The following is a 57,156-nucleotide window of genomic DNA, read 5'->3' as shown; positions in this document are numbered from 1 at the left end:
CGTAGCCCGCCTCCTCCAGCAGCGCTCTCATGCGCAGCTCGACACGCCGGGGGGAAAGCAGGCTGTTGGGCGCGTACAGGGCATAGACGTAGCCTGCGCCGTCGATGATCTCGCGGCGCACGGCGCACTCATTGGATTCGGCAGCCTCGGACCAGACGGACATCAACCTGGCGGGACTGATGGATTGGCCGTTGCGAAGACGGAAGAACAGCCAGCGCGCTCCCAGGGAACGCATCGGATTCAACCTAGCCACTGCGAACCCCCGATGCGCCGGAAAAGGTCCCTCAGGACCTCTGGATCCAAGCGTGGATGCTCGTCTTTCGAAGAGCGCGGAAGCTCTATACGTGCGGCGCCGTTCACCAGCGCGGGCAGATCGGACTGAAGGTCGATCCACCACCCCGTGGGCAGCCGGAGCCCCGTGCCCGTTCTATCGTAGATGCAGATCGGAAAAGTCATCGCGTTGCTCCTGGATGACCCGAGCATACGCCTGCGCGATGTCAGGTCTGGATGCGACGCCTAGGAAGATGCCGCATCGGCGCGCTTTGCGCATTCGAATACGTGTGCTTCGTCCTGCTGGACCCTGCGGAACGACTCCAGCCAGCCGAACGCTGCGCCACGATTGTGAATCGTTTCGCCAAGCCTTCCGGTCAGGCACCGTGCGCACTCCATCCCGCCAGGACTGGGCGCATCGCAGCAACGGCATTGCGCCATCGTCGTCGTTCTCTCCGGGCGGCACTGGTACATGATCTTGGTCATCAGGCTGATCGCCTGGCTTTGCGAGGACATGCGCGCTCCCTGTCTGCTGCGGAAGCAGCCGCTCGGCGCGCGGCTCCTCCTGTTCCTCAGCGGCGGGTATCGCCGCCGAGACCGCCCTTCTTTTCATCCGCTGGCTTCGGGCTCTCGCTATCCTTGTTGTCCTGCTGCTGTTGCTGTCCTTGCTTGCCGGGCTCCTCCCCGCCGGGTTCGCCCCCCTCGCCCTGCCCCTGCTGTGCAGGCTGTTCTGCTTCAGCGGACGCGTTGGAGCGGTCATTCCTGTTCTGTTCGGGGACGCTGTTCATTTCGATTCTCCGTCGCAGCAAGGGTGCTGCCGATTGACTGTGGGCCTGTTGCCGTTACGGGAACAGGCCGGCAAGCGCGTTGTATGAACGGTTGTGATGAACAGGCTCCCGGCAGCAAGCGTGTACAGTGAGGTTTCGAACAGGGGTAGGCGCCGTGAGCCACGGAAGAAGCAAGCACGTTGTCGATGTGGAGCGCGAGCTGGCCCACTGGGAAACCGCGTTCAATCTGGGTGCGCTGCCCGCGATGAGTTTCCGGCACGAAGTGGCGCCGGTCATCCGGCTTGCCTGCGATATCTATGTGAGAGATCCGCACGGTACCCGGTCAGCCTGGATGGACGATCTGCAGTGCCGCCTTGCGAAACGATCAAGCCTACGCGGCCACCCTGGCGCGGCAGAGATTGCCGATCGTTGCTGGACGCTGCTGTCCTGCGGCTAGGCGCCTCCTGCCGGACGATTCCGCTCGCGCACACCCTGCCCCAGCTCGGATGCCAGGAACGGCGCCGTCCTGCTGCCCTTGGCGCGGGCCACCTGTTGCGGCGTGCCCTTCGCCACGATGGTGCCGCCTGCGCTGCCAGCGCCCGGACCGACGTCGATCACCCAGTCGGCCTGTGCGACAGAACGCATGTCGTGCTCGATCATCACCACCGTGTTGCCTGCGTCCACCAGCCGCTGAAGCTGCACCAGCAGCCTGTCGGCGTCTGATGCATGCAGGCCGGTGGTGGGTTCGTCCAGCACGTACAGCGTGCGCCCGCGCTGGCTGCGCTGCAGCTCTGTGGCCAGCTTGATGCGTTGCGCCTCACCCCCTGAAAGCTCCGTGGCCGGCTGGCCCAGCCGCAGGTAGCCCAGGCCGATCTCCTGCAGCAACTGCAGCGGGCGGGCGATGGCCTCTTCTTCGGCGAAGAACGCATGGGCCTGGTCCACCGTCATCTGCAGGACCTCGGCAATGTTGCGGCCGTTCCACTGCACCTTCAGCGTGGCCTCGTTGTAGCGGGCGCCATGACAGGTGGGGCACGGCGCATAGACGCTGGGCATGAACAGCAGTTCGACGCTGACGAAACCCTCGCCTTCGCAGGTCTCGCATCGCCCCTTGGCTACGTTGAACGAAAAGCGGCCCGCATCGAATCGGCGACGGCGCGCGTCGGGTGTCGCGGCGAACAGCTTGCGCACGTGGTCGAACAGGCCCGTGTAGGTAGCCAGGTTGGAGCGTGGCGTGCGGCCGATGGGCTTCTGGTCCACCTGCACCACGCGCTGGATGGCGTCCACGTCGCCGGCCAGCTGGCCCCGCGTTGCTTCGATTACGGTGGGTCCTTCGGCAGGTGCGCTGTCGGCGCCGTCGTCTGCCGTCTCATGCCCGAGGTGCAGCAGCATCAGCTCGGGCAGCGCCTGCGCCATCAGGCTGGATTTGCCCGATCCGGAAATGCCGGTCACTGCAGTCAGCAACCCCAACGGCACCTGCGCATCCACACCGTGCAGGTTGTGGCGGTGGATGCCTTTCAGCGCCAGCCAGCTGTTGGCACTGCGCTGCCGGCTGGCCGGCGCGGGCACCCGGTCGAACAGGTACTGCGCCGTGCGCGAATCCTGAACGTTGCGCAGGCCGTCGGGCTCGCCACTGTAGAGAACGCGTCCGCCATGCTCTCCTGCCTGCGGGCCCACATCCACCAGCCACTGCGCGCGGCGCATCAGCTCCAGATCATGTTCAACAACGAACACCGAGTTACCGCCGTCGCGCAGCCGTTCCAGTGCGTCGTACAGCGCCTGGCTGTCGGCCGGATGCAGACCGGCCGAGGGTTCGTCGAGCACGTACAGCACGCCGAACAGCAACGAGCTGAGCTGCGTGGCCAGGCGCAGGCGCTGCAGTTCGCCGGCCGACAGTGTGGGCGTGGCGCGATCCAGCGAGAGATAGCCAAGGCCGAGCTCGCGAAGTTGCCGTACCCGCGCCATGACCCCGCCCGCGAGCCGTTGCGCCGCCAGGCGCTTTTCCTCTGACAGGGCTGAGGTCAGGCGCACGTCGGGGGCGCCTTCGTGGGTCGCGCGGCCACTTGCTGCCCGCTTGGCGCGATCGCTGGGCGTTGCACGCCTGCTGGTACGCGCGCCGTGGCTGTGTGCACTGAAGTTGCCCTGCGCGATGGGCTCGAGCAACGCTGCCAGCTGATCCAGCGGCAGCCGCATGAACTCGCCGATGTCCACGCCGGCGAAGGTGACCGAAAGCGCTTCCGGCTTCAGGCGCTTTCCGTGGCAGGCGGGGCACAACCGGCGCTCCATGTAGCGGGAAACACGCTTGCGCATCAGCGCGCTCTGGGTGTTGGCAAAGGTGTGCAGCACGTAGCGGCGTGCGCCGGTGTACGTGCCCATGTAGCTGGGCTCCAGCTTGCGCTTGAGCGCGGCGCGGGTCTCGGCCGGCGTGAAGCCGGCATAGACCGGCACCGTGGGCGTTTCCTCGGTGAACAGGATCCAGTCGCGGTCCTTCTTCGGCAGTTTCTTCCACGGCACATCGATGTCGTAGCCCAGCGTGACCAGAATGTCGCGCAGGTTCTGGCCATGCCATGCCGGTGGCCAGGAGGCGATGGCGCGCTCGCGGATGCTCAGCGAAGGGTCCGGCACCATCAGTGCTTCAGTCACTTCGTAGACATGCCCCAGGCCATGGCAGGTGCTGCAGGCGCCCTGTGGGGTGTTGGGCGAGAAGTCTTCGGCGTACAGCATGGGCTGGTGGGCCGGGTAGGCCCCTGCCCGCGAGTACATCATGCGCACCAGGCTGGACAACGTCGTCACACTGCCCACCGACGAGCGCGCATTGCTGGCACCGCGCTGCTGCTGCAGGGCGACAGCCGGCGGCAGCCCGTCGATGGCATCCACGTCGGGTACGCCGGCCTGGTCGATCAGGCGGCGTGCGTAGGGCGCGACGGATTCGAAATAGCGGCGCTGCGCTTCGGCGAAGACCGTGCCGAAGGCCAGCGAGGACTTGCCGGACCCGGACACGCCGGAGAACACCACCAGCGCATTGCGTGGAATGGAGACGTCGACATTCTTCAGGTTGTGCTCGCGCGCACCGCGGACCTCGATGCAGCCGCTGGCTGCGGCAGCACATGACGATTCGCCAAAGGGGGTGTTGGACATCTCAGCATTCCTGCATTCGGTGGGCGGATCGCGCATGGTGCGCCCGAGCGGCCATTGTCACCGGTCCGGAGTGAATGGCGCGAGGGCGCCGGAGGCGGGATGCTGTCTTCACCTCTCGTTCGTACGGCGTTGCCCAGCCAAGGGCTAGCGTGGGGCTGCCCACACACCGGAGGCCCTCATGCACCCCGACATACTTGGCTGGGCCGCCACGGCGGTACTGATGGCAACCTTGATCCGGCAGATGGTGAAGCAGTGGCAGTCGTCCAACCCGGAAGCCGTATCCAGGTGGCTGTTCGCAGGCCAGATGACCGCATCTGCGCTGTTCACGGTGTACAGCGCGATGCTGGGCAGCGTGGTCTTCGTGGTGACCAATGCGATGCTGCTGTTGACGGCGGTGGTGGGCCAGGTGATGGCGTGGCGCCGCCGCGGCCGACGCCGGGCTCCCCCGCCCTGGTGATTGTTGATGCGCGTTGCCTGAAGGTTTGACATTACTTTCCCCCACCGTTGATGGGGCCGGACCGTCACACGGATGAGGAGGCCGCTGCATGCCGTACGGTTCTGGCGCACTCTCGTAAAGACCGTGCGCAGTAATCCTGCGGGCGCTCACATGCCGCCTTCACCTGGCCCCTGCCCGATCGCAACCGGGCAGGACCTACGCTGAGCACTCCACTCACTGCGGAGCCCAGTATGGCTATCAAGACGGCGGAAGACCTGTTCATCCACGAACTCTCGGATATCTACAGTGCCGAGAAGCAGCTGACCAAGGCCCTCCCGCGCCTGGCCCGTGCGGCCGAGAACCCGGACCTGGCGGCAGCGTTCGAAACGCACCTGGAAGAAACGCAGGGCCAGATCGAACGCATCGATCAGGTGGTGGAGGTGCTTGGCATTCGCCTGAAGCGCATCAAGTGTGCGGCGATGGAAGGCTTGGTGGAGGAAGGCAAGGAAGTGATCGACAGCATCGACAAGGGGCCGGTGCGGGATGCGGCCCTGATCGGCGGCGCGCAGAAGGTCGAGCATTACGAGATTGCGTCCTACGGCACCATCGCCGCGCTGGCCAAGCAACTGGGCTACAAGGATGCCCTTCCGCTGCTGCTGGAGACGCTGGAGGAAGAGAAGGCCACCGACGAGAAGCTGACCCTGCTGGCCAAGGGCGGCGGCAACGCCAAGGCCGCGCAGGCCGCCTGACCGGCGCACGCCGGAACCCGGCGGCCACGGATGGCCGCGTCAGGGCCCGTACAGCACCTGATCATTCGGGCAGAAGAACGTGCGTCGCCGTGTGGTCCCCAGGTAGAGCTTGCTGATCGGGCCGCCGCACAGAGGGCAGACCTTTTTCGTGTGCACCTGCCAATGCTTCTTCAGTTCGAAACGGCGGTTCCACTCCAGGAAATCAAAGCTGTAGGCGCGGGCCTGCTCGATCATGGCGGTAAGCCTGCGTGGCGGCAGGTCGCCCAGCCGGGTGGCCGGATGGACACCTATCCGGAACAGCACCTCGTTCTTGATGATGTTGCCCACGTCGGCGAAGACGGTCTGGTCCAGAAGCGCATCACAGGCCATGACATCCGGGATGGCCTTCAGCTTGCGCCGGGCCAGCTTTGGATCCCAGGCCTCGTTCATCACGTCCGCACGCCAATCGTAGATGTCGTCCAGCGGCTGGTCGATCAGGCGCACGGAGCACGCGTAGAAGTTCAGCTCACCGTTGTCGAACACCAGCGATACCCGCACCGGGCCTGGCTTCCGTTCGTCGATGCGCCAGCTGCCGAACATCATCAGGTGGATGCGCAGCGTGTGGCGGCTGAATTCCAGCAGGAAGTGCTTGCCCCAACTGCGGACCGCCTTGACCCTGCGGCCCTGCAGCGGTGACAGGTCGATGCGGCTGTTACCGGACACGGCGCGGACCGCGTGCCCCTTGAAGTGGCTCGTTGCTTCGCGCAGCAGCACGATGGAAGGACCTTCAGGCATGAGCGTTCTCCTGCAGCAGCGCCTGCAGGCGCAGCGCGTTGCCGGTGGCATGGCCCAGTGCGGTATTGTCCAGTACGAACCAGGCGGGTCGTTGCGCGCCGGATTCGCGCCGCAGTCGTTCCGCCAGCTCCGCCAGGGCCTGTTCGCTGTACGCACTGCGATAGATCTGCGGTTGACCGTGCCAGCGCCAGTAGCTCCACGTGCGGTCACCGCCGGGAATCGCTGCCGCCGGCACACGTGCCGGATCCGCAGCGACCCGTGCCACGCCATGCGCACTCAGAAGTGCATCCACTTCCGGCGTGAACCAGCTCGGGTGGCGCGGCTCGCACGCCACATCGGCCTGGGTGCGTGAACGCAGGCCCCGCAGGAATTCTCTGGTCGTGGCCGCGTCGTACACCAGGCTTGGCGGCAACTGCAGCAGTAGCGGCCCCAGCTTTCCACCCAGCTCCAGCACGCCATCCAGGAACTGTTCGAACGGCTGCATCGCATCGCGCAGCCGACGCTCATGGCTGATCTCCCGCGGCAGTTTCACCGCGAACCGGAAGCCCTCCGGAACGCTCACCGCCCATCGCGCGTAGGTGCTGGGCTGGTGCGGTCGATAGAAGGACGAGTTGATCTCCACCATCGGCAGGCGTGTGGCATAGCGCAGCAGTGCGCTGTCGCCCGCGCCGAACGCTTCGTGAACCGCCCGCGGCAGCGACCAGCCCGCACAACCGACGCGTGGTGGGGCGGGCGCAACCGGGGCGGCTGTGGCCTTCATCGTGCCAGCTGCCCGTCCGGTTCGGTGATGCCGCCCGCACCTGCCTCCGTGTGCGACTGCGAAATCGACAGCAGACGATCCAGTGCACTCTTGCCCGAGTCGAGCGCCGACGCGCTGCGCACGAAGCCGGTCCAGTCAGAGATGGCGATCTTTCCCAGCGCCAGCTCGTCCACCCGCACGCTACGCATCCGCCAGTGCGGAAACTGTCGGCGCCCCACCCTGCCCCGGTTCAGCTCGACGATCCCACTGTGGCTGCAGGCCGCGAGAATGCGCGTGTACGCCGCATTGATCCCGGCCTCCGGGCCCTCCAGATACTGCAGGAAGCGCGAGCCATCGAACAGCAGCGTGCCGGTGACATCGACGGATTCGTTGAACTGCACCGCTTCGGCCACAAGCTGCTGCAGCCGCGCTGCGGTCAGGTTGCGGGAGGCTTCACTCACGTAGGCAATCGCACGAAGAGGCATGGCACCACCGATGGTTGCGGACCGCTTTACCTTAGCGATGCCGGTCGTACGCGCGGTGAGTCCGGTGTGGAGGCTGCGTCGAGTTGCGGCGCGTCCACGCCGCTTGGGCATGACGCGCTGATCGGGCACAAGCCGCAGACCACCGCAATGTCCGGCGCGCCCGGTACGCAGCCACCTCAGCAGGGGACCGCCTCGTCGGGAGGTGTGAACCGCCCAAGGTGTGCGCTGCACGCAGCCCTGATGCAGCGATAGCATCTACGGACTTCGGGATGGCCCTGGTCTGCGCTCAGGGCATCGGGCTGGACAGTGCCGTGCCGCCGGCTCGACTTCGCAGGCTGCCAGCCGGAGCGCGCGGAGCGTCCGCTGCCACCAGCGCCTGTACCACACGATGTTGCATACGGTGAGCGCCGCCTTCCACGCCCACGACATACACGAAGCGCCCATCGAACTTGGCGTGCGCGTCCTCCAGGACATCGTCGGCCTGCAGCGCCCGCTTGAGCGACTTCATCCACGTCCGTTCAGGCATGCGGTCCAGTTCCACTACGACGGCCGTGCCACCGCAGTCCAGCGGCATGCACTCGACACGCAGCACGCGGGGGGAAGCAGAATCGGTTCCGGATAGCGGCATGAGAAAAGCTCCGATGCGGGGGACGGCGGCAGTATCCATGGCACGTGCCAAGGCGCCGTCAACAAACTCCATCCGGCCCTGCACGCTGCCTATACGGTGCTGGAAGCGCGCTTCACGGGCTTCGCGCCGGGCTGACAAGCCGCACGCACCGTATTGATGCTACACAGCACAGACTGGCGTTCCCGAAGCAACACAGGCTGCACACATGCAATCCGGATTGAGCCAGCGCACATGCAACCTGCTGCTGGTGGAAGACCAGCTCGACCTGGCAGCACTGATGGAACATGCACTTGAGGACGCTGGCGACCAGGTGACACACGCCTACAGCGTGTTCGACGCGCTGGGACTGCTGGATACCCAGCGGTTCGACGGCGCCGTGCTGGACGTCGAGCTTCGAGACGGCGTGGTATTTCCAGTCGCTGATCGCCTGGCGGAACTTGGCATCCCCTTTCTTTTCGTCTCTGCGGTCTATGACCAGCTGGTGCCACAGCGCCACCGCCGCGCCGCCTTCGTGACCAAGCCATTCCACATCGATCAGTTGCAGGACACTGTGCGGCGTGTGATCAGCTGCACAACATGCTAGCACCCGTCCCGCACTTCAGGCGGCGTTCGCGTAGGGCTCAACGACTGCAAGCAGCTTCTCCATCGCTTCGGCTTCGTCCTGGCTCGTTACCGCCCGCTGGATGAAACGGCTCCAGTCAGCAAGGGCGATCCTCTGCAGCTCGCCCGCGCTGACCGACAGGCAGCGCATCGGCCAGAACGGCAACCGCCGCTGCCCGACACGGCCACGCCCGAGTTCGGTCAGTTCGGTGTGGCTGCGGGCGCCGCTTACGCGGGAGAAGGCAACATCCAGCCCGTCCGCAGGGCCTTCCATGTATTGCAGGAAGCGCTGCCCGTCGAACAACAGGACCCCGGTCACGCCCGCTGATCGATTGAAGCGGGCCGCATCTTCCATCAGTGCAGCCAGGCGTTCCGGCGTGAACCCGGGGGCAGCCCGGCTGGCGTAGACAATCGCGCTGTTCGGCATCGGCCGCTCCTGCTCTCCGAGCCGATCAATCTAAGGTCGGCAGCGTTCACGCGCCGTAAACGCGTACAGGGAGCGCGTCACATATCGGCCGATGTGCCCGGGTTTCATGGGATTCGGCCTGAATCGGAGACGCCTGACGGCGCGCCCCCCTGCTGCGGTGCGGCGAAATGGCCGGTGTTTACGCAATGGCCGGCCCGGTCAGCACGGCAGGGGCACCCGCCGCCCCCATTTCAGCCAAATAGGCTGAAAATCCCCCTGCGGCGCGCCCTTCCAGACGCGCACTGGTGAAGACGACGGGAGCACCGGCCCAGCGTACATCCGCGCCGCAGGCCTGCAGCGCCCTCACCATCTGAACGTCTTCCCCGCAGCGCAAGGCAGGAAAACCGCCGACCGCACGATAGAAATGGGCAGAGACACCCAGGTTGGCACCATGGATGCGCCCGTGACCTTCCCCCCACTGCTGCCGCCCCTGGAATACCCTGCGCAGGCGATGTTCGGACGGGCAGCGCGCCGCAATGTCCACCAGTCCGCAGAAGGCGTCACACGGCTGCTCCAGTTGTCCAACCAACCAGTCGCCAGGGACCTCGCTATCAGCGTCGGTGCTGGCCAACCACCTGGCGCCGCGACCCAGCAGCTCGACGGCGGCCGCTGCGCGGGCAATCCCCACGCAGCGTGCATCCAGCCGCACAATGCCGACGCGCTGTTGGTGGCAGATGGACGCCGTCGCATCCGAGCAAGCGTCCAGTGCAACCACCACTTCGACCGCTTCGCCGCCCAGGCCCGGGTGCAGGGCCGCCCTTCGGATCGATTGCAGGCAGCGCGCCATGCTGGCTGCCTCGTTGTGCGCGGGGACCAGAACGCCTATCACCGCAGGCCCTCGTTGCGGGCCAGTGACAGCGTGCCGCGCGTCCAGCCCTGCAGCACGAAGTCCGCATCGCGATAGTGGAAGGCTTCGTGCAGGCCGTGGCCCAGGCACCGATGCACGACTTCGGTCCGGCTCACCCGCCCGGGGAACGAGGGCAACCAATGGCAGGCGACCAGCAATCCGTCGTCACGAAGTGCTTGATCGATTCCGGCACGCAGCTCGCGAAGGGCGCTCGTCCCCAGGTAGTAGCCCATCTCACCGCAGACGATCAGGTCGAAGCGCCCCGGCGGCCATTGCTCGGGGTGGCTGGCGCAGTGGACCTGCACGTGCGGCAGGTGGGCCAGGTTGCGGCGGGCCCGGAACGCTGCGCGCGGGCTGATATCGGTGGCCAGCAGGCGCTCACAGCGGGCCCCCAGGGCCTCGGTCAGCACGCCGTTGGAGCATCCCAGCTCCCAGCCACGATTGAACTGGCGCTGGCTCAGGCTGGCCAGCAGCAACGCACGCTTGCGTTCTTCATACCACCGACTGCGGTAGCCAAAAGGGTCTTCCTGCTCATGCAGTTCATCGAAGTACGGTTGCGCGCTCATGCCAGAAATACCTCGTAATCGCGGAAAAATCGGGCCAGTACATGGGAAGGCAGCACCGGCGGGCTGTTCAGGCCCGGCACGTTGCCCGTCTGCGTCCGGAACCGGGCGATCGCACTCCGTTTCACCGACGCTGCTGCGGAAATGTCGACAAGTCGCGGCAGCTCCCACGCCATGTGCGCGCAGGCCGGATCCAGCCAGTGCCAGCCCCATACCGGGTACTCCAGGCGACGGCAACCCACTGCGCGCGCGGCGCGGCAGGCGGCACGCCCTGCCGCTTCGTGATCGGGGTGCCCATCGAAGCGCCAGGGCGCCAGTACCAGATCGCCCGGCTGCAGGTGCTGCTGCAGCCAGTCCTGCAGGCCCTGTTCGTGCTTGCTGACCGCGCCATCGCCGATGCCGAGATGAAACGTCGCGTCGGCCGCAATCCCAAGTTCCGCCAATGCCGCAGCAAGCTCTGCCCGACGCGCCGACCGCAGGCGCTCCGGTGTCCACCACGGTTCACCCGGATAACACGCTTCACCATCGGTCACGGCAATGACGCCAACCTCCATGCCCTGTGCCGCGGCATGATGGAGCAGCCCACCACAGCCAAGAATCTCGTCGTCGGGATGCGGCGCAACGACCACAAGGCGGTCGTGGCCGGCGCACAGTGAACGGGCGGGCGTGGACGGTTGCTGCCAGAGCCAATCGCAGCGCAGCCAGGCCTGTTCCTGAGTTCCCTGTCCTTGCAGGGGTGTGCTGGCTACAGCGCCCATGCGGTCTCCTCGGCTGCCCGCTGCTCACCCAGCCACTGCCAATCGCGATCGGCATGGCACTGCCTGAGGAACACCGTCAGGTCCGCCCAGCGGCGGGCGTGACTGTCTTCCAGGCACATCGGCGCCGGACCGAGCGCCCGGCCTGCAAGGTCCAGGACGCGCGTCGCCGCCCGTTCGACCACGCAGCGCAGCCGCACTACGTCTTCCCGATGCGCCGATTGAGGCGCGTCGTCGATGCGTGCGGCCACTTCGCGAAGCAGCGCCGCAGCCGGCCCCAGCACAAGGTCCGCTGCACCCAGCAGCCGTGCGCGGTTGCCGTCGCTGCAGGCCGGCCGCATGCGTTCAGCCAGTGCCACCGCTGCGCCAAACCAGACCGCCGCGATACCGGCTCCGCCATGCCAGAAGCCCGGCCGTTGCAGGTAGGCGTCGCGCGGTCCCAGAATCGTCATCGGTGCGCCGTCGAAGCGCACCGTCGTGGACGGAATGCCGGCCATGCCAGCCGCCGGCCAGGGCTCACCCGAAAGCGTGCACCAATGCTCCGCCGGCACATGGCACAGCCACACGCCGTGTGTGTTCCGCACGGTTACCAGTGCCGCATCCACCCACGCGCTGCCTGAACACCAGGGCTTGTCACCATACAGTCCACCGCCGGCGTCGATGCGCAGGGTGTTGGCTGGGCCTTCTGCGGCCCACACCGCCAGCAGCTGCCCTTCAGCAACCCTAGGCGCGTTCAGCTCGGCAATGATCGCCTGGGCGTCGTAATGCGCTTCCAGTACCTTGGCCAAGCAGAGGTCCTCTGCCCCCCACGCCGCCAGCGCCCGCCAACGCTGCAGCGTGTGGCCACTTCCGGGCAAAGGCAGCGCGGGCTGCTGGGCGAGAACCTGGCGCGCGCGGTTGAACAGCGAAGAAGGCGACGTCACATCCTGCATGGCCGGTCTGCAATGAAGATAGGTCATGAACGTAGGCGCCCTGCGGTCACATCACTGTCTTGGCGATGTGGCGGCCACATGAATACCTGGCGCAGTGTTCCTCACGCGGTCACCGCTGGCGCTGTTCGCTTGCACGCACGCACTGGCGCAGTTCCCATAGCCATGGCAACACCACCAGGCCAAGCGCCGGCAGCAATACAAACCCCCACAGCGCCGGTGCTGCCGGTGCCACATTGACTGCCCAACGAGGCTCGGCCTGCCACGCCACTCCGCCCAGCAGCACCCAGGGAGCGGCGTCGAGCACACTGTGCACGTGCTGCTCGGCCGGGCTGATGCGTCGCCGCCCGTCCGCGCTGACGGTGTCGAGGTAGCCGGCGATTGCATGCGCGATGACCAGGACTGCCAGCAGCGTGACGAGCAACCACGTGCTTTCCAGCACGAGCCACGCCAGCACGCCGCTGCCGATGAGCAGCAGCTGCAGCCCATGCAGCAGGCTCTCGCGCATCGCGGACGTGTGCGGCAGATCGGTACGCCGGTGAAAGTGGAAGTCCAGCGCACCGGCGGTCAACCAGACTGCGTAGACACAGGCCATGACAATCCCGCTCATGACGGCTCGCTCAGGGTGTCAATACGATCTTGCGGCAGTCGTCGTCCTTGGCATCGAACATCGCATAGCCTTGCGCTGCATCGGCCAGGCGCATCCGGTGCGAGATGATGTCCCCCGGATCCAGCTTTCCTTCGATGATTGCGTCGAGCAGTTCCGGCATCAGTCCCTGCACGTGGGTCTGTCCCATCTTGAATGTCAGCCCCTTGTCGAACGCATCGCCCAGCAGGAACCCGTGGATGAAACCGGCATAGACACCGGGAATGCTGACCACGCCGCCGCGGCGGGCGGCTGCGATGCACTGACGGATGGCCACGCCGCTGCTGCCTTCCAGTTTCACGGCGGTCAGCGCTGACTCCAGGGCACTGCCCTCGGCCTCGAAACCGACGGCCTCGATGCAGGCATCCACGCCGCGCCCACTGGTCTGGGTCAGGATGTAGTCGGCTGGGTCCTCGATCTCCTTGAAGTCGATCGGCGTCACACCATAGGCACGGCGCGCGTAGTCCAGGCGGTAGCGAAGATGGTCGACCATGAAGATGGTCTCCGCACCCAGCAGCCGGCAGCAGGCCGCGCTCATCAGTCCCACCGGACCGGCACCGAAGATGGCTACTGTCGAGCCCGGCTTGACCCCAGCGTTCAGCGCGGCCTGATAGCCGGTGGGCAGAATGTCCGACAGGAACAGAACCTGTTCGTCGGCCACGCCTTCCGGAATGCGCAGTGGGCCCACATTCGCCTTGGGCACGCGCACGAATTCGGCCTGTCCGCCTGCCACGCCGCCATACAGATGGCTGTACCCGAACAACGCCGCCGGAGGCAGAAGGCCCTTCTGGTTCAGCGCAGCGCCCTTGCCCGGGTTGGTGGTCTCGCAGGCGGCATACTCGGCCAGCCGGCAGTGAAAGCACTCGCCACAGGCGATCACGAAGGGGATCACCACGCGATCACCCGGCCTCACCTGCGTTACGCCGCTGCCGACCTCTTCCACCACGCCCATGAATTCGTGGCCCAGCACATCGCCGTCGTGCAGATCGGGAATCTTGCCCCGATACAGGTGCAGGTCCGAACCACAGATGGCGGTGGCGGTAACCCTCAGGATCAGATCGTCCTCAGCCGCCAGCACCGGGTCCGGCACGGTCTCGACGCGCACATCCTTGCGGCCGTGATAGGTCAATGCCTGCATCGTGCTTCTCCAGAAGATCGGAACGACAGCATCGCAGGGACGTCCTCCCGCCCCGGTGACATCCAGGTGTGCACAGCGTTCATTCCGCGGCGTCGTAGCGTTAACCCCGACCGGGTCACGCTGCGAACACCCGCCACAGGAGCCCAGCATGAACGACGAGCTGCCTTTCAATCCAACAACAGACGTGGACGATCAATCGAAGGCGCACACCCCGGACGAGCGGCGCAATGATCGAGCGAAGTGGAAGGCGCACGACATGCCGGACGACGGCGATGGCCCCAAGGCCGTACCCGAGGACTACGAACGTCCCGACCCCGATCCGACGGGCAAGCGTTGAGGCCGCCTCACATCCTGGATGCGCCGGATTCACGCGTCATGGTGCGCTGCCGGCGCAAGCTGCATGCACGATTTCTGGTCGGCCTGAACGAGGTGTTGCATGTGGAAACGCAACGGTCTCTCGCTGGTACTGCTTGCACTCACTGTCGTCTTCATTGCCGGGCAGGCAGTTGCGGGACATCACGTGCACAATCAGGAGTTGACCCAGCACGGACGCGCGCCGGTCGACCTGTGGCACTACCTGGCGACCGGGCATTTTGTCAGCGCTACATTCGAAAACTGGGAGAGCGAGTTCCTGCAGATGGGGATGTACGTTCTTCTGACCGTCACCCTGCGCCAGCGTGGATCAGCCGAATCCCGGCCGCTGGACCCCGCGCAGGAGCAGAACCGCGTGGAGCCGGGACCTGCGCCGTGGCCGGTTCGTCGCGGCGGCGCATGGAAGGTGCTCTACGCTCACTCGCTTGCGATCGCCTTCGGGCTGTTGTTCCTGCTCAGTTTTACATTGCACGCCTTGGGTAGCTGGCGCGCCGATCAGGTCGAGCAGCAGTTGCAAGGGTTGCCGGTGCCGGGTTTCCTGGAGCATCTGGGCAGCAGCACGTTCTGGTTCGAGTCGATGCAGAACTGGCAGAGTGAGTTTCTTGCGGTGCTGTCCCTGGTTGTACTTACGATCTTCCTGCGGCAGAAGGACTCACCGCAATCCAAGCCGGTCGAAGCTCCGCACGCGCAGACAGGGGATTGAACCATGGGAAATGCTCCGTCAACCGCCTTGCTGATCATCGACATGTTCAGTCGCTTCGACTTCCCGGGCGCGCAGGCGCTGGCACCAGCAGCGGAGCGGGCGGCCGCACAGATCCGACGCTTGAGAGACCACTTTGATGGCCACGGATGGCCGGTCATCTACGCCAATGACAACTTCTCCGACTGGAAGCGTGACTTCCGCCAGCAGGTAGCACAGTGCCAGCGGGATGGAGGACCGGCCGGGCGGATTGCCGACCTCCTCTCTCCCCTGCCCGGCCACTACTTCGTGCTCAAGCCCAAGCATTCGGCGTTCCTGGCCAGCCCGTTGCCGATTCTGCTGGCGAAGCTTGGCGTGCGCAGCCTTTGGCTCGGTGGGATGACGGCCGATTCATGTGTCCTGGCTACCGCGCTGGACGCCAACGCCAGGGAATTCGACGTAGTGGTGGCACGGGAGGCTGTGGCGGGGACGCCGGCCCGGAAACAGCGTGCGATGGCGCTGCTCGCCGATTCGGGCGCGGCCCGGGTCGCGCGGCTCGCCTCGCTGGTCCCGGCATGACCGGCCGGAGCGGGCTCAGGCCCGGTCTGCGATTCCCTTTACACCGGCGTGACCGGCGCAATGTGCGCAGCAGAAGATATGACCGTTTCCTTCAACGCCATGCCCGATGATCGCGCAGTCGCAATGTGCGCAGCGCGGTGCGAACGCATGGATGGCGCACTCGAACGAATCGAAGGTGCCGCTGCGTCCACCCTGCTGGAGGGTGAAGCTCTTGTCGTAGTCATTGCCGCAGACATCACAGGTAGCCATGGGGCACCTCATGCGGAGAAAGGAGCATGCAGTGTCGCGGGCGCGGGGGTCGGCGGTCGTGAATGCATCGTGTCGCCAGCGTGCAGAACACCGATGTGTTCATTACGCAGGCTGCAGCCCGCGTTGCCAACGCCCAGCCCACGCGTCTCAGCGTGCCTTGCCGGGCTCGGCACTGCCACCAGGCGATGTGCCGCGACCACAGGGAAACGCCGCGCGCAGCCCTTCGACAACCAGGGGAGACGCATCCTGTTGCAATCGCACGCGGGGCAGCTGCCGGAGATGGGAAGACACCTGATCGACCAGTTCATGCGGAAGGATCCGGCCCTGCCCACACCACTGACCGCGGCTGGCATCGGCGACACCCAGGATATAGCTGCTGGCCCGGGCGCTGGACAGCCCCCGGCAGTGTTCGCCATCGCAGAACCCGTCAGCGCCTTTGCCCTGCAGCAGCATGATGAGCTCCGCACCACTGACAAACCAGGTGCGTTCCGGTTGCGTTGTGCCTGCCACGGCGGGTCCCACCAGGGCGCCTAGGCACAGTGTCAGGAGCCAACGCATGCGGCGGTGCGCGCGGCGGGCTTGATGTCCTTTCATATCGGGGTCCTGGCTGTCGTTTTTCTGGATTCCACGCGGCGCCGGTCAGAGTTGATCAAGCTGGTTGCGTGGTTGAAACGCCGGGTCGTCCTCAGCTTCCAGCATGGCTTCCACCAAGGCGTCGAAGGGCGCGGCAGCGGTATCCAGGTCCGTGGAAGAAAGGAATCCGGATTCCCCCTGGCCGGCCAGGGCAATCGCGGCAACGGTCTCGCGCTCACCTTCCTCTGCCCAGAGATAGTCGTGGACCAGTGCCACCCCATGGTCGCCCGCCTTCAGGAAATCGGCCGCGCCCCGTGCCACAGCCAGAAACGCGATGAGATCGTAGAGGCTTTCCGAATACGTCAGCGATCCCGCAACAAAGTGCGTACCAGTGCGCTCATAGGCGGCAACCTGGATATTCTCGGCCTGCGCGGATGCAAGGAAGGCCTTCAATGCGGCGCGATTGTCGGGGTAGCGGGCCAGCAGGGCCTGGCAGTCTATGAGCAGTTCATCCAACGCCTCGTCGCTTGAAGACGCCAGGCATTCACCGTTGCCCAAGCGCCACGGCCCAGCGATGCATCGCCAGTCGGACCATCGGGATGGCGAAGGCAGGGGCGCCGCCAGCCATCTGGAGAGATCTTCGTGGCGCAACTGCAGGCGCAACAGCGCTGAATAAGGCTCTGACAAGGCGATGATCCATCCGGTCCGCGTGTCCAGATGGCTTTTAGCAGACAACGCGCGACCCGCCAACACCCCAGTGCCAGCCTCATGGACTGCGACTGCGACTGCGACTGCCGCAGGCGCGGCGCCGGACTATCGCGCAGCCGTTGACCCTCTCACCACGCACCTTCCCGTCATCACCAGTCTGCGTACCGGCAGCTGCGGCATGCGTAGGCGCTCCAGCAACAGCGACATCGCGGCTCGCCCCATCTCTTCAACCGGCTGCTCGACCACGGTAACCCCGGGTTCGACCAGTTCGGTCCATCGCTCATTGTCGAACCCTGCCAGCGCCAGCTCTCCTGGAATCGCAAGCCCAGCGCTGCGGGCCGCTTTCAATGCGCCCATGAGCAGCAGGCTGTTGCTGGCGACCAGCGCATCGGGACGCGAAGGACTGGTCAACCACTGCTCGACTGTTGCGATGGCGGCCTCGGCCGTGGGCTCTACCTCGCGGTAGTCCGGTTCCAGCCCGTGCCTGCGCATTGCAGCGATATAGCCGTCGCGGCGTTCGGCCGCGGTGGTACTGGTGCTGCCGAACAGGCCACCGATGCGGCAATAGCCGCGCTCGGCCAGGTGTTCGACCAGGCCCGCCATCGCCGCTGCGTTGTCGAGGACCACGCTGTCGATCGAGCCACCGGGTGCGGCACGATCGACCAGGACCGTAGGGTAATCCAGCGTGAGCCGGTCCAGCCGCCCCACCGTGGTCCGGGTGGGCGCAAAAATCAGCCCACTGATGCGTTCCTCGTGCATCAACTGCAGATACAGCGCCTCGCGCTCGGGGTCCTCATCGGTGTTGCAGAGGGTGACTCGAAGGCCTTCCCGGTACGCGACTTCCTCCACGGCGCGGATCAGCGCGGTAAAGAACGGGTTGCGGATATCGGCCACGATCAGGCCGATGATGCCGGTATGCCGGGCGCGCAGGCGTCTTGCCTGCAGGTTGGGGTGATATCCGGTCTGGCGGATCGCCGCCTCCACCCGGCCGCGCACGGCCTCGCTGACCGGGCCGCCGCCGAGCACCCGCGACACCGTGGACTTGGATACCCCCGCCACGCGTGCGACGTCATTGATGCTGATGCTCACTGGTAACGTTCCCGGAATCGAGCGCTTTTCTGGGCCGGACGGCCCTCCAGCACCATGTTAACGCCAAAGGACTATTGGATTTTTGTGCACTGCACATTGAAATGGCGAGTGGGAACGTTCCCAATGCGTCCCAGCCACCCCCTCCGCGGAGCCCCCTTTGTCGCCCCAGACCTCCCCTTCCCCGGCCACCCGGGAACTGATCCGCCTGGACGCGCGGGCGCAGGACAAGACCGATGCCATTGCGCAGGTCGCCCAGATGCTGGTCGCGTCCGGCTGCGTGGCGCCGGGTTACGAAGCCAGCATGGGGCGGCGCGAAACGCTGGCGAACACCTTCCTTGGACACGGCGTAGCAATCCCGCACGGGCTTGGCGAGGACCGCCATCTGGTGCACCGCGATGGCATCGCCGTGCTGCAGTTGCCGCAAGGCGTGGAATGGAACCCGGGACAGATCACCCGTCTGGTGGTCGGCATCGCTGCCCAGTCGGATACCCACATCACGGTGCTGCGCCGCTTGACCCGGCTGATCCAGGACGAGTCCACGCTGCAGCGGCTGTTCACCACCACCGAGGCGGGCGAGATCGTGAACGCGCTGGCCGGCGATGTTGCGATTGCCGCCACCCACGCGCCAGCGGTGGATCTGGCCGAGCGCTTCGAATGGACCATCGCCTACCCCAACGGACTGCACGCCCGTCCTGCCACGCGCTGGGCCGAGACGGCGCGCGGCTTCGCAGCCCGCGCGCAGGTCCGCGCAGGCGATCAGGCGGCCGATGCCAAGAGTCTGGTAGCGCTGCTTCAGCTCGGGCTGCGTGAGGGCGATGCCGTGCGTGTTTCTGCCGAGGGCGCCGATGCCCCCGCGCTGCTGGCTGCGCTGCGCAAGGTCATGGATGGATTGGTCGCACAGGAAAGGGCTGATGCCGAGCGTGCAGCCCAGCGCAAGGCAGCAGCCCCTGTCACCGGGTGGAAACCGCCCGAAGCGCAGGCGACGATCATTGGCATTGGCGCCAGCCCCGGATTGGCGATCGGCCCGGTGCATGTGCTGGCCAGCACGCAGGCGGAAGTCACCGACCGTCCTGCCCCGCTTGGCGAGGGCGGCGCACGCCTGCAGGATGCACTCGGCCGCACCCGCCAGCAGCTGGCCGCCCTGCAGGACGACACCCAGCGCCGCCTTGGCGCTTCGGATGCGGCGATCTTCAAGGCGCAGGCCGCGCTGCTCGACGACACCGACCTGATCACCCGCACCTGCCAACTGATGGTCGAAGGCCATGGTGTGGCGTGGTCATGGCACCAGGCCATCGAGCAGATCGCCTCCGGGCTGGCGGCGCTGGGCAATCCGGTGCTGGCCGGGCGCGCGGCGGACCTGCGTGATGTCGGCCGACGCGTGCTGGCGCAGCTTGACCCTTCTGCTGAAGGTGGTGGCCTGGCGGATCTGCCGTCGCAACCGTGCATCCTGATCGCCACAGATCTGTCGCCTTCGGATACCGCCAATCTCGACACCGGTCGCGTGCTCGGCCTGGCCACCGCGCAGGGCGGGCCGACCTCGCACACCGCCATCCTCTCGCGCACGCTGGGCCTGCCAGCGCTGGTGGCCGGCGGCGCCGGGCTGTTGGCGATCCAGCCAGGCCGCGAAGCGATCCTGGACGGCAGCAGCGGACGGCTCTACCTGTCCCCCTCCGAAGCCGATCTCGCCTCGGCACGCGAATGGATCGCCGAACAGCAGCAGATCCGCGAGCGCGAAGCCGCGCAACGCGCGCAACCCGCCCAGACCCTCGACGGCCACCGCATCGACATCGGCGCCAACGTCAACCTGCCCGACCAGGTGCCACTGGCACTGGAACAGGGTGCGGAAGGCGTCGGCCTGATGCGCACCGAGTTCCTGTTCCTCGAACGTGGCAGTACGCCCAGCGAGGAGGAGCAGTACACCACCTATCTGGCGATGGCCAAGGCACTCAACGGCCGCCCGCTGATCGTGCGCGCGCTCGACATCGGCGGCGACAAGCAGGTGGCGCACCTGGAACTGCCACGCGAGGAGAACCCGTTCCTCGGCGTGCGCGGCGCGCGCCTGCTGCTGCGCCGCCCTGACCTGCTGGAGCCGCAACTGCGTGCGCTGTATCGCGCCGCCAAGGACGGTGCACGCCTGTCCATCATGTTCCCGATGATCACGTCGGTGACCGAGCTGGTCGTACTGCGCGCCATCTGTGAGCGCCTGCGTGCCGAGCTGGAGGCGCCGGTGGTGCCGATCGGCATCATGATCGAAGTGCCGGCTGCCGCCGCTCAGAGCGACGTACTGGCGCGCCATGCCGACTTCTTCTCGATCGGCACCAATGATCTGACCCAGTACGTGCTGGCGATCGACCGCCAGAACCCGGAACTCGCCGCCGAGGCCGACAGCCTGCATCCGGCGGTGCTGCGCGCGGTCCGCGCCACGGTTGAAGGCGCACGGCTGCATGGGCGCTGGGTCGGCGTCTGTGGCGGCCTGGCCGGCGATCCCTTCGGCGCCATGTTGCTGGCTGGCCTGGGCGTGGACGAACTGTCGATGACCCCGAACGACATCCCGGCGGTGAAGGCGCGCCTGCGTGGCACCGCGATGACCGAACTGCAAGCGCTGGCCAGCACCGCACTGGGGTGCGAAACCGCCGAGCAGGTGCGCGGCCTCGATGGAGCGCGCGCATGACTGCCCGCGCCGTCACCGTGACCCTGAACCCGGCCATCGACCAGACCGTGCGCCTGGCCCGCCTGCAGCCAGGCCGCGTGCATCGCGCCGGCAGCTCCCGCGACGACGCAGGCGGCAAGGGCATCAACGTGGCGGCCTGCCTGGCCGACTGGGGCGTGCCGATCACCGCGCTGGGCGTGCTGGGCGACGGCAACGACGGCGTGTTCCGCACGCTGTTCCGTGAGCGGGGCATCATTGACGGCTGCCTGCGCGTTCCGGGCCATACCCGCACCAACATCAAGCTGGTCGAAGAGGCCAACGGCGAAACGACGGACATCAACCTGCCAGGCCTGGCCGTGGACGCTGCCGATCTGGACGCGGTGTCGCGCCAGCTCGGCGCCCTGCTCGCGCCCGGCCTGCCGGTCGTGCTGTCCGGCAGCCTGCCGCACGGACTACCGGCCGATGCATGGGCGCGGTTGCAGGCGCAGGCCGGAACGGCCGGTGCGCGCGTGCTGCTGGACACCAGCGGCGATGCGCTTGCAGCTGCGCTGGACGGCGCGCGGGGCGCGCTGCCCTACGCCATCAAGCCCAACCGCCACGAACTGGAGGCCTGGACCGGCACGTCGCTGCCGGATCGCAGCGCACTGCGCGCTGCAGGCCAGGCCTTGGTCGAACGCGGTGTCGCACTCGTCGCCATCTCCATGGGGACCGACGGCGCGCTGTTCATTGATCGCGCCGGCGCACTGGTCGCGCGACCGCCGCGTCTGGCCCAGGGCAGCACGGTGGGCGCCGGTGATGCCATGGTCGCCGGCATCGCCGCCGCGCTGTTGGAGCGCTCCCTCGACCTGGCCGCCTGTGCACGACTGGCCACGGCGTTCTCGATGAGCCGGCTGGATAGCGGAGACGCGCGGCGGCTCGATCCGGCGCAGGTGCGCGCCGGGGCCGGCGATGTACTGATCGAGCGGTTGGATTGAAACACCTGCCGGAGGAGCAGCGGTTGGCTTCGGGCCACCCGCGATGCCTCCGGCAAGGACGAACCCGAAGCATTCCAGGAGTTCCCATGCACGCTTCCACCGTAGTCATCGCCGCTGGCGAACGCAGCATCGAGGCGGTACTTGCCGCCGAGGCCCTGCGTCGCGCGGCCCGCCAGCGCGGGCTTGAGCTGATGATCGAAATCCGCAGCGACCAGGGCGTGACCGGCGCGCTGCCCGCCTCGGACGCCGCCTCCGCGACCCAACTGCTGCTGGTGGGCGATGGCGAGGCAGACATCGCACGCTTCGGCAATGCCCGGATCGTGCATGCCAGCCTGGGCGAGGTATTGGACGATCCGGTCGCCGCGCTTGCACCGCTCGCAGCCGCGCCGGCCAGTGTCCCCGCCACCGGGGCTGGCAAGCGCATCGTTGCCGTCACCTCCTGCCCCACCGGCATCGCTCACACCTTCATGGCGGCAGAAGGCCTGCAACAGGCTGCCAAAGCGCTGGGCCATGCGATCCGGGTGGAAACACAGGGCTCGGTCGGCGCGCAGGATGCGTTGAGCGATGCGGAAATCGCCGCTGCCGATGTGGTGCTGATCGCCGCCGACCGCGAAGTCGATCTGGCGCGTTTCGCTGGCAAGCGCCTGTTCAAGAGTGGTACCAAGCCGGCGATCAATGACGGCCAGAACCTGATCCGCAAGGCGCTGGCCGAGGTCGGCGTGCACGCGGGGACAGCGGCTTCGGGCCGTACCGCAGAAAAGAACAAGAGCACCGGCCCTTACAAGCACCTGATGACCGGGGTGTCGTTCATGCTGCCTTTCGTGACAGCCGGCGGCCTGTTGATCGCCCTGGCGTTCGCGCTCGGCGGCATCTATGCCTTCGACGATGCCCACAAGGGAACGCTGGCCTGGTCGCTGTTCCAGATCGGCGCCAAGTCCGGTTTCATGCTGATGGTGCCGGCGCTTGCCGGCTACATCGCCTACTCCATCGCCGACCGCCCCGGCATCGCGCCCGGCATGATCGGCGGGCTGGTTGCGGTCAACATGGACGCAGGTTTCATCGGCGGCATCCTGGCGGGCTTCATCGCCGGCTATGGCGTGCACTGGATCAACCGTGCGCTGCGCCTGCCGCGCAGCCTGGAAGGCCTCAAGCCGGTGCTGATCCTGCCGGTGCTGGGCACGCTGCTGGTCGGCCTGCTGATGATGTACGTGATCGGCACGCCGGTGGCCGCACTGCTGGCCTGGCTGACCGACTGGCTGCGCGGCATGGAGGGCAGCAGCGCGATCCTGCTCGGTTTGCTGCTGGGCGGCATGATGGCCGTTGACATGGGTGGACCGGTCAACAAGGCGTCCTACGCCTTCTCCACCGCCCTGATTTCCAGCCAGGTCTACACGCCGATGGCGGCGACCATGATCGGCGGCATGACGCCACCGCTGGGCATCGCGCTGGCGACGTGGTTGTTCAGCAACCGCTTCACTGCCGAGGAGCGCGGCACTGCCGGTGCCGCCGGCGTGCTCGGCCTGAGCTTCGTGACCGAGGGGGCTATTCCCTACGCGGCACGCGATCCGCTGCGCACCATTCCTGCGCTGATCCTCGGCTCGGCCGTGGCCGGTGCGATCTCGATGGCCGCAGGCGTCGAGTTGAAGGTGCCGCACGGCGGTGTGTTCGTGCTGCCGATCCCGAACGCGGTCACCCATCTTGGTGTCTACCTGCTGGCGCTGTTGGCCGGCGTGTTGGTCACCGCGATTGCACTGCGCATCCTCAAGAAGCCGGTCACGGCCCCCACCCTGTAAAAGGAACCCCGCCCATGACCTGCCCTTCCTGCCGCCTGGTGCCGGTAGCGATCCTGCTGACCCTGCCCTCACTGACCGTAGCTGCCAACGCGAGTGATGTCCTCACTCCCAAACTGGCTTACACCGGCGAGGCGGCCGCCACGCTCGATGGTGGCAAGCGCAGCGGCACCGCTTACGCCGGCCAGCTGATGTTCGGCGCCGATGTTGACCTCGACGCTGCGTTCGGCTGGCGGGGGGCCACGATCAAGTCCTATGGCATCAATCGCCACGGCACCAACCTCGCCAACAGCAGCACCGGCAACAGCACCTCGGTGCAGGAAATCTACGGCGGCCAGGGGACCCGCCTGGCCAACCTGACCCTGGAACAGAAGCTGTTCAACGACCGGCTGGTGCTGGAGGCCGGTCGCAGCGTCGCCAACATCCACCACCTCGGGTCGGAGCTGTGCCAGTACTTCCAGGGCAACTCGGCGTGCGGCAACCCGACCTACGTTTTCCGCACCAGCAACTTCACCTGGTGGCCGGTGTCGAGCTGGATGGCCGACGCCACGGCCTGGGTGACGCCCGATGTCTATGTCCGCATCGGTGCCTACCAGGTCGATCCCAGCCAGGCCGAGGATGGCCAGCATGGCCTGAAGTGGAATACGAACCAGGCCACCGGGTGGATCGTGCCCTACACGATCGGCTGGCGCAGCCCGGCTTCGGCACGACTGAATGCCCGCTACGAACTCGGTGGCTGGCAGGACAACTCGACCTATCGCGATCCGCTGCGCGATGCCAACGGCATTCCCGCGCTGCTCAGTGGCCAGGAGTACGCGGCACGCCACGGTCGCTCCGGTGCGTTCGCGCGCTTCGAGCAGCAGCTTACCGGCGATGGCAATGGCCGCGGCCTGACCCTTTTCGGCGCCGCGCTCAAGGGTACCTCCGGGCAGCTGATCGAGGATCACTTCCTGCAGGCCGGGCTTGTGCAGAAAGGCACGTTCGCCCGCCGGCCGCAGGACAGCATCGGCTTCGTCGTCACCCGGCAGAAGTACAGCGGCATCGCGCTGGAGAACCTCCGCCTGGCCCGCGCTGCCGCCGGCGGCAGCGGCACCCCGCACGGAAGCCAGGTGATGATGGAGCTGAGCTATGGCATCCAGCTCACCCCGCAGCTCAGGATTGCACCGAACCTGCACTACATCGTGCATCCGGACCCGTTCAACGAACCTGCGCGGCAGCGGGACCTGCCGAATGCACTGATCGCGGGCATGCGGGTTGACTGGAACCTGTAGCAGATCGCACGTGGTGGTGAGGCGCAGCCCGTGCCAGGCACCAGGGTCCACACCCGCTCCGGGCGGCGTACCGACACTCCGGCCGGGCTTCAGCTGCTGTCCGCCACCCACGCCAGTTCGAACGTCAACGCGAGGCGCTGGCCAGGCTCCAGCCGGTGCGGCGCCAGCGTGAAGCCGTCCGGCGGGCCACTCTGCGGCTCGACACAGGTAGCGTGCGGCGCAGCGTCGTAGACCACCCAGTGGTCGTGGTCCGACCTCAGCCGCAGGCGTTGGCCTTCGCGTACCAGCGTGATGTCACCGTCGGCAACGAAGCAGTCATCCCAGGGGCCGGTGGTGGGCTCCACGTGGGGCAGCGTGGCAATACCTTCCCTGTCCCGCGGATACATCGCGCGAGGATTGAACAGCAACCGGTCCGGCTTCCTGAACCAGGGGTGCCAGCCCAGCACCGCCGGCATCGCCTGCTCGCCGGCCTGGACCGAAAGGCGCAGCTGCAGGGTGTGAGGGTGCAGGCTCACTTCCTGGAGGGCAATGCCACCGAAGGGCCAGTAGCTGTCGCGCGGCAGCTGCAGCGACACCTCGGCTGCGGCCGCATCGAGCCGGTCGATCTGCCAGGGTCGCGAGAAGCCCACCCCATGGATGGCATGCCCGTCGAAGTTGAGCGGCAGCCGATGCGGCCTGCCGTCAAAACGGAACTGTCCACGGCGGATGCGCCCGGCCCACGGCACCATCGGGTAGCAGCCCCAGGCGATCGCCGCCGCCCCGGTCTCCTGCGCGTCCACCAGCCATTCCACGCCCCGGTAACGCAGGTGCGCGATGCGCCCGCCCGCCGCTGCGGCGAGCGCAACCTCCAGTTCGCCGCATCTCAGCCAGTGCAGCTGACCGGCCGGCAGCGGGGCCAGCGCATCATCCCTCGGCAACATGCGCTCAGGCCCCATAGGGATTGATCGTTCGGATGCTTCCGTCCGGCTCCATGTGCAGCGGCGTGCACTTGGCCGAGCGCAGGTGGGTAATGCCGCCGGACATCAGCGCATCGTGATAGAACAGGTACCACTGTCCCTGGAACTGGCAGATGGAGTGGTGGGTGGTCCAACCGACCACGGGGGTGAGGATCACGCCAGCATAGGTGAACGGCCCGTACGGGCTGTCTCCCACGGCGTAGCACAGCTGGTGGGTGTTGCCAGTGGAGTACGACAGGTAGTAGCGACCCTGGTACCTGTGCAGCCACGGGCCTTCGAAGAAGCGGCGCGCGTGGTCGTCCGCACGCAGCGGCTGGCCATGCTCATCCAGGATCTGCACTTCGCGGGTAGGCTCGGCCAGCTCGGTCATGCCGGCATCCAGGCGGCCCACGCGCGGCCCCAGGGCCGGCGCGCTGCCCTCGGGTTCCTCGTGCGCTTCGCTGTACTGGTTGTCACGATACTTCTGCAGCTGCCCGCCCCAGATGCCGCCGAAGTACAGGTAGTGGCTGCCATCGTCGTCCTCGAACACGGCCGGGTCGATCGAGTACGCGCCCTTGATCGGCTCCGGCTGGGGCACGAATGGGCCCTCCGGTCGCGCACCGATTGCCACGCCGATGCGGAACCGGCCCTCGGCGTCCTTGGCCGGGAAGTAGAGGTAGTAGCGGCCATCGCGGCAGGCAGCGTCTGGGGCCCACATCTGTTTCCGCGCCCAGGGCACGTCGCGCACGTGCAACGCCATGCCGCAATCGACGGCAGTGCCGTTGGGCGTATCCATCTTCAGCACATGGTAATCCTGCATGCCGAAATGGCCGCCTTCATCGTCGAAGGGCTGGCCACCGTCGATGTCGTGCGACGGATAGATGTACAGGCGTCCCTCGAACACGTGTGCCGAAGGGTCGGCGGTGTAGATGTGGGTCACCAGCGGTCGCGAAATGGCGTGTGCGCTGAGCTGCGCAAGACGGGCTTCGCTGGCCTGGCCGTCTTCACCGGCAGAGAGGTCGATCATGGTTGTCATCTTGGCGTTACGCGGAGGCGTCGGCGGAACGGCGACGCAGGTGGAGATCCTGCTCGATGCGCGTTTCCGCGCGCTTGTCGATCCGGTAGAAGAACAGCAGCGCCACGGCGAGCAGGAACGGAAGGGAGCAATAGACGCTTACGGTCAGGCGGATGCCCTGCACCACGGCCTCAGGCTGCTGCACCAGGCCTGCCTGGTAGCCGTAGTGGGCAAGGATCGCGGCGACCAGTGCGCCACCCACGCTGAGGCCGATCTTCAGGCCGCACAGCATCGCCGAGAAGATGATCCCAGTGGCCCGGCGATGGTTCTTCCACTCGGAGTAGTCCGCGACGTCGGCGATCATCGCCCACAGCAGCGGGATGGTGATGCCATAGCAGAAGCCATGCAGCATGAAGGCTGCGAACGCGACCGCCACCGCCGTGGGTGGGAACAGGTAGAAGGCCAGCAGGAACAGGGTCGAAACAAACAAGGCGCCACCGAAGACATCGCGCTTGCCGAAGCGATCCGCCAGCCGCCGTGATGCACCAATACCCACGATCATGCAGAGGATGCCGCACGCGTTGAACAGGCTGAACGCCGAGGTGGCCGCGTCCTTCGGACAGGTGAACGCCGCGAAACCGGCGCTGGCGAGGGCGCCATTCAATGCACTGATCAGGCCATTGAAGCCTGAGTTTTCCAGGAAGCTGGCCAGCGCCGCTTCGCTCATGTAGTACTGGAAGTAATAGATGTAGGTGCCGCCTTTCAACGCCAGGTTGATGAACACCAGCACGGTCAGCGCCAGCATCACCTGCCACGGGCGGTTGTGCAGCAGGTCCGACAGGTCCTGCACTATGCCGCCGGTCTGCTCGCGCGTCGGCACGATGCGTTCGCGGGTGGTGGCGAAGGTGATCAGGAAGAACACTGTTCCGATCAGTGCGAAGGCGGTCATGACCTGTTCGAAGCCGCGCACCCGGTCGCCGTCACCCAGAATCAGCACCAGCGGCATCAGCAGCACCTGGATGATGAACTGCGCGATCATCACGGCCACGAAGCGGTAAGCCGAAAGACTGTTGCGCTGCGCCATGCTGCCGGTCAGCACGCCGCTCAGCGCCGAGTACGGCAGGTTGTTCGCGGCGTAAACGCAGACCAGCAGCGCGTAGGTGCCCAGTGCATAGATCACCTTTCCGCGCTCGCCCAGGTCCGGGGTGCTGAACGCCAGCAGGGACAGTACGCCAAAGGGGATGGCCGTCCACAGGATCCACGGGCGGAAGCGGCCCCAGCGGGTGGACGTTCGGTCGGCCGCGATGCCGATCAACGGCGTGAACACGAACGCACCCAGCAGGCCGACCACAAAGATGATCGTGGCCGCGGTCGCAGCCGGCAGGCGGTAGACGTCGGTGTAGAAGAATGCCAGGTAGGTGATCAGGGTCTGGAAGATCAGGTTGGCAGCGAGATCGCCCAGGCTGTAGCCGAGCTTCTCGCGAACCGACAGCGCGTGTTCAGTGCTTGCCATGCAGCGGACGTCCTGGAAAAGGGATCTGGTCGAAGGGGCATCGATGCCAACGAGGGCGATCAGTCATGCGCGGGCACCACGGTGAACCTGACCTGCGCACGTATATCGGCACTGGACGCCCCTACCCTGACCTCGTAGGCACCGGGCTGCACCGCGTACGCCGCACGCGCTTCGTCATAGTGGCGCAGAGCCTGCGCTGCCTCCAGGGTGAACGTCACCGTGCGGCGTTCGCCCGGAGCCAGATGGACCCGCTGGAAGCCGCGCAGTTCCTGCACGGCATCACCGCCACCGGCGTGTTCGCGCCGCACGTACAGCTGTACCACTTCGTCACCGCTGCGCGTGCCTGCGTTGGTCACATCCACCGACGCGGTCACGCGACCATCGGCGCCGATGGTGTCCGCATCGAGGCGGAGCGTTCCATAATCGAAGCGCGTGTACGACAGCCCGTGACCAAACGGGTACAGCGGCGTGCCACGGAAGTAGCGGTAGGTACGGCCCTCCATGGCGTAGTCTTCGAATGCCGGCATTGCTTCGCCGGCCTGGTAGAACGTGACCGGCAAACGGCCAGCGGGATTGACATCGCCGAACAGCGCCTGGCCGACGGCGGTGCCGCCGCGCTGCCCGGGGTACCAGCTCATCAGGATCGCCGGCAGATGCGCCTGCGCCCAGTCCACCGCGATGGCCGAGCCGCCGGTGAGTACCATCACCACCGGCTTGCCGGTAGCGTGCAGGGCCTCCAGCAGGGTGCGCTGCGGCGCGGGCAACCGCAGGTCGGTGCGGTCGCCACCGGCAAAGCCCGGATAGTTGACCGTCATTTCCTCGCCTTCGACATCGCCGGTGAGTCCACCGACGAACACCACCACATCGGTCTCGCGTGCAGCATCGAGCGCTTCATCGAACGGCGCCTTGGCACCGGGCATGCGCCACCCCAGGCGCACGCCGGCATCGCGCTGGTCATCGTAGTATTCCAGTTTCAGGTCATAGGCACGCCCCGCCTGCAGGTCGAGTTCGACACCCTCGGCATGCAGGCGATCCGTGTTCACCCAGTGATCGATCACACGCTTGCCGTCAAGGTACAGGCGGTAGCCATCATCGCCGGCCACCTCCAGCCGGTAACGACCGGACACGGGGGGCAGCAGCTGGCCACTCCAGCGGATGCTGAAGCGGTCGTCGGGAATCCCCTGCCCCGGTGCCGCTTCGCCGCGTGCCAGCAGGTTGTCGGTCGGCGAGCCCCGGTCCCAGCGGAAGCCGATCTGCGCGTCGGTCCGCACCAGGGCCGGAGTGCCAGACAGGTCGGGCGTGCGGAAGTACTCGCCGCGCAGGCCGCGCTCGGGCGAGTCCGCCGAGGGCCGCAGGAAGGTCGGCTCGATCAACGGCGTGGCACCGGGATCGTCGCGCCCTTCCACCAGGTCCACGCCACGCGCATACCGCACTTCAACGCCCTTGGCCGCCTCGCGTATGCCCTGCAGGATGGTGACCGGCGCGGCCGGTGTACCGAAGTAGTTGCCGAGCAGCGCCATGGTGTCGTCGGCGGTGGGTCCAACCACGGCAATGCGCCTGGTGTCGCGCGACAGCGGCAGGATGCCATCGTTCTTCAGCAGCACCAGCGAGGCCTGCGCGGCCTTGAGCGCGAGCGCATCATGGGCCGGCGCCTGGTTCACCGAGGCCGGAATGCGCGCCCAGCGCACCCGCTCCGGCGGATCGAACATGCCCAGGCGCATCCGTGCGGTGAACAGGCGGGTTACCGCATCGTCGATCTCCGCTTCGCTGATCAGCCCCTGGCGCACTGCCGCAGGCAGCGTTGCGTACTCCTGGCCGCATTCCAGCTCCGTGCCGTTCCTGACCGCCAGCGCCGCGGCGGCTTCGCGCGTGGCGACGATACGGTGGTGCTTCCAGATATCGACGATGGCCCAGCAGTCCGAGACCACGTAGCCCTTGAAGCCCCAGTCGCGTCGCAGCAGATCACGCAGCAGGAGGCGGCTGGCGCTGGCGGACTCGCCGTACACGCGGTTGTAGGCGCCCATGACCGCATCCACTTCGCCTTCCTTCACCAGCGCCTCGAACGCCGGCAGGTAGGTGTCGTAGAGGTCGCGCCGGCTGGGGCGTGCATCGAAGTGATGGCGGTCGGCCTCCGGTCCGCTGTGCACGGCCAGATGCTTGGCGGTGGCGTCCAGCTTGCGGTAGACGGGGTCGTCGCCCTGCAGGCCGCGTACGAAGGCCACGCCCATGCGCGCGGTGAGGTAGGGATCCTCGCCGTAGGTCTCCTGTCCGCGACCCCAGCGCGGGTCGCGGAAGATGTTGACGTTCGGCGACCAGAAGGTCAGGCCCTGGTAACGGCCATGCGCGCCTTCGCGGAGGAACTGGTGGTGCTTTGCGCGGGCCTCGTCGCTGATGGTCGTGGCCACCTGCCCCATCAACGGTACATCGAAGGTCGCGGCCAGGCCGATTGCCTGCGGAAACACCGTGGCCTGCCCTGCCCGTGCCACGCCATGCAACCCCTCATTCCACCAGTCGTAGGCGGGCACACCCAGCCGTTCGATTGCCGGCGCGGCATTCTGCATCTGTGCCGCCTTCTCTTCCAGGGTCATCTGCGCGACGAGTGCGGCGGCCCGTTGCTCGAAGCTTGCCGAGACATCCAGCCAGGGCCGTGGCGCGGCCGCGGATGCGGCGGCCGCCACGCAGCTCAGGACGAACACGGTGGCCAGGCCACGCCACGTAGGGCGGCGGGTCCTGGACGAAATCGACAGTCTCATTTGCTTCTCCCGGTGCGCTCGTCGCGCGCGAAGGGACCCAGCAGTGCGCCCACGAAGCCGCCTGCCCGGTCCGTACTCAGAACGGTGCCGTCCACGTCGCCTGCGAGCAGTTGCCAGCCCTGCCCGTCGCCGGTGTCGAACGAGAACGCGTAGTCGCCCTCGTTGCCGGCAATCTTCAGGCGCAGCGCTGCAGACGCCGGCACGTCATGGCTGGCCAGCGTCCGCGTGCTGCCACCCCCGTCACGCGCTTCGAGGAAGAGCGAGAGGCGCCCCCCGCCAAGGTCACGAACGCCGAGGAAGTACCAGTACGCCTCGCTCTGGAACGCCGCCAGACCGGCGGCGACACCGGGGGCTGGCGGGGTCATCGCGGTGCTCGCCTCAAAGCGCAGGTGCTGCTGGCGCCGGCCGAGAAATGCCGGATTGCGCAACGTGTCCAGATCCTCGGCAAGCGGGTGCACGGCCAGCATGCCGGGGCGCTTGTGCAGGTCAGCCCAGGCATGCCTGGGCACGCGCACGCGCAGCCACTGGCGATCGAGCGCTGGGCCATCAAAATTGTCGCGCGCCACGAAATTGCCGGTCGACGGGGCCTGCGATGCCTCGCCCTGCATCCATGACGGCGCCTCGGCCACGTAGGGAATGGCCTGGTCGGCCGGCAGGATCTGCGGCCAGCCATCCTGCCAGCGCACCGGCAACAGGTAGGTCTCGCGCCCGGTGTTGTAGTGGCGCTTCTGATAGTTGCGGCTGGCCAGGAACACCGCCCACCACGAGCCATCCGGGCCTTCGACCAGGTCGGCGTGGCCGGCATTGGTGATCGGAAGCGGACGGTCGTCCGGCAGTTCGCGCTGGGTCAGGATCGGATTGCCCGCATAGGCAACGTAGGGTCCCCACACCGTGCGGCTGCGCAGCACCACCTGCGAATGCTGCGGCCCGGTACCCCCTTCAGCGTCGGACAGGTAATACCAGCCCTCCCGCTTGTAGATGTGCGGTCCCTCGATCCAGATCGGATTCTTCGCTGGCTCCACGCCTCCATCAACCAGCACCCGGCGTGGCCCGACCGGCTTGAACGCCGCCAGATCGATCTGCTGCATCCAGATGGCGCGGTGCCCGTCGTAGCGCGGCGGACCGGGCGGTGCATCGTTGTTGATCAGGTACACCTTGCCGTCGTCGTCGAAAAACAGTGATGGATCGATGCCATCGATGCCGGGCAGCCAGTGCGGATCGGACCACGGCCCGGCCGGGTCGCGCGCAGTGGCAATGAAGTTGCCGCCGCTGTCGGTGGCCGTGGTCACCACGTAGAAGACCCCGTCGTGGTACTCGATTGTGGGGGCAAAGATGCCGCGCGAGACGCTCAGCCCGTCGAAATCCAGCTGCGTGGGGCGGTCAATCACATTGCCGATCTGCTTCCAGTGCACCAGGTCAGCACTCTCGAACACCGGAATGCCCGGGAAGTAGGTGAAGCTGGAATTGACCAGGTAGAACCGGCCGTTCGCGCGCACGACGCTGGGATCGGCATGGAAGCCGGCCAGGACAGGATTGCGGTAGTGGCCGGCCGGCAGCGGCACTTCAAACGCCTGGTCATTGCCGCGGTACTCGAACCAGTCGAAGTACACCGGGGGAGCATCCGGCGGCGCGCTGGCCCGGGTGGTTGCGGCCGACAGCAGGAACAACGCCCCCAGCAGGTGGCGCGCCATCGACCTCAGGCCGGCCCTGTCGCGGGCCAGAGGGGACTGCTTGGACAACGTCATCATCGTCGGGCCTCGGCTTCGGCAATGGGAAGTTCGAACGGGCCGGCCGGCGCCCCGCTGCGGTCGCGCAGCGTGCACACCGGGCCATCGGCCCAGCAGTAGCGCACATGCGTTGCACGCGTGGACAGCGGGCCGCGCAGCAGGATCCGGCGCGCATCCAGTTCGGCGTCGGCGTACTCGCAGTGGCGCGCATGGCCCTTGGCCTCGCACAGTTCAAAGCCGATCGGACGCAGCGAACCGCTTGCGGTGAGCGCGCCTTCGACATCCTCGAACGCAATGGCCACGGCCGTGGGCGTCCGCACGGCCGTGACCGCCCGCGGACCTGACGGTGCCAGATCCTGCTCGCCGTACACCACGTGGCGGGCCACGCGCGCCAAGCGGCGCCCGAGCTCCTGCTTGTTCGGCGGGTGGATGTCGTAGGCATCGCCGATGTCGATGGCGATGGCGAGCCCGCTCTGCGCATCCTCGGCGGCGACGCGCCGCTGCGCCTCGCGCACCTGCGCCCAACCGCTATCGGCGGGCGAAACCGGTGCCTGGCCATAGCTGGCCAGCTGCGCGAGCAGCAGTGGCGTGCGCGCACCGAACTGACGCCGCCAATCGTCGCGCAGCGCACGCAACCGCGCCGCGTACGCCGCGCCATCACCGGTGTTCGATTCACCCTGGTACCACAGCATGCCGCGCAGCCCAAAAGCGCCGAGCGGTGCGATCATTCCGTTGTACAGCGTCGACAACCCGGTGGCGGCCTGCCAGGGGGCGAATGGCGGCGCCTGTTGGCCCGGCGCCACCCGGTACTTCCACGGACCCTGCAGTGCCACCCGATCGCCGTTGTCGAACTGCAGGCCGTATGCCGTGGCGGGGCCAGCCAGGCCGCCTTCACCGTAGGTGTCGAGCACGTTGACCGCAATGCTGTTGGACCCTGCCTTCAGCAGGCCGCTGGGCAACGGGTAGCGCCTCTCGCCGGTGCCGTACTGGCTGCCCACGGAGACGCCGTTCACCCAGGTCACGTCCGCCTCGTCGGCCGATCCCAGCTCCAGGGTGGCGCCGCGTGCAGCCTGTTCAGCGCTCAGCACCACCTGCGTGCGATACCAGACCATACCGTTGTAATCGGCAAGCGCGGGCACGTTCCAACGCTCCCATGCGCCCAGTGTGGCCGGTGCGCGCGACCATCCTCGGTCATCGGCATCCGCGCGCCATGGGGCGTCGCCGGGCAGCGTGCCCTCGCGTGTGGCCCACCAGTGCTGCCAGTAGCGGCCCCAGGCTGCGCGTGCCTCCAGCGGATCACGCGCAGACCGCGCGAGGATATCGAGGGCCTCATCCAGGCCGCCCTGCCCGCGCAGCGCACCCACGCTGGTCCAGGCCTCGATCCGCGAGCCACCCCACGCTGCCTCGATCAGCCCCATCGGCACGTCGACCGTGCGCTGCAGTTCGCGCGCGAAGTAGAAGCAGGTGGCGGAGAAATCGCGCGCCGTATCAGGCGTTGCCGATGTCCAGGCAGTGCTGCCGTTGAAGCTCTCCTGTGCCTGCACGGCGGCGTGCTGCGGCACGGTGAACAGCCGGATCCGTGGCATCGTGGCTGCGGCGATCTCGCTGGCTGCGTTGAGCGAGCGCCACACCGGCAACTCCATGTTCGACTGGCCCGAGCACAGCCATACGTCGCCGACCAGCACGTCGCGCGCCATCTCCCGACGTGTCCCGGCGCTTACTTCCAGCATGTGCGGACCGCCTGCGGCCACCGGGGGCAGCGTTGCCTGCCAGCCGCCTGCGGCGTCCGCCCGGGTGCTTACCGCCTGCCCGGCAAACGTCACGGAAACCGGCTGCAGAGGGCCTGCGTGCCCCCAGACCACAATGGGCCGGTCACGCTGCAGGACGGCGTGATCGCTGAACAGCGGATGCAGCAATCCCGTCGTTTCCCGCGCCGCGGCCGGCATCGCCACCACTGCCGCAGCCATCATCAACAGCGCACACCCGACCGCTCCGAACCTGCTCATCGGCCATCCCCCGGTGCGGACGGAAACTGCAAGGCCTGGTAGTACGACAACGGATGCGGCGGTGGCTGTTCGCCCGCGGGCAGCGGGCGGCCACTGAGCGACTGGAAGTACGCCACGCTGGCGTCACGCCACCATTGCGCTTCGTCGTGCTGGATCTGCAGGAACGCCGCGACGTGCCCATGCCGCTGCGGATCGATCCGGTCGCGCAGGCCGGCCCAGGTCGCCTGCATCGACTGCACCTGGCGCACCCCGCGCGAATAGCGCCCGACCAGTTCGTCCCAGAGCGTCCTGCCCGAGCGCATGCGGTGATCCCACGGCACATGATGGAACCACAGCAGCAGCGACTCGGGCACCCGCTCGGGGTCGCCATAGACCTCGGCGACCTGCGGGGCGTACTGGCCCACGGCGTTGCTTCCGCTTGCGCTGCGGTCAAAGCCGATGCCCTTGCTATCTGCGCGGTGGTAGTACACCGACGTCCAGTCCGCACGCGGGCCGCCGTCCACCCAGGGGCCGGGGCCGTAGTGATGGCCGCGTGCCATGAGGTGATTCAGGCCCAGCGGCGTCATGTAATCCACTGCCACCTCGCGCGAGTCCATCATCATCCGCACGATCGGGCCGGTCACCTGCGGGTCGGGCGAGAACGTCAGCGCTGCCCAGTCTTCGGCAATCGCGCGCGCGGATTGCTGCGGGTTCCATGCCAGTCGGCCGAAGGCGTACCAGTTGGCCTGGTCGAAGTGCGAGCCACTCCAGGTACGGTCCATGCCGATGTTGGCGACGCCGGCGATACCGGTCAGTGCGTGGCCCTCCAGCGAGCCATCGATCACGCGGGCAACCGTGGAGCCCTCGCCGCGGGCATGGGTGTCGGCCTGCAGCACTTCCTCGTAGAGCGTTCCCAGGTAGACCAGGTGCGTCGCAAAACCCAGGTATTCCTTGGTGATCTGCAGTTCCATCATCAGCGGCGTGCGTGGCATCGCGCCGAACAGCGGATGGAACGGCTCGCGCGGCTGGAAGTCGATGGGGCCGTTCTTCACCTGCACGATCACGTTGGGGCGGAAGGCACCGTCCAGCCCGACAAACTCGCTGTACGCCTGCTTGGCGCGATCTTCGGGAACCTCGTGCGAATACACGAAGGCCCGCCACATCACCACGCCGTTGTAGGGCGCCAGCGCGTCGGCCAGCAGGTTGGCGCCGTCGGCATGGGAACGACCGTAATCCTGCGGGCCGGGTTGCCCCTCCGAGTTCGCCTTGACCAGGAAACCGCCGAAATCCGGAATGCGCGCATGGATCTCATCGACCTTGTCGCGCCACCAGCGCCGCACGCCGGGATCCAACGGGTCAGCCGTCGCCAGGCCGCCGAGCTCGATGGGCGCACTGAAGCGTGCGCTCAGGTAGACGCGGATGCCATAGGGGCGGAACAGGTCGGCCAGCGCGGCGGCCTTGGCCAGATAGGCCGGCGACAGGCTCAGCGCACTGGCGTTGACGTTGTTGAGGACGGTGCCGTTGATGCCGAGCGAAGCGTTGGCACGGGCGTAGTCGGTGTAGCGCGGGTCACGCCATTGCGGCAACGTCTGCCAGTCCCACAGCGAGCTGCCCGCATAGCCACGCTCGACGTGGCGGTCCAGGTTGTCCCAATGGTCGAGCACGCGCAGTGCGACCCGCGGCGACTCCCGCACGTCCAGGCCCTGCAGCGGCATGCCACGCTGCAACAGGCGCAGCAGGTGGAACATGCCATACAGCACGCCGACATCCCGGCGTGCCGCCACCAGCAGCACATCGCGCCCCCCGGTCCGGACCTGCCGGATCAGGAAGCCCTCGTCGCCCAACGTGGCGATCTCGTTGCCGAACGCGGCAACCAGCGCCGAAGACTGCGGCGTACCCAGCACCAGGGCATGGTCAGTAGTGATTGCCGTTCGCATTGGCGGGGCCGTTTCCAGCAATCCAGAAAGGCCCCGCGCAAGCTCGTCGCGGGTGGCGCGCTGCATCGGCGTGCCATGCGGGGCCACCACTTCGGCCAGCTGCCGCCGGTAGTCGGCAGCGACCGTTGTGGCAACCGGCTGGTAGCGCATCCACAGCCTGTAGCCATCCTCCGCCCGTGCCCCGCCAGCACAGGCCAGCACTGCGAGCACGGCGCACAGGCGCGTGCCGACAGCACGCAACAACGGCGTTAACATGCGCCTTTGTAAACTACGTCCGGGCCTGGGGCGGCGCATCATCGTCACTCGCACCCGCGCGGCAGCGCCACCAAGAACAAAGGGATCGTGCATTGGACAAGCCGAAGAAATCGGTTCGCCGCAGAACCGCAGGCGTGACGATCGACGAGGTTGCGGCCCTTGCCGGCGTTTCGCCGATGACCGTGTCGCGGGTGATCAACCAGGGCAAGGTGCGCGACGTCACCCGCGAGCGCGTGCTGCGCGCCGTGCGTGAGCTCGGCTATACACCCAATCTTGCCGCCAGTTCGCTGGCCGCCGCACAGCACACGCGCATTGCGCTGATCTACACCAACCCCAGCGGCGCCTACCTGCGCGAACTGCTGGTGGGCCTGCTGCGCGTCGCCTCCAGTTCCGCCATCCAGCTGGTCATCGACTACTGGGACAACCTGGATGCCGAATCCGAACGCAAGGCGGCGCGTGCGCTCGCCGGACGCGTCGACGGGGTGATCCTGCCGCCACCCCTGTGCGAATCGCAGGCCGCCGTAAGCGAACTGGTCAAGGCAGGCATTCCGGTCGTGGCCATCGCATCGGGGCGCCTGAGCGAGGCCCTGTCCTGCGTCCGCATCGACGATTTCAGTGCCGGCAAGGAAATGACCGATCACCTGCTTCGGCAGGGACACACCCGCATCGGTTTCATCCGTGGGCGCGATGACCTGAGCGCAAGTGCGCTCCGCTACGACGGCTTCGTCACCGCCCTGCGCGAGGCCGGGCTGGCGGTGGATCCTGGCTTGGTCCAGCACGGTGACTACACCTACCGGTCCGGCCTGGCTGCCGCCGAAAAGCTGTTGTCCCAACGCCGCCCACCGACCGCGATTTTCGCCAGCAACGACGACATGGGCGCTGCCGCCATCTCCGTCGCGCACCGGCGCGGGCTGGAAGTGCCGCGCGACCTGTCGGTCGTGGGTTTCGATGACACCTCGGCCGCCACCACCGTGTGGCCGGAACTGACCACGATCCACCAGCCCATCGCCTCGATGGCCAACGCGGCCGTCGACATCCTGCTGCGCACCATCCGCCGTCCGGCGGCGGACGCAACGGTGCTGCGCGATCATGTGATGCCGCATCGGCTGATAGCACGCGATTCGGTCGCCGCGCCGCCCCGGCGGCGGTAGCGCAGGCATCATGCTCCGCATCCGAGGGTGACCTCGGCTTCGTTCAGCGCACCCAGCGCGACGCGTGACACGGAGATCGTCATCGCATCGCCCGTCACCACCGACCACGGTCGGTCGATCGCGTCCATCCTTGCACCCGCCCTGGCCAGGCACTTCAGCGGCACGCCGACACGCTTCCACTGGCCCTGTGGAAGCGCCGCCAACGCCGGCCCGATGGCGACGCGCGCCGAGCAGCCCGCACTGCAGCCCACCGACAGCCACGCCTCACCCTTCGGGGCTGCGTCCACCCGTAGCGTGGTCAGCAGCATCAGGTCGCCGTTGGATTCGCGCTGCAGGTCCAGCGCCGTGTGCGACTGCAGTGCAGCGACGGCCTCGCCCTTGCCCGACCAGGCCAGGCGTCGCCCATCCTCCTGCGCCAGATGATCCACGCCGGTGATATTCAGCCGATCATCGGGCAATGCATCCGGCACGCGGGTCACGGTCAGGCCCTGGCCTGCGGCCTGCTCAAGGCGCAGCGCCATGCCGGGACCTGCATCACCGCGCGCGAAGAACACGCCGGTCGCGCCCTCGTTGCCGGTCACGCCCGATGCTTCCGGCAGCGCGGCCAGGTCGCCGTTGTCGGCGTAGGTCAGGCCGAAGCCGAACGCAAACAACGGATCGTAGTCCTTCTGGCCCACGTTGTTGGCGTACTGGGTGGCAGTGCGCGGCCAGCTGAAACTGAGCTTGCCCTTGAAATCGTGCTGCACGCGGCCATCGCTTCCGCGCAGCAGCACATCGGCAATGCCGGCGCCTTCCGAGCCCGGCAGCCATGCAGCCACGAAGGCATCGGCGGCATTGATTTCCCGGTTCACCCAGAGCGGTCGCCCGCTCAGGAAAACCGCAACAACCGGTATGCCTTCGGCCTTGAGCCGCTTGAGCAGCGCCAGGTCCGTTTCGTTGCCGGGCTTGTAGGCCAGCGTCGGCCGGTCTCCCTGGAACTCGGCATAGGGGTCTTCGCCAAACACCACCACCGCCACGTCGGGCTTCACTGCATAGCGTCCGTCGACGGCAAGCACGGCTTCACCACCCGCCGCGCTGGCCTGGCGCGCGATGCCCTCGTAGATCGTGTCCGCATTGGGGAAGTCCTTGCGGGTGGTGCCGGTGCCCTGCCAGTTGAGCGTCCAGCCGCCGGCCTGCTTGCCGACATCGTCGGCACCGTCGCCGGCCACGAGGATCCGCTGCTTCGGCGACAGCGGCAGGAGGCCGTTCTGGTTCTTCAGCAGGACCAGCGACTCGCGCACGGCCTGCCGGGCAACCGCGCGATGGGCCGGCGCGCCGATCAGTGCGAACTGCCCGCCGACGGCCCGCGTGGATGGCCTGCCGGCCTCGAACAGCCCAAGGCGGAACTTGACCCGCAGGATCCGGCGCACCGCATCGTCCAGGCGTTGCGGCGTGATCCGCCCATCCTTCACCGCAGCCAGCGTCGTCTCGTAGAACCCTTTCCAGCTGTCCGAGGCCATCGCCATGTCCAGGCCCGCGTTGATCGTGGCCGGGCAGTCTGTGGTGGTGCAGCCCTTGACCTGTCCATGACCATTCCAGTCACCCACCACGAAGCCACCGAAGTTCATGCGGCCCTTGAGCACATCGGTGAGGTAATGCCGGTGCCCATGCATCTTTTCGCCGTTGACACTGTTGAACGACGCCATCGCGGTCTGCGCGCCGGCGGCGATTGCCGGCGGATATCCGGCGGCGTGGATGCGCACCAGATCTGACTCGCTGATGCGGGTGTCGCCCTGGTCCTTGCCGTCAGTGGTGCCCCCATCGCCCAGGAAGTGCTTCACCGAGGCGATCACATGGCGGCCATCGAGGAACTCCGGCGTTCCCACCCTGCCCTGCAATCCCTCCACCATGGCGGCGGCATAGCTGGCCACCACGTCCGGCGATTCGGAGTAGCCTTCGTAGGTGCGTCCCCAGCGATCATCCTGGGGTACGGCAACGGTCGGCGCGAACGTCCATTCCATGCCGGTGACGCGGGTCTCCAGCGCGGTGATGCCACCGATCTGCCGCAGCAGCCCCGGATTGCGCGTGGCGCCCAGCCCGATGTTGTGCGGGAACAACGTGGCGCCAATGATGTTGCTCTGCCCGTGCACGGCATCGATGCCGAACAGCAGCGGAATGGCCTTGCCGCCTTTCGAAGTGTCCATCGAGGCGTCGTAGAAGGCGTCGGCCAGCGCCAGCCATTCGGCCGGCGACGCGTCATAGCGGCCACCGGGATCGGAGTTGCCACCGGCCAGGATCGAGCCGAGCCGGTAGCGGCGCACATCGTCGGGGGTGACGCTGGCGATGTCACCCTGCACCAGCTGGCCGACCTTGTCCTCCACCGTCATGCCGGCCATCAGGTCGGTTATGCGCTTCTCCAGTGCCGGGTCCGCAGCCAGCGGCCAGGTGACCTCCGGCCAGGGATCGTTGTCGTTGGCTGCGGCGGCGGCAGCCCGGTCCTGGCCGCGGCAGCCGAGCAATCCCAGCATCAGTGCGGCGACCAGCGCGCCGCTGCGGTTTACGAAGGTCTGCGATGTCATGGCGCTCATCCTTCCATCTGCTCCAGTTCCTTGCCCTTGGTCTCGTGCACATGCCGGACGACGAAGATCACCGAGATCACGGCAGCGGCCAGGTAGATGCCGTAGGTGGCTGCCAGCCCTGCCGCGGCCAGCAGCATCGGGAACGTCACCGTGACCACGAAGTTGGAGGTCCACTGCGCCGCGCCGGCGACCGCCAGTGCCGAACCCCGGATCTGGTTCGGGAACATCTCGCCCAGCATCACCCACATCACCGGCCCCCAGGACAGATTGAAGAACACGACGTAGGCATTGGCCGCCACCAGCGCCAGCGTGCCCATGCGGCCGGGCAGCTGCAGATGCCCGTCGGCCAGCGAACCGCTGGCAAACGCCACCACCACCAGTGCAAGCGACAGCGACATCCCGGCCGAGCCGAACCACAGCAGGGGCTTGCGGCCGATACGGTCAATCAGCAGCACGGTGACCACGCAGGCGCCGATGCTCAGTGCGCCGGACAGCACGTTGATCAGCAGCGCGTCGTTCTCGGAAAAGCCGACCGCCTGCCACAGCACGGCGCCGTAATAGAACACCACGTTGATGCCGACCAGCTGCTGGAAGCAGGCCAGCCCGACGCCGACCCACACGATCGGGCGGATCCGCCCGGTCAGCGTGCTCTTCAGGTCCGACAGTCGCGGGCGATGATGGTCGTTGGACAGCGAGGCATCGATCTCCTCGAGCGTGGCCCTGGCCTTGTCGCTGCCCAGCAGCCGGGTCAGTACCCGCAGCGCGTCGTCCTTGCGTCGTTTCACCACCAGGTAGCGCGGGCTCTCCGGAATGGTCAGCAACAGCAGCAGGAATACCAGTGATGGCGCGGCCTGCATCCAGAACATCCAGCGCCAGGCGGCCTGCCCGCCCCACAGCGGTTCGGTCGACGCGCCCGCTGCGGCTGCCAGCAGGTAGTTGGACAGGAACGCGGCGGTGAGGCCGGTGATGATCGCGATCTGTTGCACGGTAGCCAGGCGTCCGCGGTAACGGGCCGGAGCGACCTCCGCAATGTAGGCCGGCGAGATCACGCTGGCCGCGCCGACCGCGAATCCACCCACCACCCGCGCGGCAATGAACCAGGCCGACGAGACCGCCGCCCCGGCACCGAGTGCCGACAGCAGGAACATCACTGCCGACAGGATCAGCACGTTGCGGCGGCCCAGGCGATCGGCCAGCCGGCCTGCACTGAACGCGCCCACCGCACAGCCCAGCAGCATCGACGCGATCTCGAACCCCTGCATCCATTCACCGGACCGGAACGCCTGGTGCAGGCCATCCTGGGTACCGTTGATCACGCCGCTGTCGAAGCCGAACAGAAAACCGCCAATCGTCGCCACCACGCTGATCAGTACGATCAGCCGCGTGTTCTCACCGCTGCCTGCTGCCTGGTTCATCCCCATCCCCTTGAGTGCACCGTGGCCGCGCTCAGCGCAGCAGGTACTGGTTGAGCAGGTTTTCGTAACGCTCCTGCTTGCCGCTGGCCTGGCGCGGTTCGCCGAGGCGGGCGGCCAGTGCCGCAAGGTCCGGCAGGCTGAGCGTGCCACGCTCGAAATCCTGGCCGGCGCCGGAATCGAAGCTTGCGTAGCGCTGCGCACGCCATTGCTCCCACGGCGACTCGGTCAGCAGTGCATGGGCAACCTCCAGCCCGCGTGCGAACGCATCCATGCCGCCGATATGGGCAATGAACAGATCCTCCAGGTCGGTCGACTCACGGCGCACCTTCGCATCGAAGTTCAACCCGCCCTCCAGCCCGCCCTGGCGCAGCACGACCAGCATTGCGCCCACGGTGTCGTACAGATCGCTGGGGAACTGGTCGGTGTCCCAGCCGTTCTGTGCGTTGCCGCGGTTGGCATCGATGCTGCCGAGCAGGCCATGATCGGACGCGACCTGCAGGTCGTGCTCGAAGGTATGGCCGGACAACGTGGCGTGGTTGGCCTCGATGTTGAGCTTGAAGTCCTTGTCCAGCCCGTGTTCCTTCAGGAAGCCCACCACCGTGGCACTGTCGAAGTCGTACTGGTGCTTCATCGGCTCCATCGGCTTGGGCTCGATCAGGAAGTTGCCCTTCAGCCCGATGCTGCGGCCATAGTCGCGTGCCATGGTGAGGAAACGTGCGAAATGCTCGATCTCCCGCTTCATCTGGGTATTGGCCAGCGACGCATAGCCTTCGCGCCCGCCCCAGAACACATAGTGCTCGCCACCGAGTTCGACCGTGGCCTCCAGGGCGGCCTTGACCTGTACGGCTGCACGCGCGACCACCGCGAAGTCGGGATTGGTCGATGCGCCGTTCATGTAGCGCGGGTGCGAGAACAGGTTGGCCGTGCCCCACAGCAGCTTGACGCCGGTGGCCTCCTGGCGCGCCTTGGCCAGGCCCACCATATGCGAGAGGTTTTTCTGGTACTGGGCGATGTCGTCGGCATCCGGCGCCAGGTCGATATCGTGGAAGCACCAGTACGGCACCCCCAGCTTGGTGAAGAACTCGAACGCCGCGTCCACCTTTGCTTCGGCCGTGGCCAGTGGCGAGGCGGCCTCCCACGGGAACTGCCGGGTGCCCGGGCCGAACGGATCGTGCCCGGCATTGCAGAAGGTGTGCCAGTAGCACACGGCGAAGCGCAGATGCTCCTGCATGGTCTTGCCACCGATGACCCGGTTGGCATCGTAGACCTTGAAGGCAAGCGGATTGTCCGAGCCCTTGCCCTCGAACGGAATGCGGCCGACGCCGGGGAAGTATTCCTTGGCGCCGATGAAGGGCTGCGTGCTCATGGTGCGTGCTCCTGTCGTTGTACGGGGTGTCGTGGAGGAGTCATCAGCCGCGCTGCAGCGGCGTGATGGCATCGAGATGACTGAGGAAGCGTGCGTAGGCCCGTGCATAGGCATCGCTGCGGGCCGGATCCGGCCGTGCGGACAGCGCGGGATCGACGGTGACGTGGCGCGCGGTGATGTCGCAGATCGACGTGGCCTCTCCCTGCGCCCGGGCGAGCGCCCACAGCGCCTGCAGTGCCGCACCAAACGCCGCACCTTCGGCCTGCACCGGGACGTCCACCGGCAGGCCGAACACATCAGTCACCAGCTGACGCCAGGCAGCGCTGTTGCTGCCACCGCCGGTGAGCACGATGCGATCGAACTGCATGCCCGCGCGGACGAAGGCGTCGTAGCCGTACTTCAGGCTGTAGGTCGCGCCCTCCATGGCGGCGCGGTACACATGCGCCGGGGTGAAATTGGCAATGTCCAGGCCAGCCAGCACGCCCTTGCCCAGCGGCAGGTCAGGGGTACGTTCGCCATTGAGGAACGGCAGCATCAGCAGGCCCCCTGCCCCCGGCGGCGTTGCGCGAAGATGCGCGTCACCGTCGCGGCTGCTGAAACCGAAGGCGCTGGCCACGCGTTCGGTGGCCACGGTGCAGTTCATGGTGCAGATCAGCGGCAGCCAGCCCCCCGTGGACGAGCAGAACGCCGCCCACGCGCCGTCCGGATCGATCACTGGCGAGCCGGAATACGCAAACAGCGTTCCGGAGGTTCCCAGGCTCATCGCCAGCCGCCCTTCCGTGACGCAGCCGGTGCCGATCGCCGCCATCATGTTGTCGCCGCCACCCACGGCAATCTTCACGGCCGCCGGCAGCCCGAACTCGGCGGCTGCCTTCGGCGCGATATCGAACAGGGCATCGGGCGCAGCGATCGGCGGCAGGCAGGCAGCAAGATCACGATCAGGATCGGTTGCGCGCAGCAGTTCCTGCGACCATGTGCGTGTGCGCACGTCCAGCCAGCCGGTGCCGGACGCATCGCCAAGCTCGCAGAACCGCTGCCCGGTCAACACGAAATTCAGGTAGTCGTGTGGCAGCAGGATGGTCGCCAGCCGCGCATAGGCGTCGGCACGGTGGGTCCGGGTCCAGGGCAGCTTGGAGGCCGTGTAGCCGGCCAGGATCGGATTGCCCGCCAGCGCGATGGTCCGTTGGAACCCACCCACGGCGTCCATGATCTGGATGCATTCGGCCGAGGTGCTGGTGTCGCACCACAGCTTGGCCGGCGCCAGTACCTCGCCAGCATCATCGACCGGCACGAACCCATGCTGCTGGCCCGATACCGCCAGCGCGACGATGCGTGCGCGCAGCGAGGGATCGATCCGGGCAAAGCAGTCGCGCAGGGCCGACACCCAGTCGGCCGGCGCCTGTTCACGGCTGCCATCGGCACTGCTGTCCAGCGCGAGCGGCGCGCTGGCCGAGGCCACCACCGCCTGCTTCCGCGGGTCATAGACCAGCACCTTCAGGCTCTGCGTCCCTGCATCGATCCCTGCAACCAGACCCATCGAAACCGCCTCCGATCAACAAAAAGGTAGCGCTAACATTCCGTGGACTCAAAAAGGGGGCGTGGTGTCCGGACCCCTCGTTGCCACCGCGCGCGTCATCGCCAGCGGTGTTGCCGCACTGTAACCAGCTGCAGCGGAAAAAGCGTGCTGCAACGCAAAACGCTGCTACGCGCTTGCTGCCGTCGAACGCCACACGTCCACGCCGGACCTGCAGTACTGCGCGATGAACTCCGCCTGCGCCGGCATCTGCGCGGCGGCCTGCTGCACAGGCCGTTGGATGCCCTTCAACAAGGTGCGCAGATCGCCATCACTCATGGCCTGCGCCAGCGGGTGCGCAGGACCGGGCGCGATGCCCTGCCCGAGCAGCACGCTGGTCCAGGATTCGACGCGGAACAGCTCGCCGGGGTCCTGCCACGCATGTGCACGCTCGCGCCACGCCTGCAGCCGCTGCTGCAGGGACTCGGGCACGCGCATCTCGCGACAGGCCTTCCACATCGGTTCGCTGCGCTGCGTGGCGTGGTAGTGCAGGATGATGAAGTCGCGCACGTGCTCCATTTCCTGGCGGCTGACATCGTTGTACAGCTGCACCAGCGACGCACTGATGCCGTCGAACGGGAACAGCTGGATCAGGCGCACTACCGCGCTGATCGTCAGATGGATGCTGGTCGACTCCAGCGGTTCGATAAAGCCGCTGGCCAGCCCGAGCGACACCACGTTCCTGTTCCAGGCCTTCAGCCGGCGTCCACTGCGGAACGGCACCTTCCATGGATCGCGCAAGGGTGGAGCCCCGGCATCGCGCAGCAGTTTCGCGGCGGCCTCGTCATCGGACAGATGGCGGCTGTCATACACCAGCCCGCAGCCAACGCGGTGCTGCAGCGCGATGTGCCAGCGCCACCCCGCCTCGTGGGCGATCGCCCGGGTATAGGGCACCGGCGGCGCCACCGCTTCGGTCTGCACTGCCACGGCCCGGTCGCACGGCAGCCATTCGCGCCAGTCCTCGTAGCCGGTGCCCAGTGCCTGCTCGATCAGCAGGCCGCGGAAGCCGGTGCAGTCGATGAACAGATCGCCCTCGATCACCTGGCCGTCGTCCAGCACCAGCGCCCGCACCGACCCGTCGTGCGCGTGCTGCCTGACCTGGGCGATCCGGCCTTCGATCCGGCGCAGGCCGTGGGCCTCGGCCCTGCCGCGCAGGAACCGCGCATACAGCCCGGCATCGAAGTGATACGCATAGCTGGCCTGCGGCTGGGTGTGCAGCGAGAAGCGGTCGCCACGCGAGGCGATGCTCTCCAGGCAGAAGTCGCCCAGGTCCGAGGGCATGCCGCGGCGCAGGCTGTCCAGCCAGAAGTGATGGAAGGGGGCCGCCCAGGTGCCATGGCCGATGGTGCCGAACGGATGGAAGAAGCGATCGCCCGGCAGGCGCCAGTTCTCGAACGAGATCGACAGCTTGAAGGTGCCGGCCACCGCGCGCAGGAACTCCTGCTCGTCGATCTGCAGGAAGCGGTGGAAGGTGCGGATCGGCGGCACAGTGGACTCACCGACACCGACCGTGCCGATCTGCTCGGACTCGACCAGCGTGATCTCCAGTTGGTCACGGAACTGGTGCGCAAGCGCGCAGCCGGCCAGCCAACCCGCCGTACCGCCACCGGCAATGACCACCTTGCGGATGCGCCCTGAAGGCGTGCTCTGGGTATCCAACATGGTGCCCCTCTCTCAACGGTTGAGCCTGCCCAGCAGCATCGCGCGCATGCGGCGGGCGCGCTGCTCGTCAAACGGTGCCAGATCCCCGCGCGCGGCGTCAGGCAGGTGCTGCCCCGCGCGCTCGCCAGGGCCGAATGCGTAGTAGCGGAAGAGCCCTTCCCACGCCTGCTTTTCGCGCGCCGGCAGATCACGCACGGCCCACATCGCGTGGTGCAGCGCCGCCAGCGCGGATCCCAGCCAGGCCGGCGAGCTTCGCCACCAGTAGTTCACCAGCACGTTGAACGGTTCCAGGCTGCGTACATGGTGCCACCACATGCTGGGAATGAAGATCGCATCGCCGGGCCCAAGCACCGCACTGCGCGCGTGCGCCAGCGCCTCGCGGAAACGTGGATGCCGATCGAAGTCTGGCTGTTCGAAGTCCACCACGCTGACCACCTGTCCGCCCGGCGTGGGATCGAGCGGGCCCGGATAGAGGTTGTCGATCTGGGCGGGCGGGAACAGGGTGAACTCGCGCCGCCCCACCGCGCAGCAGGCGAGGTTGTCGGGTGTGTCGAAATGGCACGAGGCCGTCACCCGGTTGCCGATCCAGATGCTGGCGGTGGCGTCGATGCCCTGCTTCGCCAGACCAGCGTCGTTGGCCTGCGCGAATCCCGGCAGCAGTGCCCGCGCAATCGGCAGCGAGGCCACGTAGTAAGTGGGCGGTTGCGGTGCATGCAGCGTCATGGCGATCTCTTCCAGCACCTGGGCCAGCACGCCGCGCCGCACTTCGAAGTTCAACCGGGTGAAGTCCGCGCTGTAGAACGGGCGCCCCCCGATCTCGGCGCCGCCGAACGAGTACTGGATGGGTGCACCCGCATCGACGCTGCACAGGTACGCCATTGCATCCTGCACCCCGCCCAGCCCGGCCTGGACCAGTGGCCAATCGGTGGCGATGCCACGCAGTACAACCGGCTCACCGGCCTCCACCAGGTCAGCCAGTGGCAAGGCGGCAGGATCGATGCCTTCCAGCATCCGCATCGGCAGGGTGGCCGGCACCGGTCAGTTCCTGGCCGCCTGCGCGGTGCCGTCCTGGACGCGGAGACGGCGCTGCTTCTCGGCGATCAGGCGGCGCATGTTATGCAGCGAGGCAAGCATCAGGTACGCACCCTCCAGGTAACCGGCGCGGTTCAACGCAGCCAGGCGTGGACTGTCCAGCGCAGCCAGGAGCTCGCGGTCGATGCCGTGCAATCCGCTCACGCTCACCCGGTGGTGCGGCGCGAGCTGCACATCGAGCGTGACCGGCTGGATGAGCCCGCAGTCGTCGAGCATCGTGAACATACTGGCCGCGAAGGCACTGCCCTCGTGGATGCCGCGCAGAACGCCGGCGATGTGGTCCAGGTAGGGCGTGTTGCCGCCCTGCGGCAGGAACACCGGCTCACCGGCGCCGGCGGTGACGCGCGGATGGTCCAGGTCCACGTGCATCACCGAATCCTGGGTGAGCACGCCATCCACGTAGTGCTCCTGGAAGCCGATCAGGAACGGCCCTTTGGCCGCCGCGCCTGGCAGGTAGGAAGCATTCCAGCGCCCGTCCTGCAGGAACAGGTTCTCGTGTTGTTCGAAACCCAACAGGGCCACGGACTGCCACGCCTTCGTCCCGGTATCCCTGCGCAGGAAGATCGGATACTCACGCTGCAGTTCGGCGAACTCGCTGGGATAGGCCGGCACCATGCCCACGGCATCGCCGAACTGCGGCCCGAATCCGGTGGCGACCCTCAGGTCCCGATGCGCGATGTTGTTGAGCATTTCGTAGCGGGCCATCAGGGTATCCAGTCCAGTGCGGGGTGGCTGGCCGGCAGCGTAGCGCAGGCGCGACAGGTGCGGCGACACCGTCCCGGCAGGGCACCGCTGGAGGGCAGTGGTGCCATGCCGGACGCATCGGCAACCAGGCTCAGAACTTGTAGCGGACGCCCAGCATGTAGCGCGGGCTCTGGTCTGCCAGCTTGACGATCATCTGCGAGGTGCGCGAGCGCCAGCGCACATCCTCGCCGGTCAGGTTGATCGCCTCCAGGCTGAAGGACCAGTGGTCATCCAGCGCGTAGTTGACGCTGAGATCCCACTGCTCGTACGGCTCCACATAGTAGGGATTGCGGCTGGAGCCCTGGTTGGCCAGGATCAGGTACTGGTCGCGCCAGTTCCATGCCAGGCGCACCGACCACCCGTACTTCTCGTACATCAGCATGGCGTTGGCGGTGTCGCTCAGGCCGGTGAGCGAGAACTGGTCGATGCCCGGGTCACCGCCATTGTTGTAGCCGACATCGCCTTTGACCACGGTGTAGTTGGCCAGCACGCCGAAGCCGGTGTCGCCGAAGAAGTACTGTCCGCCCAGCTCCCAGCCATGCAGCTTGGATTTGTTCTGGTTGATCGGGCGATTGACGTTGAACTGGTACAGCGGGTCGTTGGGCTGCCCATACAGATCGTAGGCCGCTTCGGTGGCCAGCACCTGCGCATCAGTGCCGTTGTAGGCGCCCAGGCCGGCAGGATTGTTGCGCAGCAATGCCAGTGCGGTGAACAGCGAGGTGTCGTTGGCCGAGCAGGCAGCGGCATTGGCCGGCCCGACCTGGGCGACGCAGGCGCCACTGGTCAGGAAGTCCAACGCCGCCCGCGCATCCGGCCCGGAGGTCGGGTCGGTGAGGCCGTACAGGCTTTCCTGCACGACGGTGTTGCCGATGAAGTTGCTGACCGACTTGTTCCAGTAGGTCAATGACACATAGCTGGCGTCGGCGAAGTACCACTCCAGCCCCAGGTCGAGGTTGTCCGATTCCAGCGGCTTCAGGCTCGGGTTCTGCGAGTTGCCGCTGGCGCGCGACGAGGGATCGATCAGCACCGAGCCGAACGGCTGCTGGGCCCCGGGTCCCGCATAGAGATTGCCATACGGCGCGCGGGCGATGCTTTTGCCGAACGAAACGCGGCCCTTCAGCTCCTCGGTGAGGTCGATGCTGAAATCAAGGTTGGGCAGGATGTAGCTGTAGCGCGCCTTCTCCGTGAAGGGCTGCTGCTCATCGGACAGCACGATGCGGAAATCGTTGTTGGCCTGCCACTCGATGGACTCGGGGACGGCAATGACCGAGGTCGACACCACGTCAGTGGTTTCATAGCGCACGCCCAGGCGGGTGTTGGTGCGCATGCCACCCAGCTCCCCGTCCAGCTCCACCTGGAAGTACGCCGCCTTGGTCTTCTCTTCCACGAAGTTGTCGGCCGCGCGTTGCGGGTTCACACCCAGGCCGACGCCGTACTCGCGCGATGCCCATTGCGCGAGCTGCCCGGCATTGCCGCGCCAGGCGGGCCAGCTGTTGGCACTGTAGTCGTCGAACAGGCCGACGATGCTGACCGGCTGCAGCAGGTCCATCAGGCCTGCGGCGGTATCCCGGTCCACGTTGGCCACGCCCCAGTCGCCCAGGGTCGAGTAGGCCTCGGCGGCCTGGATGCGGTGGGTGGTGGACTTGTTGGTGTCCACGCCGAACTGGAAGCGCCCGTGGTCGAAGTTCCATTCGCCATCGACGCGGGCCTGCTTGATCTCGCTGATCTGGGTCTGCGCGTTGACGCGCAGCACCTGCGTGCCGACCTCGCCTTCCTGGAAGCCCGGATTGACCACGCCATTGGTCCCGGCGAGCGCATCGGCGGTGCTGGGATACCAGACCTGGGTGCCAACCGGCAGGCCATTGTTGAAGTTCAACTCCTGCACCCAGGAGCCACCGCAATGCGGGCCACGGGTGCAGTTGTTGGTGCCGGCGATGCTCATGAAGATCGAACCACCGCCGGTGAGCGGGTCATTCGGGCGGCTCTCGTTCTTCGAGTTGTGCGCATCGAAACTGAGCTTGAAGCGGTCGCTGACATTCCAGACGGCATTGAAACCCAGCGAACCCAGCTTGTATTCCTGCATGCTGCGCTGCTGTTCCAGGCCGAAATCCTTGGTGCCGGCGATTTCACGGATGTAGACCGGCGTCGCGACGGCGCCACTGGTGTCGAACTCGACGTTGGTGTAGTTGCTGTTCTGCAACCACATGCCCTGCTCGCCGCGATTCTCGGTGATCTCGTTGGTCGAGTAGGTGTAATCCACGGTCAGGGTCAGGCTGTCCGTCGGTGCGAACTGCAGCACGGCCTGGCCATTGACGCGTTCGCGCTCGAATTCGGAGAACGCGTAGCGCAGGTCGTTGGGCCGCGCGTAAAGCTGGCCGACGGCCGGGGCATTGACCACGGTCGGATTGCCCGGCATCGACCCTGTCCACGGCTGCACGTTCCAGTAGTTCTCCGTGGCCTGCACCGAGCCACCCTTGCGCTTCTGCTGGCTCGCGCTGAGGCTGACGCCAAAGGTCTTTTCCGGATTGCTGTAGCTGAAGATGCCCGACAGCTCCGGTGTCAGGTCATTGTCGAACGGCTGGCTCTGGTCGGACACCAGCTTCGCCCCGGCGTTGGCCACGATGCCGGCGTGATCGAGCGGGCGCGAGGTCAGGATGTTGATCGTCGCACCGATGCCACCGCTGGGCACCTGTGCCTGGCTGGTCTTGTAGACCTCGATACCATTGATGGCCTCGGCGGCCAGCTGCGCGAAGTTGAAGGCGCGGGTGCCGCCGTCGACACCGCCGATGGCGACCTGTCCAGAGGCACCGAATGCATCGGCACCCGGCATCTGCCGACCGTTGAGCGTGACCATGTTGAACTGGGGGCCGAAGCCACGCGCGGTCACCTGCGCACCCTCGCCGTCACGGCGCTCGATGGAGATGCCGGTGATGCGCTGCAACGACTCGGCAAGATTGGTATCGGGGAACTTGCCGATGTCCTCAGCGCTGATCGCGTCGACCACGCCCGCCGAGTCGCGCTTGATGTCCATGGCCTGGCTCAGGCTGTTGCGTATGCCCGTGACCTGCACTGCATCGAGCTGGGTGGGCTGCGACTGGCTCTGCGGCTGCTGCCCGGTCGCCGGTGCTGCGTCCTGCGCAAAGGCAGGATTGATGACCAGGGCGCCACCCACGAAGGTGAACATGGCCCGGGACCGGAACTTCGCCAATGCGCGGCTCATGAACCGGACCTCGGGGCCAGGGTGCCGCGGAAACTGCAAGTGCTCATGAAAGTCCCCTCTGACATACGATCGAATGGATGTACCGCCCCCTCCCAGGGGCACGCACGGGCGTGGCCCGCATTCCAAACCGAACAGCACGGGTGCTCGGGCACGCCGCGACTTACACTTGCTTTTCAAGCCTGCCAGGACAAACACGCGGCAAAGAAGGCAGCCTCCCGGACCCTGGATCCCCGTCCGACTGGTAGCGCTACCATCGCGTTGCAGCGGAGAGTAATCACCGAGGTTCGCCGTTGTCACCATGCAGCGCAGCAAAACCGCCTGCGGGCCAAACAGCTGATGACTCGGCCGTTGCTGCATCCGGTCACGCTCACCCGCCGTAGGAAAAATGCCCGCACTTGCGGGTCATCCAGAAAGGAACGCACCGTGAACGCTCTTCAGCGCATCGCCGCCGCAGTCGGCTTCGCCGTACTCGTTTCGTCCGGCTCCTCGGTTTTCGCCGCCAACACCGTCATCGTGGGCGGGGCAGAAATGTACCCCGCCAGGACCATCGTCGAGAACGCCGTCAATTCCAAGGATCACACCACGCTGGTTGCAGCGGTCAAAGCAGCCGGCCTGGTCGACACCCTCAACGGCGCCGGGCCCTTCACTGTTTTCGCGCCCACCAATGCGGCCTTCGAAAAGCTGCCTGCAGGCACTGTCGAGACACTGGTGAAGCCTGAAAACAAGGCACAGCTGACCCGGATCCTGACCTACCACGTCGTCCCGGGCAACTACAGTTCCGCCCAGCTTCTGGCCGATGCCCGCAAGCACAGCGGCAAGGCCACCCTGAAGACCGTGCAGGGTGAGCCTCTCACCGTGGCGCTCCACGATGGCAAGCTCTGGCTCATCGACGCAAAGGGTGGAAAGGCAGGCATCAGCATTGCAGATGTCGGCCAGTCCAACGGCGTCATCCACGTGGTCGACACCGTGCTGATGCCCAAGTAAGCGGCCTCACGCAACGGGCATCCGGCGCGATGCCCGTTGCCCGGGCCGGTCATCCCGACGTCACCATGCGGATCCCTGCCCGGCATGGCGTCGTGGCTACCACTCCGGCCCGAGCAGCTTGATCACCTCGGCCTCCAGTTTCTGCGCGGCCTCATCCTGGGAGGCGACCTTGATGCTCAGCCCCGACTGCGCCGGCCCCGGCACCAGCTGGTAGCGGTTGATGGTACCGCCACCGTCGCCGTCCAGCGCTACCCGCGCCACTACCGTGCGGCCATTGGCGTGGAAGGTCCAGTCCTGATAATCAAACATGCTTCAGTAGGTGTGCGGCCAAGATGTCATCCCACTTTTAGCGGCACGGCAGTGAAGAACGCTCCAGGAGGATGTTCAGAGCGCGTGGACATGATGACGACAGGGCCTATTGCAGTGTCCGCGCCAACTGCAGGACATCGGCGAAGAAGGAGGGATAGTCGTCCTGTGGAGCGCTGTGGGTCTCGCGCCGGTGAACCAGACGCACGGCGACCACGCGCTGTTCCGGGACGATCATCAGGTATTGGCCCAGGTAGCCGTTGGCGGCAAAGCCGACGACCGGTCCCCGTGAGATGTCGTAGAGATCGGCGAGCTTCAGGCCGCGCGCGGAGATCTGGCTGCCGTAGCGCTGGGACCAGTCCGCGCCCAGCTGATTGGCGAGGAAGGCGACCAGTGCGCTGCGGCTTTCGAATACTCGCCCTGCGCTGGCCTGCAGTGCGCGCTGTACGTCGTCATCCACGCCCCTTTTCACCAGCAGATCCCGTAGCCGGGGCTTGAGCTGGTACCGTTCCCAGGCCGGTATCCGCCACCACAGCAGCCCAACATCTGGCGCACGGGCGCTTTCGGTCGTCATCAACGCGACCGACTGCTCACTCAGGAGACGCCTGCCATCCGGTGCCACGCCTCCGTCCAGCAACAGTTGCCCGATGGCGGCAAGATCGGCCGCGCGCAGGGACAGCCCGGCCATGCCCAGCGGGGTGCCTGCCTCATCCTTCATCCAGGTGTAGTGGGCAATGCCCAGGGGCTTGAACAGCCGCGCGTCCAGATACGCGTCCACAGGCTCGCCTGCCAGGCGCTCGACAATGCCGGGCAGCAGGTTGGTAGCCTTGTTGTTGTAGGAGAACACGTTGCCCGGGTCATCGCTCAGCTCGGCAGCCAGTGCCAGCTTGACCAGGTCCGGGGCCCCTTCCAGCTCTTCGCCCGCGTTCGCCACGTTCTGCAGGCCCGAGGTATGGTCCAGCAGCATGCGCACGGTAATGGCGCTCTTCATGCCCTGCTTCCATTCGGGATAGATCCGGCTGACCGGCGTATCGATCGAAGCCAGCTTTCCTTCGTCCAGCAGCAATGCAATGGCCAGCGCGACGACCGACTTGGTGGCCGACATCAGGTGAACGGATTCCTGCCCGGCGGCGGGCTTCAGCTCAAGCAGCGTCTCCCGCTCATGCATCACCAGGACCGCATCGGAATGCGCGGCGCGTGCATTGCGCTCAATCGCGGCAAGGGCATCGGCACGTGTCGCCGCTTGGCTGGGCCCGGCGATGCCGAACACCAGGGCCAGGGCGCAGGACAACCAGCAGGATCTTGGCATCGCAATCTCGTCCAATGGGTGTGTGCGTAGATTGACTACATGTGTAGTCACGCTGCAGTGCCTGAAGTCATGGCGCGCTTGAGTGCTGAACGTGGGCTGGGCGCCGCCCCCCGGCCCACCTGCAACGCGGTCGACGGCAGCGGTCGCCAAGCCGCGCCGCACGGTATGATGCGGCGACCCGGAACCTGCGATGATTTGCAGCGGCCGCCCATCCGCTGATCGCGCGCGCCAGGCCCCACCTGCGCCGGGGTCGCTGCAAGTGCCGCTGAAGCCCCACTCCATGCTCGCCCCCCAAGCCCCCCTCGTGATCTGGGCAGCGGTCGCCGTTGCCACCCTCGGTCTGCTGTTCCGTCCTTTGCGCATCCCCGAATATGTGTGGGCGTTGGGCGCTGCCGCCCTGTTGCCGTTGCTGGGCGCGGTGTCGCTGCATACCGCATGGGGTGCGGTGGCCGAAGGCCGCGACGTCTACCTGTTCCTGGTCGGCATGATGATGCTGGCCGAACTGGCGCGGCGCGAAGGCCTGTTCGATTGGGTCGCGTTGTACGCGGTGCGGCATGCGGGCGGATCCGGGCGACGCCTGTTCGACCTGGTGTTCCTGGTCGGCACGCTGGTGACGGTGTTCCTGTCCAACGATGCAACGGCCGTAGTGCTGACGCCGGCGGTCTACGCTGCCTGCAAGGCGGCGCGCGCCAATCCCCTGCCCTACCTGTTCGTCTGTGCATTCATTGCCAATGCGGCCAGCTTCGTGCTGCCCATTTCCAATCCGGCCAACCTGGTGGTGTACGGCCAGCACCTGCCGCCGCTGCTGCAGTGGCTGGCGCAGTTCGCGCTGCCGTCGGCGGCGGCGATCGGTGCCACCTATCTGGTCCTGCGCTGGGTGCACCGGCGCGAGATCGCCCAGCCGCTGGTGGCCGCGCCGGCGCATCGCCCGTTGACCGACGGCGGCCGACTGAGCGCACTGGGCGTGCTGTTCACCGGCACCGTGTTGCTGGTCACGTCCGCCTTGAACGGGCCATTGGGCCTGACCACGTTCTGTGCGGGCACGCTGAGTGTGGCCGTGGTGGCGATCCGCCAGAGGCGCAGCCCGCTGCCACTGCTGCGACACGTGTCCTGGGGCGTGCTGCCGCTGGTGGCGGGACTGTTCGTGCTGGTGGAAGCGGTGGCGCAGACCGGTGTCATCCAGAGCGCGGCCAGCGCGCTGCAGGCCGTGGCGCAGGCGTCTCCACGCCAGGCCAGCTGGCTGGCCGGTGGCGCGGCTGCGCTGCTGAGCAACGTGGCCAACAATCTGCCGGTCGGCCTGGCCGCCGGTTCGCTCGGGCAGATGGCCGACCTGCCGGCGCAGACCCGTGCCGCATTGCTGGTCGGCGTGGATCTGGGGCCCAACCTGTCGGTCACCGGTTCGCTGGCGACGATGCTGTGGCTGGTGGCCCTGCGTCGCGAGGGCGAGCATGTCAGCGCGCTCGACTTCCTGCGCGTCGGCGCGCTGGTGATGCCGCCGGCGTTGATCGGAGCGCTGCTGCTGCTCTGACCGGCGCGCGTGCGGCATGCACTTCTAGAAGGCCACCTGCAGGCGGGTGTTGAAGGTGGTGCCTTCATCCCTGCCCTGGCCGGTGCCGCTGCGGTTGCGGGTCTGCCAACGGATCGCCTCGAACATCACGCGGCTGAAGTCGTTGAGATACCAGTTCGCACCCAGCGTCCACGCGTGGCCGGTACCGCCACTGGGCAGCTCGGCATAGTCCACGTCTTCGTAGCGCCCTTTCAGTTCCCATGCCCCGGCGCCGCCGCGGGTGACAGGATCGGCCACTTTCACCCGGCCCCAGGTGCCGGCCTTGCCCGAATAGGCCGGCCTTGCACCGGCCAGGAACCAGCCCGCCGAGATCGCCCAGGCCTGGTGGTCCAGATCGTAGCGCCCGCTGGCGTCGGCCCCGCGCAGGTTGCGCGTACCCCATTCGCCGGTCGCCCAGGCCGGCCCGAAGAAGCCTGCCAGTTCCGCGCCATAGGCCGTGCTGCGCTCGGCGCCCAGCGGTGTGCCCGGCGCGATCTTGACCAGGTCGTTGAAGTGCCCGGCGATGGCCGAACTGCGGACGACGCCGCTGGCGCCTGCGGCGATCTCCTCGTGGAAGGCCCAGGCCCCCAGGTGCACCGTGACCGTATCATTGGCCACCGGGTTCCAATGCACGCGCGTGGCCCAGGTCTGGCTGTCGTTGTCGGTGCCGGCGTTGTTGAGATCGTTGCCGGCCACCGACAGGCTGGCATGCCAGTTCTTGCCGTACACGCGCTCGGTCAGGCCGACACCGAACAGGCCGCGCTGCGGCAGCATCAGCGTGCCGACCACGTTGCGGTCCTGGAACGGCGTGTTGGAAGTGCTGCTGGAGCCGTCGATACCCCGGTCGTTGAGGCGGTTGCCCACGGTCAGGTCGGCCGACAGCCCGAACAGGCGGTGGTCCACGGTGGCGTAGACCGACTTCCACGCCACCGCGTTGTCGGCGAAGTCACCTTCCACCGCCCAGCCGAGGATGCCATAGCGGCCTTCGGCGCCCAGCCGCACCGAGCGGATCTCGGTACCGGAGATGTTGCGGTCACTCACTGACGATCCGTCTGTGCTGGATGCGTCGACGAACAGGCGCCCGCGCGGACGGAACGCCACGCTGCCATCGGCACTGCTGAACTCCGGTGCGCCCTTGGACCAGGTGACCTTGGGCGCCTTGGCCTGGCTGGATTCCAGTGCGGCGACGCGGGTGTCCAGCGCGGGGCCCTGCGTTGGGGGGGGGGGGCGGCGGGGGGGGGGGGGGGGG

At 67.0% G+C, this 57,156-nt stretch carries 50 protein-coding genes (1 of these 50 cut by a window edge); 13 read left to right on the top strand and 37 right to left on the bottom strand.

Annotated elements, in window-relative coordinates:
• From ACM0O9_RS05765 to ACM0O9_RS05750, 4 genes are all read right to left on the bottom strand, one after another.
• On the bottom strand, nt 1-235 hold the 5' portion of the coding sequence (locus ACM0O9_RS05765; RefSeq protein WP_414603730.1) for a hypothetical protein. 47 nt of this gene lie to the left of the window's left edge; only the first 235 of its 282 coding nucleotides appear in the window; its start codon is at nt 233-235; the stop codon falls past the left edge of the window.
• A gap of 281 nt (nt 236-516) precedes the next feature.
• The gene (locus tag ACM0O9_RS05760; protein ID WP_005416562.1) at nt 517-786 is read right to left on the bottom strand and encodes a hypothetical protein; all 270 of its coding nucleotides are present in this window, start codon (nt 784-786) and stop codon (nt 517-519) included.
• A gap of 56 nt (nt 787-842) precedes the next feature.
• Nucleotides 843-1,058 carry a hypothetical protein gene (locus ACM0O9_RS05755; RefSeq protein ID WP_134955596.1) on the bottom strand — a complete coding sequence of 72 codons (216 nt, stop codon included), beginning with the start codon at nt 1,056-1,058 and terminating at the stop codon, nt 843-845.
• 432 nt (nt 1,059-1,490) lie between these two features.
• Complete coding sequence (locus ACM0O9_RS05750) at nt 1,491-4,172, bottom strand: excinuclease ABC subunit UvrA (protein WP_414603731.1); 2,682 nt, start codon at nt 4,170-4,172, stop codon at nt 1,491-1,493.
• A gap of 178 nt (nt 4,173-4,350) precedes the next feature.
• Here ACM0O9_RS05750 and ACM0O9_RS05745 point away from each other — a divergent pair, with 178 nt between their 5' ends.
• Nucleotides 4,351-4,629, top strand: coding sequence for a hypothetical protein (locus ACM0O9_RS05745; RefSeq protein WP_235649599.1), 279 nt, complete (start codon nt 4,351-4,353; stop codon nt 4,627-4,629).
• Nucleotides 4,630-4,859: 230 nt separating this feature from the next.
• Nucleotides 4,860-5,357, top strand: coding sequence for a YciE/YciF ferroxidase family protein (locus tag ACM0O9_RS05740; RefSeq protein WP_005416567.1), 498 nt, complete (start codon nt 4,860-4,862; stop codon nt 5,355-5,357).
• Nucleotides 5,358-5,396: 39 nt separating this feature from the next.
• Here ACM0O9_RS05740 and ACM0O9_RS05735 read toward each other — a convergent pair whose 3' ends face one another.
• The 4 genes from ACM0O9_RS05735 to ACM0O9_RS05720 form a co-directional block, all read right to left on the bottom strand.
• Nucleotides 5,397-6,131 (bottom strand): DNA-formamidopyrimidine glycosylase family protein, encoded by a 735-nt coding sequence (locus ACM0O9_RS05735; RefSeq protein ID WP_414603732.1) that lies wholly within the window; start codon nt 6,129-6,131, stop codon nt 5,397-5,399.
• Nucleotides 6,124-6,891, bottom strand: coding sequence for a DUF72 domain-containing protein (locus ACM0O9_RS05730; RefSeq protein ID WP_005416569.1), 768 nt, complete (start codon nt 6,889-6,891; stop codon nt 6,124-6,126). The genes ACM0O9_RS05735 and ACM0O9_RS05730 overlap by 8 nt, the downstream gene beginning before the upstream one ends.
• A complete protein-coding gene (locus ACM0O9_RS05725; protein ID WP_005416570.1) occupies nt 6,888-7,355 on the bottom strand; it encodes a BLUF domain-containing protein in 468 nt (155 codons plus the stop codon). Before ACM0O9_RS05725 ends, ACM0O9_RS05730 begins: the two co-directional genes overlap by 4 nt.
• Before the next feature lie 286 nt (nt 7,356-7,641).
• Entirely contained in the window at nt 7,642-7,881 is a 240-nt protein-coding gene (locus ACM0O9_RS05720) for a hypothetical protein (protein ID WP_231109148.1), read from the bottom strand.
• A 307-nt stretch (nt 7,882-8,188) separates the two neighbouring features.
• Here ACM0O9_RS05720 and ACM0O9_RS05715 point away from each other — a divergent pair, with 307 nt between their 5' ends.
• The gene (locus ACM0O9_RS05715; protein WP_414603733.1) at nt 8,189-8,566 is read left to right on the top strand and encodes a response regulator; all 378 of its coding nucleotides are present in this window, start codon (nt 8,189-8,191) and stop codon (nt 8,564-8,566) included.
• A gap of 15 nt (nt 8,567-8,581) precedes the next feature.
• On the opposite strand, the gene ACM0O9_RS05710 is transcribed toward ACM0O9_RS05715, so the two are convergent.
• From ACM0O9_RS05710 to ACM0O9_RS05680, 7 genes are all read right to left on the bottom strand, one after another.
• Nucleotides 8,582-9,010 (bottom strand): BLUF domain-containing protein, encoded by a 429-nt coding sequence (locus ACM0O9_RS05710; RefSeq protein WP_005416573.1) that lies wholly within the window; start codon nt 9,008-9,010, stop codon nt 8,582-8,584.
• Nucleotides 9,011-9,188: 178 nt separating this feature from the next.
• Complete coding sequence (locus tag ACM0O9_RS05705; protein ID WP_005416574.1) at nt 9,189-9,878, bottom strand: glycosyltransferase family 2 protein; 690 nt, start codon at nt 9,876-9,878, stop codon at nt 9,189-9,191.
• Nucleotides 9,875-10,462: a class I SAM-dependent DNA methyltransferase gene (locus tag ACM0O9_RS05700; protein WP_005416575.1), complete on the bottom strand. Its 588-nt coding sequence runs from the start codon at nt 10,460-10,462 to the stop codon at nt 9,875-9,877. The genes ACM0O9_RS05705 and ACM0O9_RS05700 overlap by 4 nt, the downstream gene beginning before the upstream one ends.
• Nucleotides 10,459-11,217 (bottom strand): PIG-L deacetylase family protein, encoded by a 759-nt coding sequence (locus tag ACM0O9_RS05695; protein WP_032954171.1) that lies wholly within the window; start codon nt 11,215-11,217, stop codon nt 10,459-10,461. Before ACM0O9_RS05695 ends, ACM0O9_RS05700 begins: the two co-directional genes overlap by 4 nt.
• Nucleotides 11,205-12,146, bottom strand: coding sequence for an acyl-CoA dehydrogenase family protein (locus ACM0O9_RS05690; RefSeq protein ID WP_414603734.1), 942 nt, complete (start codon nt 12,144-12,146; stop codon nt 11,205-11,207). The genes ACM0O9_RS05695 and ACM0O9_RS05690 overlap by 13 nt, the downstream gene beginning before the upstream one ends.
• A 109-nt stretch (nt 12,147-12,255) precedes the next feature.
• Nucleotides 12,256-12,753 carry a hypothetical protein gene (locus ACM0O9_RS05685; protein ID WP_065186752.1) on the bottom strand — a complete coding sequence of 166 codons (498 nt, stop codon included), beginning with the start codon at nt 12,751-12,753 and terminating at the stop codon, nt 12,256-12,258.
• Nucleotides 12,754-12,763: 10 nt separating this feature from the next.
• Entirely contained in the window at nt 12,764-13,927 is a 1,164-nt protein-coding gene (locus ACM0O9_RS05680) for a zinc-dependent alcohol dehydrogenase (protein ID WP_065186753.1), read from the bottom strand.
• Between the two features lie 148 nt (nt 13,928-14,075).
• Between ACM0O9_RS05680 and ACM0O9_RS05675 the strand changes: the two genes are divergently transcribed.
• From ACM0O9_RS05675 to ACM0O9_RS05665, 3 genes are all read left to right on the top strand, one after another.
• The gene (locus tag ACM0O9_RS05675; protein ID WP_065196297.1) at nt 14,076-14,264 is read left to right on the top strand and encodes a hypothetical protein; all 189 of its coding nucleotides are present in this window, start codon (nt 14,076-14,078) and stop codon (nt 14,262-14,264) included.
• 99 nt (nt 14,265-14,363) lie between these two features.
• Nucleotides 14,364-15,002, top strand: coding sequence for a DUF6766 family protein (locus tag ACM0O9_RS05670; RefSeq protein WP_065196298.1), 639 nt, complete (start codon nt 14,364-14,366; stop codon nt 15,000-15,002).
• Nucleotides 15,003-15,005: 3 nt separating this feature from the next.
• Nucleotides 15,006-15,557, top strand: coding sequence for a cysteine hydrolase family protein (locus ACM0O9_RS05665; protein WP_164093098.1), 552 nt, complete (start codon nt 15,006-15,008; stop codon nt 15,555-15,557).
• Between the two features lie 15 nt (nt 15,558-15,572).
• Here the strand turns inward: ACM0O9_RS05665 and ACM0O9_RS05660 are convergent, their stop codons facing one another.
• The 4 genes from ACM0O9_RS05660 to ACM0O9_RS05645 all read right to left on the bottom strand — a co-directional run bounded on the left by ACM0O9_RS05660 (nt 15,573) and on the right by ACM0O9_RS05645 (nt 18,176).
• Nucleotides 15,573-15,806: a metallothionein gene (locus ACM0O9_RS05660; protein WP_061478271.1), complete on the bottom strand. Its 234-nt coding sequence runs from the start codon at nt 15,804-15,806 to the stop codon at nt 15,573-15,575.
• 147 nt (nt 15,807-15,953) lie between these two features.
• Nucleotides 15,954-16,259: a Rap1a/Tai family immunity protein gene (locus tag ACM0O9_RS05655; RefSeq protein WP_414603735.1), complete on the bottom strand. Its 306-nt coding sequence runs from the start codon at nt 16,257-16,259 to the stop codon at nt 15,954-15,956.
• Nucleotides 16,260-16,445: 186 nt separating this feature from the next.
• On the bottom strand, nt 16,446-17,066 hold the full coding sequence (locus ACM0O9_RS05650; RefSeq protein WP_414603736.1) for a hypothetical protein: 621 nt from the start codon (nt 17,064-17,066) through the stop codon (nt 16,446-16,448).
• Nucleotides 17,067-17,192: 126 nt separating this feature from the next.
• Nucleotides 17,193-18,176, bottom strand: a complete 984-nt coding sequence (locus tag ACM0O9_RS05645) for a LacI family DNA-binding transcriptional regulator (protein ID WP_065186758.1) — start codon at nt 18,174-18,176, stop codon at nt 17,193-17,195.
• A gap of 157 nt (nt 18,177-18,333) precedes the next feature.
• On the opposite strand from ACM0O9_RS05645, the gene ptsP reads away from it, so the two are divergent.
• From ptsP to ACM0O9_RS05625, 4 genes are all read left to right on the top strand, one after another.
• The gene (gene ptsP / locus ACM0O9_RS05640) at nt 18,334-20,847 is read left to right on the top strand and encodes a phosphoenolpyruvate--protein phosphotransferase (RefSeq protein WP_414603737.1); all 2,514 of its coding nucleotides are present in this window, start codon (nt 18,334-18,336) and stop codon (nt 20,845-20,847) included.
• A complete protein-coding gene (locus ACM0O9_RS05635; protein ID WP_065186396.1) occupies nt 20,844-21,800 on the top strand; it encodes a 1-phosphofructokinase family hexose kinase in 957 nt (318 codons plus the stop codon). The genes ptsP and ACM0O9_RS05635 overlap by 4 nt, the downstream gene beginning before the upstream one ends.
• Nucleotides 21,801-21,886: 86 nt before the next feature.
• Nucleotides 21,887-23,593, top strand: coding sequence for a PTS fructose transporter subunit IIC (locus ACM0O9_RS05630; protein WP_164093094.1), 1,707 nt, complete (start codon nt 21,887-21,889; stop codon nt 23,591-23,593).
• A gap of 14 nt (nt 23,594-23,607) precedes the next feature.
• Nucleotides 23,608-24,861, top strand: a complete 1,254-nt coding sequence (locus ACM0O9_RS05625; RefSeq protein WP_414603738.1) for a carbohydrate porin — start codon at nt 23,608-23,610, stop codon at nt 24,859-24,861.
• Nucleotides 24,862-24,950: 89 nt separating this feature from the next.
• On the opposite strand, the gene ACM0O9_RS05620 is transcribed toward ACM0O9_RS05625, so the two are convergent.
• Genes ACM0O9_RS05620 through ACM0O9_RS05590 form a run of 7 tightly spaced genes read right to left on the bottom strand, consistent with a single transcriptional unit; the run spans nt 24,951 to nt 36,981 of the window.
• The gene (locus tag ACM0O9_RS05620; RefSeq protein ID WP_414603739.1) at nt 24,951-25,796 is read right to left on the bottom strand and encodes an aldose epimerase family protein; all 846 of its coding nucleotides are present in this window, start codon (nt 25,794-25,796) and stop codon (nt 24,951-24,953) included.
• Nucleotides 25,786-26,823: a glycoside hydrolase family 43 protein gene (locus ACM0O9_RS05615; RefSeq protein ID WP_414603740.1), complete on the bottom strand. Its 1,038-nt coding sequence runs from the start codon at nt 26,821-26,823 to the stop codon at nt 25,786-25,788. Before ACM0O9_RS05615 ends, ACM0O9_RS05620 begins: the two co-directional genes overlap by 11 nt.
• A gap of 16 nt (nt 26,824-26,839) precedes the next feature.
• Complete coding sequence (locus ACM0O9_RS05610; protein ID WP_414603741.1) at nt 26,840-28,324, bottom strand: MFS transporter; 1,485 nt, start codon at nt 28,322-28,324, stop codon at nt 26,840-26,842.
• Between the two features lie 59 nt (nt 28,325-28,383).
• Nucleotides 28,384-31,077 (bottom strand): glycoside hydrolase family 3 protein, encoded by a 2,694-nt coding sequence (locus tag ACM0O9_RS05605; RefSeq protein ID WP_414603742.1) that lies wholly within the window; start codon nt 31,075-31,077, stop codon nt 28,384-28,386.
• Entirely contained in the window at nt 31,074-32,768 is a 1,695-nt protein-coding gene (locus tag ACM0O9_RS05600; protein WP_329889465.1) for a glycoside hydrolase family 43 protein, read from the bottom strand. Before ACM0O9_RS05600 ends, ACM0O9_RS05605 begins: the two co-directional genes overlap by 4 nt.
• Before the next feature lie 53 nt (nt 32,769-32,821).
• Nucleotides 32,822-34,774: a sialate O-acetylesterase gene (locus ACM0O9_RS05595; protein WP_414603765.1), complete on the bottom strand. Its 1,953-nt coding sequence runs from the start codon at nt 34,772-34,774 to the stop codon at nt 32,822-32,824.
• A gap of 32 nt (nt 34,775-34,806) precedes the next feature.
• Nucleotides 34,807-36,981: an alpha-glucuronidase family glycosyl hydrolase gene (locus tag ACM0O9_RS05590; RefSeq protein ID WP_239499494.1), complete on the bottom strand. Its 2,175-nt coding sequence runs from the start codon at nt 36,979-36,981 to the stop codon at nt 34,807-34,809.
• A 92-nt stretch (nt 36,982-37,073) separates the two neighbouring features.
• On the opposite strand from ACM0O9_RS05590, the gene ACM0O9_RS05585 reads away from it, so the two are divergent.
• Nucleotides 37,074-38,132, top strand: coding sequence for a LacI family DNA-binding transcriptional regulator (locus tag ACM0O9_RS05585; protein WP_065186404.1), 1,059 nt, complete (start codon nt 37,074-37,076; stop codon nt 38,130-38,132).
• Nucleotides 38,133-38,140: 8 nt separating this feature from the next.
• Here the strand turns inward: ACM0O9_RS05585 and ACM0O9_RS05580 are convergent, their stop codons facing one another.
• The 8 genes from ACM0O9_RS05580 to ACM0O9_RS05545 form a co-directional block, all read right to left on the bottom strand.
• The gene (locus tag ACM0O9_RS05580) at nt 38,141-40,699 is read right to left on the bottom strand and encodes a glycoside hydrolase family 3 protein (protein ID WP_414603743.1); all 2,559 of its coding nucleotides are present in this window, start codon (nt 40,697-40,699) and stop codon (nt 38,141-38,143) included.
• Nucleotides 40,696-42,105 carry a sugar porter family MFS transporter gene (locus ACM0O9_RS05575; RefSeq protein WP_005416600.1) on the bottom strand — a complete coding sequence of 470 codons (1,410 nt, stop codon included), beginning with the start codon at nt 42,103-42,105 and terminating at the stop codon, nt 40,696-40,698. The genes ACM0O9_RS05580 and ACM0O9_RS05575 overlap by 4 nt, the downstream gene beginning before the upstream one ends.
• Nucleotides 42,106-42,136: 31 nt before the next feature.
• Entirely contained in the window at nt 42,137-43,471 is a 1,335-nt protein-coding gene (gene xylA / locus ACM0O9_RS05570; protein ID WP_065196308.1) for a xylose isomerase, read from the bottom strand.
• Between the two features lie 43 nt (nt 43,472-43,514).
• A complete protein-coding gene (xylB, locus tag ACM0O9_RS05565; RefSeq protein ID WP_164093089.1) occupies nt 43,515-45,008 on the bottom strand; it encodes a xylulokinase in 1,494 nt (497 codons plus the stop codon).
• A 165-nt stretch (nt 45,009-45,173) separates the two neighbouring features.
• A complete protein-coding gene (locus ACM0O9_RS05560; RefSeq protein WP_164093088.1) occupies nt 45,174-46,706 on the bottom strand; it encodes a tryptophan halogenase family protein in 1,533 nt (510 codons plus the stop codon).
• A 12-nt stretch (nt 46,707-46,718) separates the two neighbouring features.
• The gene (locus ACM0O9_RS05555; RefSeq protein WP_164093087.1) at nt 46,719-47,741 is read right to left on the bottom strand and encodes a cupin-like domain-containing protein; all 1,023 of its coding nucleotides are present in this window, start codon (nt 47,739-47,741) and stop codon (nt 46,719-46,721) included.
• A gap of 3 nt (nt 47,742-47,744) precedes the next feature.
• Nucleotides 47,745-48,503: a SapC family protein gene (locus ACM0O9_RS05550; protein ID WP_164093086.1), complete on the bottom strand. Its 759-nt coding sequence runs from the start codon at nt 48,501-48,503 to the stop codon at nt 47,745-47,747.
• A 130-nt stretch (nt 48,504-48,633) separates the two neighbouring features.
• Nucleotides 48,634-51,762 carry a TonB-dependent receptor gene (locus ACM0O9_RS05545; protein WP_069138494.1) on the bottom strand — a complete coding sequence of 1,043 codons (3,129 nt, stop codon included), beginning with the start codon at nt 51,760-51,762 and terminating at the stop codon, nt 48,634-48,636.
• Between the two features lie 423 nt (nt 51,763-52,185).
• Here ACM0O9_RS05545 and ACM0O9_RS05540 point away from each other — a divergent pair, with 423 nt between their 5' ends.
• Entirely contained in the window at nt 52,186-52,746 is a 561-nt protein-coding gene (locus tag ACM0O9_RS05540) for a fasciclin domain-containing protein (protein WP_139727124.1), read from the top strand.
• Between the two features lie 96 nt (nt 52,747-52,842).
• On the opposite strand, the gene ACM0O9_RS05535 is transcribed toward ACM0O9_RS05540, so the two are convergent.
• Nucleotides 52,843-53,055 carry a hypothetical protein gene (locus tag ACM0O9_RS05535; RefSeq protein ID WP_164093085.1) on the bottom strand — a complete coding sequence of 71 codons (213 nt, stop codon included), beginning with the start codon at nt 53,053-53,055 and terminating at the stop codon, nt 52,843-52,845.
• A 106-nt stretch (nt 53,056-53,161) separates the two neighbouring features.
• Nucleotides 53,162-54,343 (bottom strand): serine hydrolase domain-containing protein, encoded by a 1,182-nt coding sequence (locus ACM0O9_RS05530; protein WP_414603766.1) that lies wholly within the window; start codon nt 54,341-54,343, stop codon nt 53,162-53,164.
• 298 nt (nt 54,344-54,641) lie between these two features.
• Between ACM0O9_RS05530 and ACM0O9_RS05525 the strand changes: the two genes are divergently transcribed.
• A complete protein-coding gene (locus tag ACM0O9_RS05525) occupies nt 54,642-55,889 on the top strand; it encodes an arsenic transporter (RefSeq protein WP_065186459.1) in 1,248 nt (415 codons plus the stop codon).
• Nucleotides 55,890-55,913: 24 nt separating this feature from the next.
• Here ACM0O9_RS05525 and ACM0O9_RS05520 read toward each other — a convergent pair.
• Nucleotides 55,914-57,156, bottom strand: a 1,243-nt coding sequence (locus ACM0O9_RS05520; RefSeq protein WP_495495879.1) for a porin, incomplete at its 5' end; no start/stop codon positions are given.

The organism is Stenotrophomonas sp. FR012, assembly GCF_047520565.2.
GTDB lineage: Bacteria > Pseudomonadota > Gammaproteobacteria > Xanthomonadales > Xanthomonadaceae > Stenotrophomonas > Stenotrophomonas sepilia.
The sequence above is the reverse complement of the archived record's forward strand: the minus strand, read 5'-3'. Positions and strand labels throughout refer to the sequence as shown.

Bases quoted from the DNA above. Each gene is read 5' to 3' on its own strand.
- ACM0O9_RS05700 (WP_005416575.1), bottom strand. From the start codon at position 10,462: ATGAGCGCGCAACCGTACTTCGATGAACTGCATGAGCAGGAAGACCCT.
- ACM0O9_RS05610 (WP_414603741.1), bottom strand. From the start codon at position 28,324: ATGGCAAGCACTGAACACGCGCTGTCGGTTCGCGAGAAGCTCGGCTAC.
- ACM0O9_RS05725 (WP_005416570.1), bottom strand. From the start codon at position 7,355: ATGCCTCTTCGTGCGATTGCCTACGTGAGTGAAGCCTCCCGCAACCTG.
- xylB (WP_164093089.1), bottom strand. From the start codon at position 45,008: ATGGGTCTGGTTGCAGGGATCGATGCAGGGACGCAGAGCCTGAAGGTG.
- ACM0O9_RS05550 (WP_164093086.1), bottom strand. From the start codon at position 48,503: ATGGCCCGCTACGAAATGCTCAACAACATCGCGCATCGGGACCTGAGG.
- ACM0O9_RS05735 (WP_414603732.1), bottom strand. From the start codon at position 6,131: ATGCCTGAAGGTCCTTCCATCGTGCTGCTGCGCGAAGCAACGAGCCAC.
- ACM0O9_RS05580 (WP_414603743.1), bottom strand. From the start codon at position 40,699: ATGAGCGCCATGACATCGCAGACCTTCGTAAACCGCAGCGGCGCGCTG.
- ACM0O9_RS05665 (WP_164093098.1), top strand. From the start codon at position 15,006: ATGGGAAATGCTCCGTCAACCGCCTTGCTGATCATCGACATGTTCAGT.
- ACM0O9_RS05745 (WP_235649599.1), top strand. From the start codon at position 4,351: ATGCACCCCGACATACTTGGCTGGGCCGCCACGGCGGTACTGATGGCA.
- ACM0O9_RS05740 (WP_005416567.1), top strand. From the start codon at position 4,860: ATGGCTATCAAGACGGCGGAAGACCTGTTCATCCACGAACTCTCGGAT.
- ACM0O9_RS05730 (WP_005416569.1), bottom strand. From the start codon at position 6,891: ATGAAGGCCACAGCCGCCCCGGTTGCGCCCGCCCCACCACGCGTCGGT.
- ACM0O9_RS05595 (WP_414603765.1), bottom strand. From the start codon at position 34,774: ATGATGGCTGCGGCAGTGGTGGCGATGCCGGCCGCGGCGCGGGAAACG.
- ACM0O9_RS05575 (WP_005416600.1), bottom strand. From the start codon at position 42,105: ATGAACCAGGCAGCAGGCAGCGGTGAGAACACGCGGCTGATCGTACTG.
- ACM0O9_RS05560 (WP_164093088.1), bottom strand. From the start codon at position 46,706: ATGTTGGATACCCAGAGCACGCCTTCAGGGCGCATCCGCAAGGTGGTC.
- ACM0O9_RS05590 (WP_239499494.1), bottom strand. From the start codon at position 36,981: ATGTTAACGCCGTTGTTGCGTGCTGTCGGCACGCGCCTGTGCGCCGTG.
- ACM0O9_RS05545 (WP_069138494.1), bottom strand. From the start codon at position 51,762: ATGAGCCGCGCATTGGCGAAGTTCCGGTCCCGGGCCATGTTCACCTTC.
- ACM0O9_RS05760 (WP_005416562.1), bottom strand. From the start codon at position 786: ATGTCCTCGCAAAGCCAGGCGATCAGCCTGATGACCAAGATCATGTAC.
- ACM0O9_RS05755 (WP_134955596.1), bottom strand. From the start codon at position 1,058: ATGAACAGCGTCCCCGAACAGAACAGGAATGACCGCTCCAACGCGTCC.
- ACM0O9_RS05675 (WP_065196297.1), top strand. From the start codon at position 14,076: ATGAACGACGAGCTGCCTTTCAATCCAACAACAGACGTGGACGATCAA.
- ACM0O9_RS05525 (WP_065186459.1), top strand. From the start codon at position 54,642: ATGCTCGCCCCCCAAGCCCCCCTCGTGATCTGGGCAGCGGTCGCCGTT.
- ACM0O9_RS05715 (WP_414603733.1), top strand. From the start codon at position 8,189: ATGCAATCCGGATTGAGCCAGCGCACATGCAACCTGCTGCTGGTGGAA.
- ACM0O9_RS05615 (WP_414603740.1), bottom strand. From the start codon at position 26,823: ATGATCGACCTCTCTGCCGGTGAAGACGGCCAGGCCAGCGAAGCCCGT.
- ACM0O9_RS05620 (WP_414603739.1), bottom strand. From the start codon at position 25,796: ATGGGGCCTGAGCGCATGTTGCCGAGGGATGATGCGCTGGCCCCGCTG.
- ACM0O9_RS05750 (WP_414603731.1), bottom strand. From the start codon at position 4,172: ATGTCCAACACCCCCTTTGGCGAATCGTCATGTGCTGCCGCAGCCAGC.
- ACM0O9_RS05690 (WP_414603734.1), bottom strand. From the start codon at position 12,146: ATGCAGGATGTGACGTCGCCTTCTTCGCTGTTCAACCGCGCGCGCCAG.
- ACM0O9_RS05600 (WP_329889465.1), bottom strand. From the start codon at position 32,768: ATGGCGCGCCACCTGCTGGGGGCGTTGTTCCTGCTGTCGGCCGCAACC.
- ACM0O9_RS05685 (WP_065186752.1), bottom strand. From the start codon at position 12,753: ATGAGCGGGATTGTCATGGCCTGTGTCTACGCAGTCTGGTTGACCGCC.
- ACM0O9_RS05625 (WP_414603738.1), top strand. From the start codon at position 23,608: ATGACCTGCCCTTCCTGCCGCCTGGTGCCGGTAGCGATCCTGCTGACC.
- xylA (WP_065196308.1), bottom strand. From the start codon at position 43,471: ATGAGCACGCAGCCCTTCATCGGCGCCAAGGAATACTTCCCCGGCGTC.
- ACM0O9_RS05535 (WP_164093085.1), bottom strand. From the start codon at position 53,055: ATGTTTGATTATCAGGACTGGACCTTCCACGCCAATGGCCGCACGGTA.
- ACM0O9_RS05635 (WP_065186396.1), top strand. From the start codon at position 20,844: ATGACTGCCCGCGCCGTCACCGTGACCCTGAACCCGGCCATCGACCAG.
- ACM0O9_RS05655 (WP_414603735.1), bottom strand. From the start codon at position 16,259: ATGCTGCTGCAGGGCAAAGGCGCTGACGGGTTCTGCGATGGCGAACAC.
- ACM0O9_RS05710 (WP_005416573.1), bottom strand. From the start codon at position 9,010: ATGCCGAACAGCGCGATTGTCTACGCCAGCCGGGCTGCCCCCGGGTTC.
- ACM0O9_RS05630 (WP_164093094.1), top strand. From the start codon at position 21,887: ATGCACGCTTCCACCGTAGTCATCGCCGCTGGCGAACGCAGCATCGAG.
- ACM0O9_RS05695 (WP_032954171.1), bottom strand. From the start codon at position 11,217: ATGGGCGCTGTAGCCAGCACACCCCTGCAAGGACAGGGAACTCAGGAA.
- ACM0O9_RS05670 (WP_065196298.1), top strand. From the start codon at position 14,364: ATGTGGAAACGCAACGGTCTCTCGCTGGTACTGCTTGCACTCACTGTC.
- ACM0O9_RS05605 (WP_414603742.1), bottom strand. From the start codon at position 31,077: ATGAGACTGTCGATTTCGTCCAGGACCCGCCGCCCTACGTGGCGTGGC.
- ACM0O9_RS05720 (WP_231109148.1), bottom strand. From the start codon at position 7,881: ATGCCTGAACGGACGTGGATGAAGTCGCTCAAGCGGGCGCTGCAGGCC.
- ACM0O9_RS05680 (WP_065186753.1), bottom strand. From the start codon at position 13,927: ATGCAGGCATTGACCTATCACGGCCGCAAGGATGTGCGCGTCGAGACC.
- ACM0O9_RS05660 (WP_061478271.1), bottom strand. From the start codon at position 15,806: ATGGCTACCTGTGATGTCTGCGGCAATGACTACGACAAGAGCTTCACC.